The following is a 56,364-nucleotide window of genomic DNA, read 5'->3' as shown; positions in this document are numbered from 1 at the left end:
AACCCGGTCGAAAGCCGCGGCCCCATGCCGGTAGAGATAGAAGCGCCCCCCGCCGGCATCAAATGCGGCGAATGCCTCCTCGAAGCGGCCGATCGACTGCCATGTACTGATGGCATCTGTAAGCATGCCCAGAGTGGCGTAGGCCGCTGCGAGCTCGGCAGCGCGTTCAGGAAGGCTGCGCCGGTAAGCCATTGTCTCGACCATGGCATCACGCAGTGCTGGGCGGACGAGGTTGAACAGCGGCAGAAGCGCAGGCGTAGTCAGCTCGATGAGACGTCCGTTGAGCCAGGTGTCCAGCGCAACGAGATCCAGGGCGCTCATCGGGGCTAGGAACTCGTTGGCGAGGAAATATTCTAACTGCTCTGCATCGAGGGCAGACTCGCCTACCAATATCGGCCAGCCGCTCGATTGCTGGAGCACGCGGTTGACGAGCCTGACTGGCATGGCTGCCAGGAGCTCCTCTCGGTCGAGAAACAGTTCTGGTATGCTAAATCGGCGAACACGCCCGTAGACACTGGCCCGATCCAGCCCGGGCAGAAGCGTATCGGGTCGCTTCGCAATGACAATCCGCCGCGTACCAGACACAAAGACCTCGGGCAGAGGCGCAGGAACGCTCCCGGGTGGGATATCCCACAGCGTAACTGCGGCTGAGCCATCGGGGGGCGCCGTCGCAGAACAATGAACCGAGATACCGAGTTCAGCCGCCAATTGTCCCAGGAGGACCGATTTTCCCATTCCTGCCGGAGCTTCAAGCAGAACGATGGACTGCTGGCTTGCAAGCAGGTCGCGTCGCTTTCGCTCGCGATCGACTCGAAGTGTCTGCTTGCCAATGGTCGAGGGTGCCAAGTGCGCTATCCTGTGCGCCACATGCTCCCGCAGGAAAAGCAAGATTGCAACCGGGAAGCCACGGCGGCGTCAGCGTAGCCTTGGCGCAAGACTGGTGCCAGCTACCGCCACGCCGTTCAGCCAGATTGCGGAGAAAGCCCTGTGCGTGGCGCGTCGGACCCAGCTGCCGCGCCTACCGACCGGTGTAGCTACAGCGCGCCGCCACGTCGCATCAGTGTTCTAGGGTATGTAACTGAAATATTTGACAAAAAGGCTGGCTGGGGAACCTGGATTCGAACCAAGATTGACGGAGTCAGAGTCCGTAGTTCTACCGTTGAACTATTCCCCAAGCGCTTCAGGCCTGGAATGCGCGGGCGACAAGTGGTGCCCCGTGCATTTCGGCGAGCCTTCTAGCGGCATTTGTGCGCGGGATCAACACCCTGACACAAGCAATCTTCGCCATGGTTTCCCATAGCCAAGGGAACTGCTCTTGTCGGCGCTTCCGGGCCGATTGCCGCAGGTTCTGATGGCAGGGAACCTTTTGCCCTTGGCCGCAGTTGTATGGATGATCCCATATTTCTATCGCCCCCAAATCCTGGAGGACTGCCATGTATCCGCTCATCCGGCTTGGCTTAGCTTTGCTCGCGTTTGCCGCACCCCTGCCTGCCATCGCGGCCGGCTCTACGCCGGTGGGCCAGTGGGAAGTGACGACGGGCGAATCGCGCTACCGCGTCAGCTTTTGTGGTGAGGGCGAGAAGCTGTGCGCACGGTTGACATGGTTGCGCGACGATGCGCGCACGTTGGAAAATCTGGCGCTGCTGGGCAATTACGTCGTGCGCGGCGCCGCTCCGGTGGAGGCCAACACCTGGACCGGCACGGTGACCTATGACGGCGAGACTTATGACGGCAAAGTCACGCTGGTCGATACCAACACACTGCGCCTCCAATCATGCTCCGGCGTCTTCTGCCGCACCTTCGAGCTCCATCGGCTGTAGCGGGTAACCCCTGTGCATTTGTGGCGTTGCGCCAGACCCCCTGATCCACTACCTTTGTTCCGACACTGAAACAAACTGCCAAGGGCGCCTCCGGTTTCGACCGCGCTGAGCGACCGGGCAGAACACGGAGCAAAAGGTTGACCGATCCTGATCGGTCCGCCGCCGCAGAGGGCCTCATTGGGTCTGAACGGCACCGTCCGGGGCAGGGCGCAAGTCCCGTCGCGACGACCGCCAAAACCGGGGGGCATCCTGGACCAGGCGCGACGGAACAGCGGACGCACCCGCCGGGGCCATCCCACCCGCGTCGCCCACGCGGCCCGCTCTATGCGGCGCTTGACCTTGGCACCAACAATTGCCGCCTTTTGATCGCCCGTCCGCATGAGCAGAGCTTTCGCGTACTGGATGGTTTCACCCGTATTGTCCGGCTGGGCGAGGGTCTGTCGGCCAGCGGGCGGCTGTCCGATGCCGCGATGGATCGCACCATGGAAGCACTCCGGCTATGCCGCAACAAGCTGCGCGAGCACGAGCCCACCCGCATGCGCCTCATCGCCACCGAGGCCTGCCGAGCAGCCTCGAACGGCGAAGAGTTCATCGCGCGGGTCGAGCGCGAACTCGGCCTTGCGCTCGAAATCGTCGATCGTCAGACCGAGGCCTCGCTCGCAGTCACCGGCTGCGCCGATCTGATCGAAGAAAGCTCGGCTGGCGCGCTGATGTTCGATATCGGCGGCGGGTCGTCCGAACTCGCCTGGCTCGATTTCCGCGGCGGCCGCCCCAAGCGGCAGGGCCGCATGGCCGCCTCCATCCGCTCCTGGCAATCTCTGCCTGTCGGCGTGGTGTCGATCGCCGAAAAGTTCGGCGGCGTCGATGTCACCCACGAGAGCTTTGAGGCGATGGTAGCGTTTGTCGCAAGCCACCTCCGACAGTTTCGCGGCCGCGAAAAGCTGCGCCAGATGATCGCCGAGCATCCAGTCCACCTCATCGGCACCTCAGGCACGGTCACTACGCTCGCCGGGCTGCATCTCGGCCTCGAGCGCTACGAGCGCCAGAAGGTCGATGGTCTCTGGATGTCAAAGGTCGAGATCGACGCCACCATGTCGGCGCTGCTCGGCATGTCGTTCGATCGCCGCGTTGCGCATCCCTGCATCGGCAAGGATCGCGCCGACCTGGTGCTGCCCGGCTGCGCCATCTTCGAGGCCATAAGGCGCGAGTGGCCCACTGACCGTGTGCGCGTCGCCGATCGCGGCCTCCGCGAAGGCATCCTGATTTCTCTCATCGATGCCGATCGCGGCAGTCGCCCAGCTCCGCAAAGGAACCGCTGATGGTCAAGACGGGTGGCCCCGGCCGCCGCACCGAACTCAAGGTGCGGGTCAAGACCTCGAAGGGGCGCAAGATCGGCTCGACGCTCTGGTTACAACGCCAGCTCAACGACCCCTATGTCGCCAAGGCCCGGGCCGAAGGGTTTCGGTCGCGCGCCGCGTACAAGATCCAGGAACTCGACGAGCGCTACAAGCTGTTCCACAAGGGCCAGCGCATTGTCGATCTCGGCGCAGCCCCTGGCGGCTGGTGCCAGGTTGCGGCGCCCATAATCGGCTCCACCGATGAAAAGCCGCTGATCGTCGGCATCGATTATCTCGAAATGGCACCCATTCCCGGCGTGATCCTGCTGCAGAAGGATTTCAACGACGAGGACGCACCCGACGCGCTGATCGCGGCGATGGGCGGGCACAAGGCCAATATCGTAATGTCCGATATGGCGGCGCCAACCACCGGCCACCGCGCCACCGACCACCTGCGCATTATCGCGCTGGTGGAGCTTGCCGCCGATTTCGCCATTCGCGTGTTAGAGCCCGGTGGCACCTTCATCACCAAGGTGTTCCAGGGTGGCACCGAACACGAACTGCTCGGCATGCTCAAGCGCCACTTCGCCACCACCATCCACGCCAAACCGAAGGCGAGCCGGGCAGATTCAGCCGAGACCTATCTTCTGGCTCGCGGCTTCAAGGGTGCAAATCCCGATTCATAAAACGGCAAGGCCGGCATTGACGCCGGCCCTGCATAGCCTCGTGTGATCGTGCCGATCAGAAGTGCTTCTTCAGCCGGTTGTCGAGCGACAGGTAGCCGCCACCAAACGCTGCAAAGAGGAACGTGCCACCGGTCCAGAACAGCGAGGCGAGGATCGCCTTGTCCTGCACCTGGGCGAGGAACTTGCCACCGCCATCCGCAAGCCGAGTCAGGCCATTAGCGGTGAAGAGCTCAGGTTGCGCCTTCAGCGCGTCGATGCCGGCCTGGGTCAGCATCGCGTCGCCATAAGGGTGTGCCCAGTGGAACCACAGGGTGATGGCCAGCATCACGCCATTGGCCAGCGCCACCGGACGGGTAAAGAGCCCCGCAGCGATCAGCATGCCGCCGAAAAACTGCATCGCGGCCAGCGCCGGCGACCAGAACCAGCCGGGGAAAAACCCGAGGCTTTCCACAAAGCCGACCTGCCCGAGTGGAGCGATGATCTTGGGCCAGCCTTCGATTACCAGCATGCCGCCGACTGCGAGTCGGAACAGGGCCCACGCCATCGGCTGGGCGATCTTGTCGTAAAATCCGCTGAGCGCTGGAATGGTCAGGTGCTCGCGCGACGTGTCAAATGCCGCAAAATCAGTCATTTAAAGTAACTCCGGGGTGTGAGTGAAATCGACCCCGCAGTGATGCGCCTTCGATGCCTTGCCACACTTGCGTCAGATCAAGTCGCTGAGACTTTGCCGATGAACAGGTTGTTCGGTATTACCGAAGGCGAAGCACTATTCCGCCGAAATCGCAGCCCTTCCATGCCCTGATATATGCTGCCCCGCCGTCTTGGGCACCCGCAGGAACATGGCGGTCGACACCAGCGTCACTGCGCCCACGACCCAGAAGGCCAGATGGAAATCTGCCAGAGTTGGCGCGCCGCCGCCGCCAAGTAGTCGCGCGCCCTCCAGAACTCCGCCACCGAGCGCCACGCCAAAAGCCAGCGACAGCTGCACGGCAACCTGACTGATCACATTGGCCTGGCCGGCGTCCTTGTCCTCGATATCGGCAAAGACGAAGGCGTTGGTGGCGGTCCAGAACATCGACTGAAAGAACCCGGCAGCCACCAGAACGGCGAGCATCAGCGGGATCGGCGTTTCGGGCGCATAGTTGGCCTGCGCGAAAATGCCGAGCGCCGTCACGAGGGTCGACCACACCAGCGTGGCGCGGAAGCCGGTGGTCTGGAGGATGCGTTCGGCCACGAACTTGGCAATGAAGGCGCCCACCGCGCCGGCAAACGTCACCATGCCGCTTTCGAACGGCGTAAAGCCGAACGCCAACTGCAGCATCAACGGGAACAGGAAGGGCGTCGCGCCCACGCCGAAGCGGAAGAACGCCCCGGCGATAACTGTCTGCCGAAACAGCGGAAAATGGAACAGACGCAAATCCAGCAACGGGTGCTCGGTGCGCTTGTAGTGCCAGAAATAGAGTCCCGCCGTGATCACTCCAAGGATCAGCGCACCATAGCCAAAACTCGCGGGCAGGGCCGGCAGCGTCAGCACCGAGATACCAAACACCCAACCTGCGAAGGTCGTGCCAGCCAGCACAAACCCGATGAAATCGAGCTTTCGCGGCGCATTGCGCTGCCATTCCGGCAGGAACCGGTTCACCAGCACTACGCCGAGCAGCCCGATCGGCACGTTGATCAGAAAGATCCAGTGCCAGCTGAGATAGGTGGTGATGGCTCCACCGATCGGCGGTCCGACGATCGGGCCGATCAGCCCGGGGATCGATAGCCAGGCCATCGCGTCGACAAGCTGGTTGCGCGGCGTCACTCGCACCAGCACCAGCCGGGCTACCGGTGTCATCATCGCCCCGCCCATACCCTGAAGGAACCGCGAAAGAACAAAGGTGAGCAGCGAGTTCGAGATGGCGCAGCAGATGGAGCCGAGGATGAAGACGATCATCGCCCATCGAAATACGTGCCGGGCCCCGAACCGGTCGGCCATCCAGCTCGAGATCGGGATGAAGATGGCGAGCGCCACCAGATAGGCAGTCAGCGCCAGCTTCAGCGCAATCGGCTCGGTGCCTATGTCATGTGCAATCGCCGCCAGCGACGTCGCGATCACGGTAGAATCCATGTTCTCCATGAACAGGGCAACGGCGAGAATGAGTGGGGTAAGGCGAAGGGCCGTCACGGCGTCAACTTTCAGCTAAGAGTCAGGCAGGCGTTCCGGCGGGCTTCATGCCCTTGGCAATCTTGGCGCGATGCCCCGATACATCGCTGCCGGCATCGGGCGGCAGCCGCAGGAAGGGGATGGCACTGGAAACGGCCACCGCCGCCACCACGAACCAGGCAATATGGAAGTCGGCGAGGATCAGTCCGCCGGCGTGGGTACGCGAGGCAAGCTCCAATGCACCGCCGGCTACGGCCACGCCCCCAGCCACGCTGAGCTGCTGGCTCACCGCGTTGATCGCGGTCGCCTGACTGGTTCGAGCCTCATCCACATCGGAAAACACCAGCGCATTGACCCCAGTGAAAAAGAACGAGCGCGTCAGCCCGCCGATCAGCAACGAGGCCATCAGCAGCCAATGCGGAACCGTCGGGGTGAAAAGCCCATTGATGGCAAGGAAGCCGCAGCCGATCACCGCCGTCATCATCAGCGTGCGTGGAAAGCCAAACCGCCGATAGAGCCGTTCCGCCCCAAACTTCGATATGATCGCTCCGATTGCCGCGACAAATGTCGTCAGCCCGGATTCAAATGGCGTCAGCCCAAACGTCAATTGAAGCATCAACGGCATCAGAAAGGGGAACGCCCCGATGCCGATGCGGAATAGCGAGCCGCCGATGATCGCGTTGCGGAACAGCGGCAGGCGAAACATCTTCGGATCGAGGATCGGGTATTCCGCCCGCCGGGCGTGCCTGAGATAGAGCAGCCCAGTCACCACGCCTACGGCGATCGCTGTGTAGCCAGCCACCGTCGGGATCGCCGGCAGGCTGATCACCGAAAATCCGAACATGATACCCGCAAAGGTGACGGCGGAAAGGATCAGCCCTGGCACGTCGATCGGTCTCTCGTTCCGTACCTCAACCTCATTGAGAAAACGCGTCACGAGAATAATGCCGATGATCCCGATGGGCACATTGATCCAGAAAATCCAATGCCAGCTTAGGTAAGTGGTCAGGAATCCGCCCAGCGGAGGCCCGGTGATCGGCCCGATCAGGGCAGGGATGGTCAGCCACGCCATGGCCGAGACCAGCTCGTTTCGCGGCGTCGAGCGCACCAGCACCAACCGCGCCACCGGCGTCATCATCGACCCTCCGATGCCCTGCAGAAATCGCGCCAGTACGAACGTCAGCAGCGAATCCGAAAACGCACAGCAGATCGATCCGACAACGAACACCACGATAGCGACGCGGAAGATCGACTTGGCTCCAAACCGGTCCGCCATCCAGCCTGAGAGCGGGATGAAAATCGCCAGCGCCACAAAATAGGCGGTAAGCGCCAGCTTCAGCGAAATCGGCTCGGCGCCGATATCGGTGGCGATGGCGGGCAGCGACGTCGCGATCACGGTCGAATCCATGTTCTCCATGAACAGGGCAACCGCGAGAACCAGGGGAACTATGCGCAAGGGACCAGCCTCGAATGAGGCACTGTTAGGATTGAAACTATCTGCACTGGTGTAGGACTGACGCCCGCGTCGCGCAACCCTGAACCTTACCAATCGCGAGACGTTGACCAGCGCGGCAGATGATGCCCTACTGCCTGAGCCATTTGTTCTTGCGTCCTTTCGGTGTTCCATGAAGAGTTTTTCAGCTTCAAGCTTTGCCGGCAGCCAGACTGAGTCACTCGATCTGGCCTTTGCTGCCGTTCAGAAAGACCCGCAGGCGCTCTTTACTGATTTCCAGTGGTTCCTCTTCGCGGGCAAGGACACCATCTTTTTCACCGCCTTCTCCAAGGCCGCTTTCCACAAGCAGAAGCTCAAGGATCTGGCGGCTCAGGTCATCGCGCTAGCCCCGCAACTGACCCACGGCTTTGTGGGCGCCCGTCCGGGACATCCGCTCACCGAAAGCCAGCTCGATGCCATCACCTCCGTCGAGATGGTCGACAGTTTCGAGGGCTATCCCGACAAGTGGCTTTCGACCAGCGCCGATATCTTCGATCACCCCGATCTGCCGCTCTTCCGCTTCATGGCCGCCACGCTAAAGGGTGGGCCGGACGGCGAGGGGCGCGCCTCGGTGATCCAGGTGCGGTCGGCTCACTGCGTCCTGGAAGGCTCGGACTCCGCACTGCTTTCGCGGTCGCAATCCGCCGGGCACGGCGTTCAGTCTAACAAGGAAAACAAGGTTTCAGTCGGCGCCCGGATCAAGGGAGCTCTGAGTGGGGTGCTCTCAGCCTCGATCCACCTATTCTTTGCGCACATCTTGTCCCCCAAGGACAAGCCGATGCATTTCAAGACGCTGGCCTTACCGCGCGACCGGTTGCGCAAGTTGGCAAACAATCTGGGCGTGCGTCAGCGTTCGCTCTACTTCGCGCTCGTCACCCATGCGCTGCATTCAGACAGCGATCGGCGCTACAACGAGGCCGTCATCGCCGCCGCCTACACCATGCTCGATACCAAGCGCACAGCCGCCGATGACGACTTCTTCCGCGTCCGCGCACTTCAGGCCAAGTTCCCCTTCCACCATGATTTCGTCGACTACGCGCGCAGCGTCGACAAGGTGATGGGGGATATCGAGCAGAAGGACGTCACCAAGTTCCAGTTGGCGATCCTTGCCCTCTTCACCATGCACCGCAAACTCCACGCGCTGTTTCCGTGGCTCTACGGTCCCCGCTTCTGGCGCTTTTCGGGTCAGACCGACACGGTGCTGACCCTGGTGCCCCCGCACCACTCCATGGGGCCGGTGACCGAGTGGATGATCGAGCCAATCTATTGCGGCGCCTATCACCCCGCCCAGAACATCTGCACCTTCTGCCCCGGTCGCGAGTTCATGACCCTCAACTTCGTCATGGAAGCACGCCACATCGAGATGGTCGGCCGCATTGAAACGCTGATTGACGAGGTCGAAGCGCTGGCCGCGAAGCCCTGAGCCAGCGGCGGCAGCAGCGCGCATGGCTCGCCATGCGCCAACTGCCCTTCCCAAACCCATGACCCGGTGCTAATCACCCTCGCCAACCCGTGAGCCGGGGTCGAGTCGACCCGCCCACGGGCTTCCGTTTTTCTGACGTTCAGATGGGAAGGGCCCACCCCTTGGCAAAGATCATTACATCCATCACCGGCGATAGCGCGCTGACCTTTGACGACGTGCTGTTGCAGCCCGCCCGTTCGGACGTTCTGCCCACCGAGGTCGACATCCGCACCTGGGTCACCAAGGACATCGCGCTCAACATGCCGATCCTGTCCTCGGCGATGGATACGGTCACCGAGAGCAACATGGCTATCGCCATGGCTCAGGCCGGCGGCATGGGGGTGATCCACCGCAATCTTGAGCCCGATCAGCAGGCCGAGCAGGTCCGTCAGGTCAAGAGCTTTGAAAGCGGCATGGTGGTCAATCCCATCACCATCGGCCCTGATGCGACCCTTGCCGATGCGCTGGCGCTGATGCGCTCCAACCGTATCTCCGGCATCCCGGTGGTCTCGAACGGCGGCCTCGGCGGCCGCACCACCGGCAAGCTGGTCGGTATCCTGACTAACCGCGACGTCCGCTTTGCCTCCAACGATCGCCAGAAGATCTCGGAGCTGATGACCTTCGAGAACCTCGTCACCGTCCGTGATGGCGTCGGCAAGGAAGAAGCTAAGACGCTGCTGCACAAGCACCGCATCGAAAAGCTGCTGGTCATCGACGCCGATGGCCGCTGCACCGGGCTCATCACCGTCAAGGACATCGAAAAGGCCCAGCTTCACCCCAGCGCCGTCAAGGACAGCCAGGGCCGCCTGCGGGTTGCCGCCGCCTCGACGGTCGGCGACAAGGGCTATGAGCGTTCCATGGCGCTGATCGATGCCGGCGTTGACCTCCTCGTCATCGATACGGCCCACGGCCATTCGGTCCGCGTCGCCGAGGCCGTCGAGCGCATCAAGCGCGAGAGCAATTCCACCCGCATCGTCGCTGGCAATGTCGCCACCGCCGAAGCCACCCGCGCCCTCATCGATGCCGGTGCGGATTCGATCAAGGTCGGCATCGGCCCGGGCTCGATCTGCACCACCCGTATCGTCGCCGGCGTCGGCGTGCCGCAACTGGCGGCCGTCATGGCCTGCGCCGAGGAAGCCGACAAGCAGGGCGTGCCTGTCATCGCCGATGGCGGCATAAAGTTCTCGGGCGATCTGGCCAAGGCGCTGGCCGGAGGCGCCTCTTGTGCCATGGTCGGCTCGCTCCTCGCAGGCACCGATGAAAGTCCGGGCGAGGTCTATCTCTACCAGGGGCGCTCCTACAAAATGTACCGCGGCATGGGCTCGGTTGGCGCCATGGCCCGCGGCTCGGCGGATCGGTATTTCCAGCAGGAAGTCTCGGATTCGCTGAAGCTCGTGCCCGAAGGCATCGAGGGCCAGGTGCCCTACAAAGGCGCCGCCGGCAATGTTCTGCACCAGCTCGCCGGTGGCCTCCGCGCCGCCATGGGCTATACAGGTGCGCACAACCTTCGCGACTTCCGCGACAACGCAGTGTTTGTGAAGATTTCTGGCGCTGCGCTGTCCGAAAGCCACGTCCATGACGTGTCCATCACCCGCGAAAGCCCCAACTATCGCGGCGGCAACTGACCATGACGGCGAGTGCCCTGGGCATAGTGGGTGCCATGCTGGCACTGGGGGCCCTCGCCATCGGCCTGATGATTTACCTCGGCACCATCCGCGTGCCGCTGGTGCTGAAGGGCGAAGTGAAGATGGGCGATATAGCCGTCGATCGCGGTGCCTGGCCGGAGCGCGAGCACCGCGTCGCCAACGCGGTCGACAACCAGTTCCAGCTTCCGGTGTTGTTCTACGCCGGTTGCCTCTTGGCTCTCTGGTTCGGGACAACGTTTCTGGAACTGCTGCTCGCCTGGGCCTTCGTCGTCACCCGCTACGCCCATGCCTATATCCACGTGACCCACAACCACGTCCTGCGCCGCTTCTGGGCCTTCTTCACAGGCCTCATCATCTTGTCCGGGCTCTGGCTTGACCTCGTGGTCCGCCTCGCCCTCGCTGCCTTCGGAGTGAACTAATGCGTCTGCCCGGCCGGATCGCCGCCGCCATCGATGTGCTTGCCGATCTCGATGCACACAAGCGTCCCGTGGCCGAGGCGCTGAAGGCCTGGGGCCTCGCCAATCGGTTCGCCGGGGCAGGAGACCGGGCCGCCATCGGCAACCTCGTCTACGACGCCCTCCGCCGCAAAAGCTCGCACGCTTGGTCGATGGGCTCGGACAGCCCGCGCGCCCTGATCCTCAGCGTCGCAGTGCGCGAGTGGGGCGAGACCGTCGAAGGCCTCAACGCCCAGTTCGAAGGCGACACCCACGCGCCACCTGCAATCACGGACGAAGAGGCCGCCCGCCTCACCGCCGCCGACCCGCTCGCCGGAGCGCCCGACCATGTCCGTGCTGATGTCCCTGAGTGGACCGCGTCGCATCTTGCCGAAAGCTTCGGTGAGAACTGGGTCGCCGAAGCCCAGGCACTCGCCGGCCGCCCCCCTCTGGACCTGCGCGTCAACACGCTCAAATCCAACCGCGACAAGGTCTTGCGCGACCTCGAAAGGCTCTCCCCCGAGGCCGAGGCGCTCATCCCCAACGGCGTCCGCTTTCCTGCCGGCACCCGCGACAGCCGTACGCCCAATGTCCAGACCGACGAGGGCTACATCAAAGGCGGCTTCGAAGTGCAGGACTTCGGCAGCCAGATTGTCGCCGCCATGGCGGGGGCGCGGCCGAACGAGCAGGTGCTCGACATGTGCGCAGGCGCTGGCGGCAAGGCGCTCGCCATGGCCGCCGTCATGGGCAACAAGGGCCAGATCTTTGCCTATGACAGCGACCGCGCCCGTCTCGCCCCGATCTACGACCGCCTGCAGCGCTCCGGCGTCCGCAACGTCCAGGTCCGCCCGCCCAACAAGGGCGCGCTCGACGACCTCGTTGGCAAACTCGACCGTGTGGTGATCGATGCACCGTGCACCGGCACCGGCACCTGGCGTCGCCAGCCCACGGCCAAATGGAAACTCACACCCGAGCAGCTCGCCGCCCGCGTTGCCGAGCAGCAAGCGATCCTCGCCGATGGCGCACGCTATGTGAAGCCGGGCGGCGCGCTGGTCTACATCACCTGCTCGGTCCTGCCTGAGGAGAACGCCGGCCAGGCTGCGACCTTTCTCGCCGACCATCCCGATTTTGTCGCTCTACCCGGCAACAAACTCTGGATGAGCCAGTTTTCCGGCACCAAGGCACGCGCCCGGTTCTCTCCCGAAGGTGGTGTTTCAATCACCCCGCTGCTCACCAGCACAGATGGTTTCTACGTCATCCAGTTGCAGCGAAAGGCGGAGTGAACCAGAAGCGGGGTTTGCGCGTTTAGGCCGCATGAGCACCATTGCATCCCCCGACTACCGGTCCCCGCGCGCCCTGTTTCTGCTGGCCGCATTCGTCATTGTCGTCTTTGCCGTAGGCGGATTGATCGGGGTCTCGTCCGCACCGGGCGAATGGTACGCCACGCTGAACAAGCCACCTTTCAACCCGCCCAATTGGGTGTTCGGCCCGGTGTGGTCAGTGCTCTACATCATGATCGCGGTTGCTGGATGGCGCACCTATATGGTCGAGCCGCGCGGCCACGCCATGCTCATTTGGGTCGGTCAGATGGTGCTCAACTGGCTCTGGTCGCCTACCTGGTTCACGCTGCACCTGCTCTGGCCCGCCTTTGTGGTGATCGCCGCCATTCTGGCCCTGATCGTGCTGTTCATCGCCAATCGTTGGTACCGGGATCGCGTATCGGCGCTGCTGTTCGTGCCCTACGCCGCGTGGGTGGGCTTTGCGAACCTGCTTAATCTCTCGATCGCTATCCTCAACTGAGGTTGGCCGTTGGCGCCCTTCCGGCAACCGCCGGTATCTCGCGCTTTCGCGCCCACGCTACCGCCGGCCGTTCGACCAGCACAAACGACAGGTGCCCCAGCACCACGCTCACAGCAGTTACCCCAAGTGCCGTGGGGACGAAGCCGCTCGCTCCCATGTTGCCGTAGGTAAATCCCGGCATCCACAACTGCCGCACCAGTTCGATGACGACATAGTGCCAGATATAGATGCCGAACGAGATCTTCGCGACATAACGCGTGACTGGATTGTCGAGCACGCGGCCCAATAGGACTGCATGCGGCGTTGCCGCGAGCACCACCCCCACACTCAGCACCATCCACGGGTAGGCGTAGGGGATCCCCAGAAGCCCGTACCCGCTGTCCTCTTCTACCTTCATCTGCTCGGCCAGCACAAAAAGCGCGAGCACTATCCCGGCGAGCGAGAGCAGGTCGAAGACCCAACTGCTCAGCCCCCGCCATCGCACCTCCAGTCCCGCCGCCAGGGAGCCAACCGCGAACATCGCAAACAGCGAAAACGGATTGTAGTTGGGCATCCAGGATTTGGCCCCGCCCATCAGTCCGAAGTCCCAGCCGCGCCGCAACTCATCCATCGGGAACCAGGCTTTGAATGCGAGGTGCGCTGCGAGGGTGAGCGCCAGCACCGCCACCCAACCGAGTCGCGCGCCCCAACCCCTGCCGGTCACACAAGTCAGAGCGAACAGCAGCATGAAGCCGAGCGGCATAAGGACGTACGACGTGGCTTCGAAGCTGATCGACCACAAAGGGCCGTTGATCTCGACTGGAAACAACGTCACCCAATGCCAGTCCGCAACGAGCAACATGCCTGACGCAAACCGCAGCAGCAGTTGCCCATCAAACGGGACGGCAAACACCGTCACTGACAGCAGGAACGTCACAGTCATCGCCAGCCAGAACCCGGGCACGATTCTGGCAACGCGGCGCAACGCGTAGACCCTTAGCGAGGGCAGGGGTCTGCCCTCATCCAGCGCCTCCCAGAATGGCCGCGCCAGCAGAAACCCGCTCAGCACGAAGAACATCGCAACGCCGAACGTGCCGATATGGGAGAATACCTTGAGCCCCCTCAAGATCGGATCAAGCGGCCCGTCGGCGTTCAACCGTTGCATCAAGTGATGCAGCAACACAGTTGTGCACGCCGCAGCGCGCACGAAATCTGCGCCCGCCAGACGGTTATCGGTCATCTTGTGCCCTCCCAGGTCGCCCCTCCAGGCGCAAGAGTTCTAGTGTCTAGAGGTTGTAGGGCTTTCGATGCAAGTAGCCCGACCTCGTTTCGTCGGATGATCACCGTAAGTCATTGGAATGAAAGGGTATGCGCTGTCAGCAAACCGTCACGGAAAAGTCAGAAAACAGTCATCGCCTTCGGGCATTGGAAACGAGCTGGGCGACTGCGTCGCCAGCCGAAAGTGGGGCAAGATGGACCGACCGTTTATTGATTTTGCGTTGCTGGCGCGTGCGACTACCGAGACCCGGTCATTCAAGGCCGGCGAGACTATTTTCAAGGCTGGTGAGCCGGGCCACGAGTTCTTTGTCGTCAAGTCCGGCACCGTCGCCGTGCAGTTGCGCAATCGTACGCTGCAGGTCATTGGCGAAGGTGGCATATTCGGCGAAATGGCCCTGATTGATTCCGAGCCGCGTAGCGCCACTGTCATTGCCGAGACCGATTGCGTTCTGGTGCCGGTTGGTGAAAAGCAATTCCTGTTCATGAGCAGCGAGGCGCCATACTTCGCCTTGAGCCTGATGCGGGTGCTGGTGCAGCGTCTGCGTGCTGCTAACGAGTCTATGCCTGGCGCCTGACCGTTTTACGGCGATTTCGATCAAGCGCACGTTCTGTTTCTTATCGGGATTGCCAATGACGTCTTGGATCAATGAACTCCTCGCGGGGCTTTCAAACCCCGCGATTTTGTTTGGCCACTTCACCTATCTGCTGCTGATCGTCTCGATGCTGATGCGGCGCATGGTGCTTCTACGCTCGCTGGCGGTCGCCTCCGGTGTGGCAAAGATCATCTACCGGGCCTTCTTCGTTTTCGATCCTGTCAGCGTGCTCTGGGAAGCGATCTTCGTGATCGTCAACGTCGTCCAGCTCTTCCTCATCTGGTACTACGAGTACCAGCACAGCTTTGCCGAGGACGAAAAGCACTTTGCCGAAAGTATGCCAGGCGGCGTCGACCGCAGCGCCGTCAAGCGTTTGCTCGACCACGCTGAACTTGTGCAGTTCGAGCCCGGCGCCACCCTCACCACCGAGGGTGAGCCCGTGCAAAAGCTGATGTATCTCGCCGATGGCATCGTGAAGATTGAACGAGGCGACCGCATCGTCGCGATCTGCGGCCCGGGCGATTATGTCGGTGAGTTGAGCTTTCTCTCCGGTTCTCCGGCCAGCGCCTCCGCCACGGTGGTCAAGCCTACCCGCATCTTGTCCTTCGACCAGAAAAAGCTCACCGCCGCTATCGAAGCTGACGCGCAACTGCGCCGCACGCTGGAATCCGCACTCAATCGCAATCTCGCCGGCAAACTGGTGCGCGCCAACGATGCCGGAGAACTCCCCAGCGTTGCGTAGGAAACGACGCTGCCTTGCCTCAAGATAGGCTTGCGGAATCTGCCGCTGCCCTTTATTTCCCCGCCATGACAGAGCTTGCCGCCGTCCCCCCCGCCGACTCCATCCTCATCATCGACTTCGGGTCGCAGGTGACCCAGTTGATCGCGCGCCGCCTGCGCGAGACCGGAGTCTACTGCGAAATCCACCCCTTCCAAAGCGCCGGCGAGGCTTTCGCCCGGCTGCGGCCCAAGGGGGTCATCTTTTCGGGCGGCCCAGCCTCGGTCACCGATGAGGGCAGCCCTCGAGCACCGCAGCCCGTGTTCGATTCTGGCGTGCCGATCCTCGCCATTTGCTATGGCCAGCAGACACTGGCGCTGCAGCTCGGCGGCCGCGTCGAAGGTGGCCATGCCCGCGAGTTTGGCCGCGCCGATGTGCATATCCATGAGACCAGCCCGCTGTTCGACGGCGTCTGGCAGGTCGGCGGCAACTATCCTGTCTGGATGAGCCACGGCGACCGCGTCACCGAACTGCCCGAGGGCTTCACCGTTGTCGGCACGTCCGAAAACGCGCCTTTTGCCGTCGCGGTCAATGAGCGCAAGCGCTACTACACCACCATGTTCCACCCAGAGGTGGTGCACACGCCCGATGGCGGCAAGCTCCTCGCCAACTTCGTGCACAATATCGTCGGGCTTAAATCCGACTGGACCATGCATGCCTATCGCCAGCGCGCTGTCGAAAAGATCCGCGCCCAGGTCGGCAAAGGCCGGGTGATCTGTGCCCTTTCCGGCGGCGTCGACAGTTCAGTGGCTGCCATTTTGATCCATGAAGCCATCGGCGAGCAGCTCACCTGCGTCTTCGTAGATCACGGCCTGATGCGCATGAACGAGGCCGACGAAGTGGTCTCGATGTTCCGCGACCACTACAATATCCCGCTTGTCCACGTCGATGCTGCCGACAAGTTCATCGGCGCGCTCGAAGGCGAGTCTGACCCGGAAACCAAGCGCAAGACCATCGGCCGGCTGTTCATCGAAGTGTTCGAGGATGAAGCCAAAAAGATCGGCGGCGCGCAGTTCCTCGCCCAGGGAACGCTCTACCCCGACGTTATCGAAAGCGTCAGCTTTTCCGGCGGACCTTCGGTGACCATCAAGTCGCACCACAATGTCGGCGGCTTGCCTGCCCGCATGAACATGCAACTGGTCGAGCCCTTGCGCGAATTGTTCAAGGACGAAGTCCGCGCGCTGGGCCGCGAACTGGGGCTGCCCGATCGCTTTGTCGGACGCCACCCGTTCCCCGGCCCCGGCCTTGCCATCCGCCTGCCGGGCGGCGTGACGCGCGAAAAGCTCGACATCCTCCGCCGCGCCGACGCCATCTATCTCGATGAAATCCGCAAGGCCGGCCTCTACGACAAGATCTGGCAAGCCTTCGCCGTACTGCTGCCGGTGCAAACCGTTGGCGTCATGGGCGATGGCCGCACCTACGAGTTCGTCTGCGCGCTTCGCGCTGTCACCTCGGTCGATGGCATGACCGCCGACTTTTTCCCCTACGACATGAACTTCCTCGGCCGCGCCGCGACCCGCATCATCAACGAAGTCCGCGGCATCAACCGCGTCGTCTACGACGTTACGAGCAAGCCGCCGGGCACGATCGAGTGGGAATGACGCGAGGATTTCCGATCTGGGCTAGGCGGGCAACGCTGCCAAGAACTCCAGCACTGCCTCATTGAAAACCGCCGGCCGCTGCACCGGCGCAAAGTGCGTGACTCCAGGCAACGTCACGCGTCGTGCCTTCGCGATGCTCCGCGCCAGATAATCGGCGTGCTCGGGCTTGATGAATTCATCGCCTTCGCCCAATGCCACAGTGACCGGCACGGTGATTTCGGCAAGGTCCGCCGTCGAGTAGTTCGGCTGCGTCTGCTGCATCAGGCTCACCGCGTCGACGAAGCGCTGGAAGGCACCCGGGGTTGCAGAGAGCGCCGCATAGTCCTTCTGGTGTCGGCTGAAGCAGCGCTCGATGACCGGCGTCAGCACGAACGGCAGGGTGCCGCTGGGGTCCATGTTGCAGGCAAAGAACAGCACTCCCGAAATCCGCTCTGGCACTTGCCGTGCGAGAATCAGCCCAACGCAGGCTCCATCGCTCCAGCCCACAATGGCAGCGCGTTGCACCCGGACCTCGTCCAGTACCGTCAATACATCTGAGCCCATGAGTTCATAACTATAGGGCTGGTCGTCCCGCGTGCTTCTGCCGTGCCCGCGGCTGTCAATGACGATGACCTGATATCCGGCTGCAACTAGAGCCGGCACCTGGAAACCCCAGTTGCCCGCGTTGCCTAGACCGCCATGCAGCAGCACGACCGCCGGTCCTGCGCCGTAACGCGCATACCAGATGTGGGCGCCGTCATTTTCGATATGGCCCGCGACTTCGGTGGGAAGGGCAGGCGGCCCTTCCGCCTCAAATCGCATCAGGTCATCATCGCGGGTATCCATAGGGGCTCCTTTGCGGCCTAGCCGCCGATTTCGTTCACATCCTCCAGTCGAACGAAACGGAACCCTTTCGACTTCAACGCCAGAATTCCTTCGGCAATCCCCGCACCAGCGGGACGTGTCGGCTGGTTGACATGGGCAATAATCACGTCGCCATCGACGGCGGTCTCGAACCGCTTTGCTGCGCCCTTTTCCGAAAGGCTCGCCCCCAGGTCCGCGTTGAGCGAAAACCCGGCGATCCGGTAGCCCATACTGTTGATCAGCGTCATCGCGTCCGCACTATAGAGCGCCGCCGCCCCACGGTACCAAACCGGCTGCCGACCACTTACCGCCAGCACGTCATGCGCCCCGTTTCCCACTTCCGCGGTAACGGCCTGCGGCGTGCCTGCTGGTATCAACCCATAAGGCTGCTCGCTCCCGATCACCGCCGGAATGTGGTTCTCACCATGGTCCTCAAGCTCAAACAGGTCCGGGTGCGCCAGCAGCACCTTCAACGCACCAGGGTTGTGCCGTAACCACCGCCCAGTCACGAAGACCGTCGCCGGCACGTCATTGTCCACCAGCGTCGTCAGGATCCGCTCGTCCACCGCGCCGGTGCAGGCGTCCAGCGTCAATGCCACCCTGGGGCCGTCGACGCCGCCCGGCGCAATATGCAAGGTGGGCTCGATCAGCTTTAAGGCGGATACCGGTGAAGACATGCTCGCGCCAACCAGCACGCAAAGCGCAAAACGCATGAACCGAGCCATCAGGATCTCCATTAGCGCCGTTCTAGCCCGCCTTTGTCAGCGTTTCCATTCACTGCAGTCGCCATCGCGGCTTCCTGATCAAAGTCCGGTCTGATCGAGATCGAAGCAATCTGATAGGCGCAATCGCGTCCCCCTTACTCACCCAGACGTACGGCGCTATGCTGAGAGCATGTTGAAACACTTGGCTGCTGCACTGTTCGTCCTCGTTTCTCTCTCCACCCCGGCCCTCGCTGGGACCAACGAGGGCATTTCCGCATATCAGTCCGGCAATTACGGCGCGGCACTTCACGAACTGCTACTCGCAGCGGACGCTGGCGACCCCATGGCGCAGACCGTTCTGGGATTCATGTACGTTAACGGTGAGGGTGTGCCGCAGGACAATGCGCTGGCGCTGAAGTGGTTTGGGCTCGCGGCGCCTCAGGGCAATGTCGATGCCCAGCATAACCTGGCCTATATGTACGACACTGGCTTGGGCGTGCCGCGAAATGTCCTCGAAGCCGTGAAATGGTACAAGCTTGCGGCCGCCCAGGGCAGGGCTGACTCCCAGTTCAATCTCGCCAACATCTACCAGACAGGCGAGTCAGGCGTGCCCAGGGACGAACTAGAGGCGGCCAAGTGGTACATGCTCGCAGCCCAGCAGGGGGACGTCGAAGCCGAGTTTAGCCTCGGGGCCCTCTATTTCGACGGGCGCGGTGTGGCGCGCAACGAAGCGGAGGCCGTCAAGTGGTTCACTCTCGCCGCGCATGAGCATCACGCCGAGGCTCAGTACAACCTGGGCGTGGCCTATAATACCGGCCGGGGCGTTCCCGCCGACAATGTCGAGGCCGCCAGATGGTTCAGGATGGCCGCCGAACAGGGCTATGCCGCGGCTCAGGCCAATCTTGGTCTGCTCTACGATCACGGACAGGGCGTCCCGCAGGATGATGAGCAGGCGGTCAAGTGGTACGCGCTGGCGGCCGACCAGGGCGAGCCCTACGCTCAGAACAGCCTGGGGTTGATGTACAAGGCTGGCTACGGCGTTCCGCAGGATGATGTCATTGCCTACAAGTGGCTCAACCTTGCCGCCCAACAGGGCCACGCCGGTGCCACCAAGGCCCTGGCGTCCCTTGCCGAGCGCATGACGCCCGAGAAAATCGAACAGGCGCGCAAGCTCACCAGCGAGTGGCGGCGCAAGTAGCTGCTATGGTCAGCCGGTGATCTTGATGGTTACGCTGTCGCGACCTTCCTGCTGCACCAGATCGTAGAGCATGCGCGCATTGTCGGGGTGGAGACGCACGCAGCCATGCGAGGCGATCTTGCCCAGGTGCTTGATGTCATTGGTGCCGTGGATCGCGTACCCGCCATTGAAAAAGATCGCGTAGGGCATCGGAGCGTTGTCGTATTTCTTGGAGTAGTAGCGCTCGTACATGCGCACCACTTCATACCTGCCTTTGGGCGTGCTGTGTCCCTTGCGGCCGGTCGACACATCGAACGTATAGGTGAGCCGGCCGTCGACACGCACTTGCATCTGCTGGGTCTGGATATCGACATCGACCAGAATCTGCCCGGCGAGTGCAGGTGTTGCAAGTAAACCGAAGACCAACAGGGCGGCAACGCGACGCAACATCTTACTCACTCACTCTCAACGAACCCGGAAAGACTTTGCCCTAGCGCAATTGCCACGCCGTTAACGGCCTGCCGGCTCACAGCGTTGTGAGGCAAGGGTCTCCAAACCGCATGGTTGGGTTTGCATTCGGCAGGCCGGGTCACTATGGTGCCGCCGCATTTGACCGGAGACTAGTAGCCTTCCATGTCCAACGAGAACTTCATCAGCGAGATCAACGAAGAGCTGCGCAGCGATCGCCTCCGCAATTTCTGGCGGCGCTACGGCTCCTGGGTCATCATCGCGATGGTCCTCGTGGTGGTTGGCGTGGCCGGCAAGGAAGCCTGGGATTGGTGGCAGGGCTCCAGCTCGTCACGCTCTTCCGACCAGTTCTATTCCGCCCTGCAGCTTGCCGACGGCACCGATGCTGCCGCAGCGCAAAAGGCCCTTGATGACCTGGAAAAGCAGGGCTCCGGCGTTTACCCCACGCTTGCCCGCTTCCGCGCAGCAGCGCTGCTCGCCAAGGAGGGCAAGACCGCTGACGCCGTCGCCGCGTATGATGCTATTGCCACCGCCGAAACCAATAAGCATATCCGCGACCTCGCCTACGTCCTCTCCGGTCAGTTGCTGGTTGATGGCGGCGACGTTGCCCAGGTTGAACAGCGCGTCGGCGCGCTGATTGATGGCATCAACCCGATGCGCAACGCGGCCCGAGAGGCCCTCGGCCTGGTCAAATACAAGGCCGGCGATCTCGATGGCGCCATGAAGGCGTTCAGTGATGCCATAGCCGATCCGCTGGCATCGCAGGAACTCCGCCAGCGCATGCAGGTCTATATCGCCCAGCTCGTGGCGCAGGGCGTGGTTGATCCCGCTGCCGCGGCAGCCGAGGCCCCTGCCACCCCGGCGGCGCCAGCCGCCGACACTAACACCATGGCGCCAGCCGCCGACAGTAACACCATGGCGCCAGCCGCCGATGCCAACACCATGGCGCCGGCCGCAGATACCGCTGCGGCTCCGGCCGTTGGCGATGCACCGGCTATGGATACCACTGCGCCCGCCGCCGAAACCCCGGCAGCGCCTGCGCCGGCCAAATAAGGCCGCCGACGTCTTTGTGCGGCTCCCGCCAGGCGCGGGAGCCGTTTCCTTTTGGAGGATCTCCCTGTGCGATTCTCTCAGCCGCCGGCATGCCCCGGTGATATGAAGTCGTGGTAAAAGCCACGTGCGGAACATTTCATGAGCGTTACCGTTGCCATTGTCGGCCGTCCCAATGTCGGCAAATCCACCCTGTTCAACCGGCTCGTGGGTCGAAAGATCGCACTGGTCGATGACACCCCCGGCGTCACGCGTGACCGCCGCGAGGCCGAGGGCCACATCGGCGACCTGAAATTCCGCGTCCTCGACACCGCTGGTTACGAAGACCGCACCGATGGGTCGCTCGAAGACCGCATGCGTCAGCAGACCGAGATCGCTATCCGCGATGCCGACGTCATCCTGTTCATGATCGACGCCAAGGCCGGCGTCACACCGCTCGACGAGCGCTTCGCCCAGGTGCTGCGCAAGGCTGGCAAGGACGTGCACCTGATCGGCAACAAGGCCGAAAGCCGCGCCGCCGATCCCGGCTTGATGGAAGCCTATAACCTCGGCTTCGGCGAACCTGTCGCTCTCTCCGCCGAGCATGGCCTCGGTCTTGCAGATCTCCACGCCATTGTCTCGAAGGCAGTTGATGCCGCTGCCGCCAAGGTCACCGACCACACCATGCCGGTCGATGTCCTGCCCGAGGTGAATATCGATCTGCCCGAAGACGACGGCAGCACGGAGGAGGGCGTCGCCAAGCGCTGGGATCCCGGCCGCTACCTCAATGTCGCCATCGTCGGCCGCCCCAACGCCGGCAAGTCGACGCTGATCAACCGCATGGTCGGCGAAGACCGGCTGCTCACTGGCCCGGAAGCAGGCATCACCCGCGATTCCATCCTGGTCCCCTGGGAGTGGGAAGGCCGCGTCATCAACCTCGTCGACACCGCAGGCATGCGCCGCAAGGCCCGCGTCACCGAAAAACTCGAAAAGCTCGCCGTCGGCGATTCGCTGCGCTCCATCCAGTACGCCGAGATCGTGGTGCTGCTGATCGATGCACAGATCCCGTTCGAAAAGCAGGACCTGACGCTTGCTGATCTGGTCGAGCGCGAAGGCCGCGGTCTCGTTATCGCGATCAACAAGTGGGACACCATCGAGGACAAGAACGCCAAGCTCGCCGAACTGCGCGAGGAGCTTGATCGCTATCTGCCGCAGCTTAAGGGCGTGCCGCTGGTTACCATTTCCGGCCTCCAGGGCCGCAATATCGACAAGCTGATGGCCGCCATCTTTGCCGTGGAGCAGAAGTGGAACAGTCACGTCTCCACCGCGCGCCTCAACCGCTGGCTCGCCGGCATGACCGAGAGCCATCCGCCTCCGGCCGTCTCCGGCCGCCGCCTCAAGCTGCGCTACATGACGCAGGCGAAGATCCGGCCGCCGAGCTTCATACTGTTCGCTTCACGGCCCGAAGCGCTGCCCAACGCCTACCAACGCTATCTGGTAAATGGCCTGCGCGACGCGTTCGACATGCCTGGCACGCCGATCCGGCTCTGGATTCGCGGCGGCGATAACCCCTTCGCAGACAAGCGCAAGAAGAAGGACTGAGCCATTTCCGATTGGCTATTCGCAATTGCGGATCGCGTCGCTATATCTGGTCGCTCCCAAGCGACCCGATGCTGAGTGCGGGGCCGCAACCCCGATAGACCAGTGTTCCTCGAAATCCTCATCGTCATCGTTCTGACGCTCGTCAATGGCCTGCTCTCGATGTCTGAGCTTGCCGTCGTCTCCTCGCGCCCGGCGCGCCTTAAGGTTCTCGCTGCCGACGGCAGGCGCGGCGCCACTGTCGCCCTGAAGCTTCAGGAAGATCCCGGCAAATTTCTATCTTCGGTGCAGATCGGCATCACGCTTGTCGGCGTGCTGTCTGGCGCCTTCTCAGGCGCAACCCTTGGCGAGCGGCTGGGACTCGGGCTCACAGGCGCCGGCATTGATGCGTCAATTGCCATGCCGCTAGGTGTCGGAATCGTCGTCATCATTATCACTTACCTGTCGCTGATCATCGGCGAACTGGTGCCCAAGCAGATTGCACTGCGCGATCCCGAAGGGGTTGCGTCGAGCGTTGCGCCCTCAATGGCGCTGATCGCCTCCATCGGCGCGCCGCTGGTCTGGCTGCTCGACGTCTCCGGCCGCCTCATCCTCGCGCTGTTGCGCCAGACCGGCGACACCGGCGAGCGTGTCACGGACGAAGAGGTCAAGACCATCATCGCCGAAGCCGAACATGCCGGCGTCCTCGAAAGCGAGGAACGCCACATGATCACTGGCGTTATGCGCTTCGCCGACCGCGCCGCTCGCGGCCTGATGACCCCGCGCCTCGACGTCGAAATCATCGACCTGTCGTCCACCCAGGAAGAACTGGTCACCACTTTGCGTGAGACGCGCCATTCCGTGCTCCCGGTGCAGGACGGCGGCGTCGATTCCGTCGTCGGCGTCATCGTCAGGAAAGACCTACTGGATACGCTGTTCAGCGGCGAGACGCTTGATGTTCGCGCCCTGGTCAAGCAGGCGCCGGTTGTCATGGATCGCTCAGATGCGCTGGACGTCCTCAAGGCCATCCGCGCCTCGCTGGTTCACATGGCGCTGGTCTTCGACGAATACGGCCACTTCGAAGGCATCGTCACGCCCGGTGACATCCTCGAGGCCATCACCGGCGCTTTCCAGGAAGAAGAGGGCGACGAATCTGCCTTCGTTACGCGCGAGGATGGCTCGTTCCTCGTGTCCGGCTGGATGCAGGTCGACGAGTTCCAGGACAAGATCGGCGTGCCCATCCCCAAGGATGCCAAGTACGCCACTGTCGCAGGCTACGTACTGGCCGAAATGAACCATCTTCCCAACGTCGGCGAAACCTTCGACCGCGGCCACTGGCACTTCGAAGTCCTAGACCTCGACGGTCGCCGTATCGACAAGGTGCTGGTGTCGCGAAAGAGCTAGCTCCGGCTTCGTCACCTCTCCCTTTGGGGGAGAGGTAGGCGCGCAGCGCCGGGTGAGGGGGCCTGCACTTCCTCCGCACCTTCTCCCCCCTGGGGAGAAGGTGCCCGAAGGGCGGATGAGGGGTCTTTCTTGCTGAGCTAAAGCGCCCGCAGTTCCGAGCTTTCCCAGTCGAACAGCATCCGGTTCTCAGCATAACCCGGCTCGATCATGTCGATCAGCTTGGGCGCCACCACCGATGGGCTCTGCAGCGTTTCCGCGTCTTCACCGGGAAACGCCCGCGCTCGCATCGCAGTGCGCAGCGCGCCCGGGTAGAAAGCGTTCACCTTGATCTTGGTCGCGCCTTCGACTTCCGCCGCGTAACTCTTGATCAGCGCCTCGAGCGCCGCCTTGCTGGCGGCATAGGGGCCCCAGAACGCCCGTGCCGAGCGCGCTGACGACGACGACACGAACACCGCGCGCCCCGCTTCCGACTGGCGCAGCAGTAGGTCCACCGAACGGATCAGCCGGTAGTTTGCAGTGACGTTAAGCGCCATCACCTTGTCGAATTCCTTGGGATCGACATGCGCCACCGGGCTTAGCGTGCCGAGCATGGCGGCGTTACCAACGACGCCATCTAGCCGCTTCCAGCGCCCGAAGATCGCCGCGCCCAGCCGGTCGATAGCGTCGCCATCCCGCAGATCAACCGGCACCAGCGTCGTTGTGCTCCCGAGCTTCTGGATCGCATCATCCAGCTCTTCGAGCCCGCCCACCGTGCGCGCCACCGCGATCACATGCGCGCCGCGCCGCCCGGCCTCAAGCGCTGCGTGAAAGCCGATGCCGCGCGAGGCGCCAGTGACGAGAACGATCTTGCCCGAAAGGGACTGGGTGGAGGTCATCAGTGAGTTCCGCTGAAATGTGACGCGGTTCTAGAGCGTTTCCAGGAAAAGTGGCAACGGTTTTCCGGTTCGGAAACGCGGCAAATCAGGTTCGGGTAGGGCGCAGGGGGAAAGCCCTAACCCTGCCTTAGCTCGCTTCCCGCATCACCGCGCCGGTCCGCGGGTCGACCTTCTTGTTCCGCCCGTTGAGGTCGGTCAGCGTCGTCGGGTAGTCCCCGGTGAAATAGTGGTCGGTAAACTGCGGCGCCAGGGCGTTGCGCTTCACCCCGCCTACCGCATCGTAAAGCCCGTCGATGGAGAGGAACGCCAGCGAGTCCGCACCGATGAACCGGCACATCGAAGCCAAGTCCTTGTGCTGGTTGGCCAGCAGGTTTTCCGGATCCGGCGTATCGATCCCATAGAAATCCGGATAGTAGATCATCGGGCTCGCCACCCGGATATGTACCTCAAGCGCGCCCGCCTCGCGCATCATCTGCACGATCTTCAGCGAGGTCGTCCCGCGCACGATCGAATCGTCGATGAGCACCACGCGCTTGCCTTCGATCTCCGCCCGGTTCGCCGAGTGCTTCAGCTTGACGCCAAACGCGCGAATGGACTGCGTCGGCTCGATGAAGGTCCGTCCCACGTAGTGGTTGCGGATGATCCCGAGCTCGAACGGAATGCCGCTTTGCTGCGCAAAGCCGATCGCTGCCGGCGTGCCACCATCGGGCACGGGCACCACGACGTCGGCTTCGACCGGCGCTTCCTTGGCAAGGTTGATGCCCATGCGCTTGCGGGCCGTGTAGACCGAACGTCCGCTCACCACTGAATCCGGCCGCGCGAAATACACATATTCAAAGAGGCACGGCCGCTCGGGTTGCTTCCGCTGCTGCTTCCGCGCGTCGATCGAAATCGAGCCATCCGGCTGCAGTTCGCAGATGATCACTTCACCATTTTCGACATCGCGCACATACTTGGCGCCGATGATGTCGAGGGCGCAGGTCTCCGAGCAGAAGATCGGCTTGCCATCCAGGTCGCCCATCACTAGCGGCCGGATGCCAATCGGGTCGCGCGCCGCAATCAGCTTGGTGCGGGTCATCGCGAGCATCGAATAACCGCCTTCCATCTGGCGGATCGCATCGATGAAGCGGTCGGTGGACGAGCTGTGCCGTGAGCGCGCCACGAGGTGCAGCACCACTTCGGTGTCCGACGTCGACTGGCATATGCCGCCCGTCGCGATGATCTGCCGGCGCAGCGTCAGACCATTGGTGAAATTGCCATTGTGCGCAATCGCAATGCCGCCCTCTTCGAGTTCGGCAAACAGCGGCTGCACATTGCGCAGCGCTACTTCGCCGGTCGTCGAATAGCGCGTGTGGCCGATCGAGATCGAACCCGGTAGCCGCGCCAGCGTCGCTGGGTCGGTATAGTGGTCACCCACGAGGCCCATGCGCTTTTCGGTGTGGAAGTGCCGCCCATCGAAGCTGACGATACCTGCCGCTTCCTGCCCGCGATGCTGCAGGGCATGCAGCCCCAGTGCAGTCAGGGTCGCCGCCTCCGGGTGCCCCAGGATCCCGAATACGCCGCACTCTTCGCGCAGCGTATCATAGTCCCATTCGGCAACCGCCTTGGCGGAGGCATTGGAGTGGTCAGTCATCGCGGGGTCCTCAGCAATGGTCTGCCTGCAAAGCAATTGGGACCGCTATGCGGCCCCAATCTCGTATTGGCAATACATTCAGCACAAAGTCATCAAGTGCTCGTGCCCGCTTTCGGCGTCGCTGGGGCGAGCGGCGCAGAGTCCTCGGGCGCATCGGTGCTGTCGTCTGGCGGGGCTGTCTCGTCGGGCGTGGTATCGTCCGGCGCCACGTCTTCGCCCTGGCGCTTATGCATCAGGTCGGTGACCTGCTTTTCCATATCCGGCGGCAGCGCGGCAATCAGATCGTCGCCAAGTTTTTGCAGCATCGGCAGGGATTTGGATTCGGTCGCCCATGTCGGCAGTTTGTCGCCGATCAGCCAGACGAAGAACACCACGCCAACCACGGCAATCAGTATGCCGCGCGCCGTACCGAACACGAAGCCCAGCGTCCGGTCCAGCGGGCCGATCCGGCTGTCGACCACGAAATCGGCAATCCGCATGGTGATCAGGTGCAGGATGATCAGAGCGACAATGAAGCTGCCCGCGACCAGCACGATCTTGCCGATCAGCTCTTCCGAGAAATAGCTCTTCAGCAGGTCGCCATGATAGAAATAGAGGTACGCGGCAATCGCCGCTGCGCCTAGCCATGTGGCTAGCGACAGCACCTCGCGGGTGAAGCCGCGCGCCGTCGCCAACAGCGCAGAAATCAGGACAAGAACGCCGACGCCAACGTCGAATGCAGTCAACATATAGAGAATCCGCGCCTGGGGATCAGCTTGTGGTCCCGTTTAGCCGCTAATCGTGGCGCTGCCAAGCGTGGACGGCACACCGGATGGCTGATGTTCACGGAAAGCGCGGCACGTTGCACGCCTGCTACTCCGCCGCCGCGCGCCGGCCACCCGCCGCGATCCGCCCGATGAGTTCCGCAAGCTCCGAATATTCGCCGATTTCGAGCCCGCTGCCGTGGTCCCCCGCTGCAAGGCGCCCGGTCACCGCCGTGCGGAAGCCCAGCTTACCCGCTTCGCGCAGCCGCAGCGAGGCATGCACCACGGGCCGCACCCCCCCTGCGAGAGAAATCTCGCCGAAATACACCGCGTCGGGTGGCAGTGGCGAATTGGTCAACGACGAGATCAGTGCCGCGGCAACTGCAAGGTCCGCCGCCGGTTCGTTGATCTTCAGCCCACCCGCGACATTGAGATAAATGTCGTTAGCCCCGATGCGCACCCCGCAGCGCGTTTCCAGCACCGCCAGCACCATCGAGAGCCGCGAGGAGTCCCAGCCGACCACCGCACGCCGCGGCGTGCCGAGCGGGGAGGGCGCCACCAGCGCCTGGATCTCACACAGAACCGGCCGCGTGCCCTCCATGCCCGCAAACACCGCCGAGCCTGCCGCGTCCTTGTCGCGCTGGTCGAGAAACAGCGCCGAGGGGTTGGCCACTTCCTTCAGCCCCAGCGTCGACATCTCGAACACGCCGATCTCGTCGGTCGCCCCATAACGGTTCTTCACCCCGCGGAGGATTCGGAACGTGTGGCTGGCGTCGCCCTCGAAATACAGCACCGCATCGACCATGTGCTCGACGACCCGCGGCCCGGCGATCTGCCCGTCCTTGGTCACGTGACCCACCAGCACCACCGCCGCGCCCGACTTCTTGGCAAAGCGTGTCAGCGCCTGCGCCGAAGTGCGCACCTGTGTCACGGTTCCCGGCGCCGAATCCACCCGGTCAGTCCAGAGCGTCTGGATCGAATCGATGATCACCAGGTCGGGGGCAGGGCCGCTCTGCAGCGTCGCGAGGATGATCTCGACATTGGTCTCGCTGGCGAGTTGCACATTGGCGCCGCCCAGCCCCAGCCGCTGTGCGCGCAGCCGGATCTGCGCCACCGCTTCTTCACCCGACACGTAGACAACGCACCGCCCCAGGTCCGCCATCGCTGCGGCAGCTTGCAGCAGCAGCGTCGATTTCCCGATCCCCGGATCGCCGCCCACCAGCACAGCCGAGCCCATCACGAACCCGCCGCCCGTCACCCGGTCGAGTTCACCGAGCCCCGTAACCACCCGGGCAGCCGTTTCGGTTTCGCCGGCCAGCGGCACCAGCTGCGTCGGCCGTCCACCGGCAATCGCCGACTTTGGCCCCGCGCCGACGCCCGAGTCGACCAGTTCCTCAACGATGGTGTTCCACTCGCCGCACGCCTCACAGCGCCCCACCCACCGCGCCGAAACCGCGCCGCAAGCCTGGCAGACAAAGGAGGATTTGGTTTTGGCCATCAGTTCGGTCTTTCCAGTGCACGCTGGTTGAGCGCCACAATCGTGTTCCAGTTTCTTGCGGTCAGAACCGTTTTGGAGCGTCGCTCGATCAGCCCCGGCGACAGCCGCGATTTCGAGACCTCCATCGGGTAGTCCACAATCAGTTGCCGGTCGTCCACCACATGCACCCGTTCTTCCCCCTGCCACTCCTGAACCCAGGAGAACTCACCGGCGCCCTTTGCCAAAAACACAGCGACCTGACTCGGTCGCGTTCTGGACTCATCGACGAACGGGTTACCTGCAATCAGCCCAGCAATATCCACAGGCCGGCGAACCACGGCCGTGACGCCGGCCGGCAGACCAAACCCCCGCAAGATTCCGTCCGTCCTCGCCTCAACCTCGGCCAGTTCCATCGCCGCTTCGACCACCATGTTCCCGGTCGCTACGTAAGTTTTCGGCTGCACTAGGCAGGCTAACTCACTCTCTGCGCGCCATTGCTCCATAGACATCAACCGATGGGTCACTGGCCCGATCGCCCGAAGCAAGATCACAAAGGTTGGCACACCCGCACCTCATAGCGGCCATGATAAGGATAGGTGTCGCACGCGGTCAAGAACAAAAAGAGAACAGCGCTACCGCCGCTCTTCCGGCGTTGCCACCAGCACCGCCGCAGCATGGTTCGCCGCCCGCAGCGCCACCTCAATCGCGTCTCCCGCGGCCAGCCGCGCCGCAAGGCTCCCCACAAACGCGTCGCCCGCGCCGTGGGTGTTGACCACCGCGACCTTCTCGCCCGCCACTCTCAGCGAGAGGCCGTTTCCGACGTACGCTAGTCCAGAACCGCCCGCGGTCACCACCACCCCCGGGAACCGGTTCGCCAGCACGCGCGCCGCGGCCATCGCCTCGTCCAACGTATGCGGCTCCGCGCCGCCCGCCAGCATTGCCGCCTCGACGGCATTCACCACCAGCAGGTCAACCTCCGCCGCCAGCTCCACGCTCAGCTCCCGCGCCGGCGCCGCGTTGAGCAGCACCGTCACCCCTGCCGCGCGCGCGGCCTTTGCCGCAGCCGCATTGGCCGTATCCGGCACCTCATTCTGCAACACCAGCACCGCCACATCGTCCCAGAACGGCGCGCCCGGAATATCGTCCCCGTCCAGCGTCAGGTTGGCGCCCGAAACAATCACCGCCCGATAGTCGCCGTCCGGCTGGAAAAGCGCCACGCTCATCCCCGAGCCGGCCGCAAACGTCGCGCGCAGCCGTTGATGCCCCACGCCCTTAACCTCGAGATCGTTGACCAGTTCCGTCCCGAACTGGTCCACACCCACCGCGCCGATCATCTCGGTTAGGGCTCCGGCCCGCGCTGCGGCCACGGCCTGGTTTCGCCCCTTGCCGCCCAGCTTGGGCGCCCAGGCGCTGCCCACGGCCGTTTCGCCGAGGCTCGGCCAGTTCGCGGTTGCTACCGTGATGTCGTAGTGGAGGCTCCCCAGCACCACCACGCGATCGCGGGTCATGCTGTCGGCCCGCTCAGGGCTTCCTGCACGATCGCCTGCGCCGCCACCGCATCCTGCTCCGCCAGTGCCACCTCGAGGCTATTCGATGCCTCCAGCCGGTCCACCACGGCCATCAGCCGGTGCACCGTCGCGATATTGACCGCGCATTCGCGCACCGGGTCGAGCCCGGTCATATCGGGGAAGGTGTCGAAATAGATCGGCCGGTCATAGCCATCGCGGCGCATCTGGCGCAGCAGTTCTACAGTCTTCAGCGTATTGACCGCCCCCACCATCAAGCCGTCATCGCGCTTGCCATACCCGTCGTTGAGATGCACGCCCATCAGCTTGCTCTGTTTGCCGATCAGCGCCGCCGCAAAGGCCGGCTGCTCGTCGGCATAGAGCGAATGCGCAAAATCCAGCGTCACGCCGAGGTTGGGTAGCCCCACCTCGCGGATCGCCAGCAGTGTCGTCGCGCAATCGGGCAGCAGCGAATAGGAGCGCGGCTCGTTCGGCTTGTACTCGATGCTGATCTCGCACTCCGGCTGATATGCCGCCACCTCGCGGATGCCCTCGATCTCAAGGTCCCACAGCCGGGCATAGTCCGCCTGGAATGCGTAATCGTAGCCATCCTGGCCGAGCCACAGCGTCATTAGCGGCGCGCCCGCTTCCAGCGCCGCATCAATACCGCGCTTGGTCAGCTCGATCGCCGCCCGCCGAATCTTGGGGTCGGGGTTGGTGAACGCCCCGATCTTAAACGCCGGCTCGGTGTAGTACCGCATCGCCAGCCCGTTGATCTCGAGCCCCAGGTCGCGGATGCCACGCCCCGTCTCGGCGACGCCCGCACCCAGATGATCGGGATAGTTGAGGTCCACGTGCGTCAGCCCGCTGACCGACGCCGCCCGCGCCGAAAGCTGCAGCACGCCGGGCTTGCCCTTCAGCCCAGGCCACGCGGCCTCAGGGCGCGATGCGAAAGAATTGAGCCGAGTTGCAAAGGTCAAAGCAGCCAAGTCAACGTCCTCCCTGTGTATCAGGCAGTCGTTTGCGCCGCCGTTTCCACATACTGCCTTGTGTAGCGCCCCTTGAGGCTGGTGAGAACCTCGTATCCGATGGTGCCACCCACATCGGCATGGTCGTCCACGCTGATGGTCTTGCCCAGGATCTCGGCCACTTCGCCGGGCTTCGGCGGCTCGGGCAGGTCGGTGATGTCCACCCCGATCATGTCCATCGACACCCGCCCAATCACCGGCACATGCTGGCCGCGGATCGACACATGTGTGCCCCGGTGATTGTTGGCCGACGAAAGCGAGCGGAAGAACCCGTCCGCATAGCCAATCGCCACTACGGCAATCCGGCTGTCCCGCTGGATCGTCTGCAGCGCACCATAGCCCACCGTCTCACCGGTCTTCACTTCCTTGACCTGGAGGATCGGCGCCTCAAGCGTCACCACTGGCGACATCGGGTTGCGCCGCCCGGCGACGGCACGGCCGCCATAAAGCGCAATCCCCGGCCGCACCATCTGGAAGTGGTTCTCGCGCGCCGTCATCAGCCCTGCCGAGTTGGCGAGCGAGGCGGGCACGCCGGGAAACTGCGCCATGATGGTGGTGAACAGCGCCAGCTGCGTGCGGTTCTTCTCGTGCGCCGGAATATCGGCGCAGGCGAGGTGGCTCATGATCATCTGCGGCGCATAGCCGATGCCGTCGACCATCCGCTTGACGATCGTCGCCTCGTTCAGCCGAAAACCCAGCCGGTTGATACCTGTGTCGAAGTGGAGAGCAGCCGGTAGCGCCTGGTTGGAGGCGAGGCACGCCTGCAGCCACTCCTCAAGCATTGGGAGCGAACAGAGGCAAGGCATCAGCCGCTCGCCCACATAGAGCGGCGCCGCGCCGGGAAAGAGGCCATCGAGAATGAAGATATGCGTGTCCTCGGGCAGCGACGCCCGCACGGCAATCCCCTCATCGGGCGTCGCCACGAAGAAGAATCGCGCCCCCGCGTCGTACAGCGCCCGCGCCGATTGCACGATCCCCGTGCCATAGGCATCCGCCTTCACCACGGCGCCCGTCAGCGCGCCCCGGCTCACCTTGTTGAGCGCCTGCCAGTTGCGCTTGAGCGCGCCCAGGTCGACGGTCAGCTTGCCGCCATATCCCGTCGCGATGGCCGGTGCCGGCATCACTATTCCATCCTCTCCGGCAGGTAGTCGCTCCGCGCCAGATTGCCGAACCGCGTGAACTGCGCCTCAAAACTGAGCTGCACTGTACCGGTCGGGCCGTGACGCTGCTTGCCGATAATCACTTCGGCCTTGCCGTGAACCTTTTCCATTTCGCCCTGCCACGCCAGATGCTCCGGCGAGCCTTCCTTGGGCTCCTTGTTCTTGAGGTAATATTCCTCGCGATACACAAACAGCACCACGTCGGCATCTTGCTCGATAGAGCCGGATTCGCGCAGATCGGAAAGCTGCGGATGCTTGTCGTCGCGGTTTTCCACCTGACGGCTCAACTGGCTGAGCGCGATGATCGGCACTTCCAGCTCTTTGGCGAGCGCCTTGAGCGTCGTCGTGATCTCGGTCAGTTCCTGCACGCGGTTCTCGCTCGACTTCTTTGATGAGCCAGAAAGCAGCTGCAAGTAGTCGACGATCAGGAGGTCCAGCCCCTTCTGCCGCTTCAGCCGCCGCGCGCGGGCCGCGAGCTGCGCTACCGAGATGCCGCCGGTGTCGTCGATGAAAAGCGGGATCTGCGCCATCAGGTTGGAAGTATCCACCAGCCGGCTGAACTGGCTCTCGTGGATGTTGCCGCGTCGGATATCAGACGAGGAGATCTCCGCCTGCTCGGCTAGAATACGCGTCGCCAGCTGCTCGGCGCTCATTTCGAGCGAGAAGAACCCCACCTGGCCGCCGTCTGTCGTCTTGCGGTGGCCGTCAGGTGTGATCTCGCCCTTCCAAGTCCGCGCCACGTGGAAGGCAATGTTGGTGGCAAGCGCCGTCTTCCCCATCGCGGGTCGCGCCGCAAGAATGATCAAATCGCTGCGCTGCAACCCGCCCATCAGCCGGTCAAGGTCGGTCATCCCGGTCGAAGTGCCCGACAGCGTCCCGTCGCGACCATAGGCCTCTCCGGCCATCTTGATGGCTTCGGTCAGCGCCGCCGAAAATGTTTGGAAGCCGCCGTCGTAACGGCCCTTTTCCGCAAGGTCGAACAGCTGCTTTTCGGCTTCTTCGATCTGCTTGTTGGCCGTGGCGTCGACGTCCGAGTCGTATGCCGTCTGCACCATCTCCTCACCGATCTGGATCAGGTTGCGCCGGATCGCGAGGTCATAGATCGATTGGCCATAGTCGCCAGCGTTCAGCACCGTCGTAGCCTCGGCGGCAAGCCGCGCCAGGTACTGCGGCATCGTCACGTCGGCAACCAGCGCCTCGGGCAGATAGGTCTTGGCCGTGATCGGCGTCGCGGTCTTGCCGGCCCGGATGATCTTCTGCAGCACCTCGTAGATCGTGCGGTGCACCGGTTCATAGAAATGCTCGGGGATCAGAAAGTCCGAAACCCGGTAGTAGGCCTCGTTATTGACCAGGATTGCGCCCAACAGCGCCTGCTCCGCCTCCACGTTGTGGGGCGCGAGACGGAAGCTCTTGTCGTCTTCCGGACGCAGGCGATGGACATTGGCGTCGACCATAACGACTCAAATTCTCCCCGTGTGGTGTTAACGCGTTCTTAACTAGCCACGGCCGCCCAGGGGAGGAAATTGCGACGGCCACGTGACCCCACGACCCCATACCCGAGTCGCGCTGTGGTTAGTGTTGATAATGGGGGAAACCATAACCGGCCATTGCGAATCGGCTGTGGCACGAGACTGCCGCGAGCCCTGCGGCGGCAGCCAAACAAAAAGGCCGGGATCGCTCCCGGCCTTCATGCATACGATTGGAGTGAAGCTTACTCGTCGCCGAATTCGGCGGCAGAGCCCACTTCAGCCTGGATGTCGGCAAAGGCCGAGTTGGCCTCGTCGTCATAGTTGACCGCGGTGACGTCTTCGCCCTTCGACTGGCGCTCGGCTTCGTCTTCCGAACGCGCCACGTTCACCGAAACGGTGACCGCGACTTCAGCGTGGAGGTGCAACGCGACCGTGTGCACGCCGACCGTCTTGATCGGGTTGGCAAGGTCGACCTGCGAGCGGGCAACCGTGAAGCCGTCAGCCGACAGCGCGTCGGCAACGTCACGCGAGGACACCGAACCATAGAGCTGTCCGGTTTCGCCGGCCTGGCGGATGATGACCACCGACTTGCCATTGAGGCCCGAGGCGATCCCGGCAGCCGCCTCGCGGCGATCCTGGTTACGCTGCTCGATGTCGGCGCGATCGCGCTCGAACCGCTTGCGGTTGGCTTCGGTGGCACGCAGCGCCTTCTGCTGCGGCAGCAGATAGTTACGGGCAAACCCGTCCTTCACGGTGACTTCGTCACCAATGTGACCGGACCGGCCAACGCGCTCGAGAAGAATGACTTTCATGTCGTTTCCTTTGCTGTCCCGCCTCGGGGGCGGTTAGGAGTCGCGGACCATCCGCAACCCCAGCGTTTCCCCCTTACCTCTCCCTGTGGGGGAGAGGTCGCCGCGTAGCGCCGGGCCAGGGGGCCTTATTCACCTAGGAAGCTGGCCCAACAGAGCCAGCCACCAAATAGGTTTACTGAACCGCGTAGGGCATGATGCCGATGAAGCGGGCGCGCTTGATGGCACGGGCCAGGTCGCGCTGCTTCAGGGCTGAAACAGCCGTGATGCGGGAGGGGACGATCTTGCCGCGTTCCGACACATAGCGCGACAGCAGCCGCACGTCCTTGTAGTCGATCTTGGGCGCGTTCGGGCCCGAGAACGGGCAGGTCTTGCGGCGGCGCTGGAACGGACGGCGAGCCGTGGCAGTGGTGAGTTCTTTGATGGCCATTTGGGCTTATCCTTCCAATCAGAACCGGCGGGGACGACGATCGCCGCGGTCGAAACCGCCACGATCCGGGCGGCCGCCGCCCGGACGATCGCCATCTTCGCGATCGCGCTTCTGCATCATTGCCGACGGGCCTTCTTCAAGCTCGTCAACACGCACGGTCATGAAGCGCAGGATGTCTTCATTGATGCGCATCTGGCGTTCCATCTCGGCCACGGCGGCCGACGGAGCGTCGATGTTGAGCAGGCTGTAGTGAGCCTTGCGGTTCTTCTTGATGCGGTACGAGAGCGACTTCAGCCCCCAGTACTCGTTCTTGGTGACCTTGCCGCCGCCTTCGGTGATCACACCGGTCAGCGCCGTGGTCAGTTCCTCGACCTGTTGGGGCGAGACGTCCTGGCGGGCCAGGAAAATATGCTCGTAGAGGGCCATAGGCACCTTCCTTTGAGTTGGTTCTCAACACGCATTCCGCGCGGCGCGGAGCCCCTTTGAAGCCGGAAAGGCAGCAAAGCAGTCTTCTAAAGAGCGGGAACACGGGAGGCCGGGCACATCACTTCAAATGCCCTATCTGCAAAAAGCAGACCCTCCGTTCAGCCCCCGGCCGAACGAATGCGAGCGGGGCTATAGGCGATAACCCCAGAGAACGCAAGCATGGAGGGCTACTTCGCCTCCAGCCGCCCCGGCACCTCAAAGCCATGCTCCTCGAGTAGCGCGGCGATCGATGGCGTGATCTCGCGGCACCCGCAATGGAGTGCATGCTCATAGTGCCATTCTGCCCGCTGCTGCGGAGTGGGGTTCTTGGGCATCGAATGCGCAAGATGCCACGCCGCGTTTATCTTGCCCATGCTGACGCCTCCCGGTCCTTCGGGAACACAGCCAACAGATCGCACCGCTCTGCCTTGATCTGGCTCAAACGGAGCGCTACCCCAATGACATTGCCGCGCCTCGCCATGCTTTCCGGCCGAGGTGCGCTCCAAATTTGAAAGTCACCCATGTCGACGCCCATCCCCGATCTCGCCGCCGTTCTCGCCGCTGAGGCCGTCATTCGGCCCCACATCCGGCGCACCCCGGTGATGAGCACGTCAGGGGCGGACTTTGACCTCGCGGCGAACTCCCTCACCTTCAAGTTCGAGTTCATGCAGCACTCGGGCACCTTCAAGGCCCGCGGCGCCTTCGCCAGTCTCCTGCTCAATCCCGGCGCCGAACGCGGCGTCGTTGCGGCCTCAGGTGGCAATCATGGGGCTGCCGTCGCCTATGCCGCCATGCGCCTGGGCTATAAGGCCCACATCTACGTTCCGAAAATCTCGTCCCCCGCCAAGATCGCCCGCATCAAGCAATACGGTGCCGAAATCGTCGTCGGCGGGGACACCTATTTCGACGCCTACGCCGCCAGTCGCAGTTTTGCAGCCGAGCACGGCATGCTCGAAGTCCACGCCTACGATGGCTTCCAGACGCTGGCGGGGCAGGGCACCTTGGCGCTCGAATGGGCTGAGCAGTCCCCCGAACTCGATACGTTGCTTGTCGCAGTCGGCGGCGGCGGCCTCATCGGCGGCATAGCGGCTGCCGTCGGCGGCAAGGTCAAGATTGTCGGTGTCGAGCCCATCAACGCTGCCTCGCTCAACAAGGCCATTGAAGCCGGCCATCCCGTCGACGTCCCGGTCAGCGGCGTTGCCGCCGATAGCCTCGGCGCCCGCAAGATCGGCGAACTAAGCTTAGCCCTCCGCCGCCACATCGATCAGTCTGTTCTTGTTTCCGATGACGCAATCGTCGCAGCGCAAAAAGCCGTGTGGGACGTCCTCCGCGTTGTCGCCGAACCCGGCGGCGCCGCCGTCATGGCGGCCCTCCTCACCGGCGCCTACACCCCGGCACCGGGCGAACGGGTGGGGGTCCTGCTCTGCGGCGCAAATACGACGGCCGTGAAGTTCGAGTAGCCATCAACACCGCCGAACTCCGCTAGTGATCGATCAGGGCTGCGACGCCAAGTCGGGACGCTACGTTGAGTAGTCGCTTGTCTCTGGTCCAAAGCTGGCAATTCGGTGTGGCTATTGAGGACGCGAGCAGGTGCGCGTCGACATAGCCAATCCCCGCCCCAATCAGCCTCTGCCCCTCGATCAGGCTCAGCACCTCTTCCGGCTCCGACATGTGCATTGCAGGAAGCTCCTGCATCAACGCCAATATGCTGGCTCGCTGCCGCAGGAAGCCCAAAGCGATCTCTCCCAGCACGAATGCGTGCATGATAATCTGGCCGTCGGCCAGGAGTTCAGCCAGCCGCGTGTCACTGAGCCTTAAGTGGTCAGCCCATACAGACGTGTCGGCGAGGATCATTCGGCGGGAAAGCGCTGCCGTGGAGGCGCCATGAACTCTGGTTCGGTACCGCCCATGGCCGCCAACCGTCGGCCTGCTTCCCGCGAAACCAACTGCTGCAAAGCCTCGCGCACGAGCGCCGACCGTTCCTTGATCCCGGTATAGAGCGCGGCCTTCTCCATGAGTTCGTCGTCCACCGTAATTGTTGTCCGCATTGCAAGATCTCCTGAGCATCAAAATTAGCATCATTTGATGCGTTATTCAATGCCCACCCCTCCCGCCTTGACTTTGCCGCATCCATCCCGCACACGCCGCCGCCAACTGGACGGGCGTCCGGCGTGGGCCTAGGCTGGCCAAAAGTACAAGAACAAAAGCGGGGGCTTTTCGTGACCAAGCGCGCATTCACCTTTCCGGGCCAGGGCAGCCAGGCCGTCGGCATGGGCAAGGATCTTGCCGATACCTTCCAGGAGGCACGCAACGTCTTCGCCGAAGTCGATGAGGCGCTGGGCCAGAAGCTCTCGACCATCATTTTTGAAGGGCCCGACGAAACCCTCCGCCTCACCGAGAACGCCCAGCCCGCGCTGATGGCCGTGTCCGTCGCCGTCACCCGCGTCCTCGAAAGCCGCGGCGTCGAACTCAAGAACCACGCCGCCTATGTCGCGGGTCACTCGCTCGGCGAGTACTCAGCACTCGCTGCGGCCGGTGCCTTCAGCCTCGGGGATGCGGCCCGTCTCCTCAAGATCCGCGGCGAGGCCATGCAGCAGGCCGTGCCGGTCGGGCAGGGCGCCATGGCCGCCATTCTCGGTCTCGATCTCGAAGCCGTCCTCGCCGCCGTCAACGATGCTGAAGATGGCGAAGTCTGCAGCGTCGCCAACGACAATGCCCCCGGCCAGGTGGTGATTTCCGGCCATGTCGGCGCCGTCACCCGCGCCATGGAAGCCCTCAAGGCCGCCGGTGCCAAGCGTGCCTTGCTCCTGCCTGTGAGTGCCCCGTTCCATTGCGCCCTGATGCGCCCCGCCGCCGATGCCATGCTCCACGCCCTCAACCAGGTCGCCGTGCGCGTGCCGCTCGTGCCGCTGGTAGCAAACGTCCTCGCCAAGCCCATCACCGACCCCGTCGAAATCAAGAAGCGCCTCGTCGAACAGGTCACCGGCATGGTCCGCTGGACCGAATGTATGAACTGGCTGGTCAAGGATGGCGCCGTCACCCAGCTTGTCGAACTCGGCTCCGGCAAAGTCCTCTCAGGCCTCGCCAAACGCATCGCCCCCGAAGTACCCGCCGTCTCCATCGGCACAGCCGCGGACGTCGAAGCCTATGTGGCCAGCCTCGCAGGCTAGCCGTGCTGCCTCAGTGACACATCCCTCTCCCCTTGAGGGAGAGGGTGCCCGAAGGGCGGGTGAGGGGACGTTCCTCACGAATTGAATCAGACTCTCCAAAGGAGCCGTCAAATGTTTGATCTTACTGGCAAACGCGCCCTCGTTACCGGCGCCTCGGGCGGCATCGGGCGCGAGATCGCCAAGGCGCTGGCGAGCCACGGCGCTCGAGTCGCTCTCAGCGGCACCCGGGTTTCCGCACTCGAGGAAACCCACCAGCAGATGACCGGCACCGATCACCCGATCCTGCCGTGCAACCTCTCCGATCTCGCGGCGGTCGATCAACTCGTCCCGGCCGCTGAGGCCGCGCTCGGTGGCATCGATATCCTCGTCAACAACGCCGGCATCACCCGCGACAACCTCTTCATGCGCATGAAGGATGCCGAGTGGGACGAGGTGCTGGCGGTCAACCTTACCTCCGCCTTCCACCTCATGCGCGCTGTGCTCAAAGGGATGATGAAGCAGCGCTATGGCCGTATCATCGGCATCACCTCGGTGGTCGGCGTCGTTGGCAACCCCGGGCAGGCCAATTACGCGGCCAGCAAGGCCGGTCTGATCGGCATGTCCAAGTCGCTCGCCTATGAGGTTGCGTCGCGCAATATCACCGTCAACACCGTGGCGCCGGGCTTCATTTCCTCCGCCATGACCGATGAGTTGAACGACAAGCAGCGCGAGGCCATCCTGGGCAAGGTGCCAGCCAATCGGTTCGGCTCGGCCGAAGAAGTCGCGGCAACCGTGGTGTTCCTTGCAAGCGCTGAGTCCGGTTACGTCACCGGCCACACGCTCAACGTCAACGGCGGCATGGTGATGCTGTAACGCCTGCTGAAATTGCCAATTTGTAACCCGATTGGCGACGAAGCCTGGGGAAATGGGGCGCCTGGCAATATGGCCAACACGAAAGAAGTGTGTTACCTCCGCCCCTGATTTCGGGATCGGGCCGCACTTGCGAGGGTGGGGAACCGCGCCTACAGTCAGCCGTTAACGGCAGCGGCCTGCCAAGGTTCAAGGCAATGCCAGCCCGCTACGCGGCCGAATTCAAGACCAACAAAACCGTCTGGTAACAAGGGAAGTCAAAATATGAGCGATATCGCTGATCGCGTCCGCAAGATCGTGGTGGAACACCTGAACGTTGAGGCGGAGAAGGTCGTCGAGAAGGCGAGCTTCATCGACGATCTGGGCGCGGATTCGCTCGATCAGGTCGAACTGGTGATGGCTTTCGAAGAAGAGTTCAGCGTCGAAATCCCCGACGATGCCGCAGAATCGATCCAGACCTTCGGCGATGCTGTCGCCTATCTGACCAAAGCCGTCGGCTGATCGCCCGCTCTCGGTAAAACTCGGCTGGTACTCGATGGAATTGCGCCGCGTCGTCGTCACCGGGATGGGGATCGTTAGTCCTTTGGGCTGCGGTGTCGAACCCACCTGGAACAACATTCTCGCCTCAAAGAGCGGGGCAAAGCGGATCGATGACTTCGAGGTCAGCGATATCGCCTGCCAGGTCGCCCATCGGGTGCCACTCGGGAGCTATGCCGAGGGCAAGTTCAATGCCGACGAATGGATGGATGTGAAGGATCAGCGCAAGGTTGATCCCTTCATCATCTACGCGATGGCCGCTGCACAGCAGGCCATCGACGACGCCGGTGTCGCCCCCAAGACCCAAGCAGAGCAGGAGCGGATCGGTACACTGATCGGCTCCGGCATCGGCGGTCTGGGCGGCATCTACGAGACTTCGGTGATCCTACACGAAAAGGGACCGCGCCGCGTCAGCCCGTTTTTCATTCCCGGCCGTCTCATCAACCTCGCCTCGGGTTACGTCTCCATCAAGCACGGACTCAAGGGCCCGAACCACTCGGTGGTCACGGCCTGCTCGACAGGCGCCCACGCCATCGGCGATTCTTGGCGTTTGATCGCCATGGGCGATGCCGATGTGATGGTCGCCGGCGGCGCCGAGTCCTGCGTCAACCGCATTGCACTCGCCGGCTTCTCGGCCATGCGTGCGCTCTCCAGCAACTTCAACGACGCCCCTGAAAAGGCCTCGCGCCCCTACGACAAGGATCGCGACGGGTTCGTCATGGGCGAAGGCGCGGGTGTCGTCGTGCTCGAAGACTACGAGCGCGCCAAAGCCCGTGGCGCCCACATCTACGGCGAAGTCATCGGCTATGGCCTCTCAGGCGATGCTCATCACATCACCGCTCCCTCCGAGGACGGCGATGGCGGCTATCGGGCCATGATGGCCTCGGTCAAGCGCGCCGGCATCTCACCTGCCGATATCGACTACATCAACGCCCACGGCACCTCGACGCCGCTCGGCGATGAGATCGAACTGGGCTCCGTCACCCGCCTTCTGGGCGATGCTGCGCCGCGCGCGGCCATGTCCTCGACCAAGTCGTCGATCGGGCACCTCTTGGGCGCTGCCGGAGCGGTGGAAGCGATCTTCTCGCTCCTCGCCATCCGCGACAACATCGCCCCGCCGACCATCAATCTCGACAATCCATCCGTCGAGAGCGTGATCAATCTTGTGCCGCATACTCCGCTCAAGAAGGAAATCAACGTCGCGCTGTCCAATTCCTTCGGGTTTGGCGGCACCAATGCGTCTTTGATCTTCCGCAGGATGAACTGACCGCCGCAGCGTCGCGCGGACGATAACAACACTTAACGCGCTAGCTGCCTCGGGGAGGTTCGTCTCATGGCCAAAGACCGGTCCGAAAAACGCCCTCGCCGCCGGCGCAGCGCTCTTGTCAGCGTCATCAACGGCTTTCTGACGCTGCTGGTATTGGGCATGCTGGCGGGTGTCGGCATTTTCTTATACGGCGCAAACCAGTTCTACTCGGCCGGCAGCATCGCGACGGACACCAACTTTACGGTCGAAAAGGGCTCATCCGTCCAGACTATCGCCCAGCGGCTCGAAGAGCAGGGGCTCATCGGCAATCACTGGATCTTCTGGGCCGGCACCCGTGCCCTCAAGAAGGAAGGCGACGTCAAGGCCGGCGTCTACCTGCTCAAGGCCAACTCCTCGATGTCCGATGTCCTCAAGGAGATCACCGAGGGCAAGCCGCTCGATTTCTTCGTCAATGTCATTCCCGGTGATACCTCGTTCCAGGTCGCGGAAAAGCTAAACGCTGTTGGCCCCAACCTCACCGGCGCCCCCGTCGTCGCGCCTGCCGAGGGCACGCTGCTCGCCGTCCGCTACGACTACTTCCCCGGCGATAGCCGTCAGTCCGTGCTCGAAAAGATGCAGGCCGAAATGGCGGCCCGCCTCAAAGCCATATGGGACGGCCGCGACACCGCAATCGACAAGGTGATCAAGTCTCCGGAAGAACTGGTGACGCTAGCCTCGATCGTCGAAAAAGAGACCGGTATCGCCACCGAACGCCCGCAGGTTGCAGCGGTCTTCATCAACCGGCTCAAAAAGAACATGCGGCTGCAGACCGATCCAACAGTTCTCTATGGCGTAACTGGCGGAAAGTCGGTGCTGAGCCGCAGTCCAACGTCCGACGAACTCAAGCAGAAGACGCCCTACAACACCTATCAGGTCGATGGTCTGCCGCCCGGTCCGATCGCCAATCCAGGCGAGGATGCCCTCATGGCCGTCGCCCATCCGGCGCCGACCAACGACCTCTACTTCGTGGCCAAGAGCGCCGACCCCGCTGACGGGCACCTATTCGCCGCGACTTACGCCCAGCACAAGAAGAACGTTGCCGCCTACCGCAAGGCCGCTGCCGAGGCTGACTCGGAAGCCGCGCGCGAGGCGCTTGAGGCCCAGGCGGCAAAGGACGCCGGCGAGGCTGTCGAGCCCGCGCCATAATGGCGTCGCCGCTCGCCAGCATGACTGGCTACGGCCGCGCGTCCGGCGCCGTGCCGGGGATCGCATTCGTCGTCGAACTCAAATCGGTCAACGGCCGCGGGCTCGACCTGCGCATGCGCCTCGCCCCCGGTTTTGATGCGCTGGAAAGCGAAATCCGCCGCCGCATCGGCAAATCCATCACCCGCGGCTCGCTCACCGTCTCCCTCAGCGTCGATCGCGAAGGGGAGGGCGGCCGCGTCGTCATCAACCGCCAGGCCCTCGATGCGGTGCTCGACGGCCTGAAGTGGCTCGACACCCAGATGAAGGCCACCCCGCCCACTCTCGATGGCATCCTGGCCCTGAAGGGTGTCCTCGAACAGCACCAGACCCCGCTCACCGGCGACGCCGAAGAGGCGCTGAACGCCGCCATCCTCGCCGCCGTCGATCAGGCCATCGCTGCCCTTGCCCTTTCCCGACAGGAGGAAGGCGCCCGCATCGCCGAAATCCTCTCCACCCGCATAGACGAGATAGCCAGCCTTTCGCGCGCTGCGGAAACGCACCCAGGCCGCAGCCGGGAGGTGATTCTCGCCCGTCTGCGCCAGCAACTCGCCGAACTGATGGACGCCAGCCCAGCCCTCAGCGAGGAGCGGCTGGCGCAAGAGGCCGTGCTCCTCGCCACCAAGGCCGATATCCGCGAGGAGCTGGATCGGCTTACCGCCCACATCGCCGCCGCGCGCCAGTTGCTCGCCGCCGGTGGCCCTGCCGGTCGCAAGCTCGATTTCCTGTCACAGGAATTTAACCGCGAGGCGAATACCCTGTGCTCCAAGTCCAACGACGTGGCGCTGACCGCGATCGGCCTCGACCTCAAGGCGGCCATCGATCAGCTCCGCGAGCAAGTGCAGAATATCGAGTGATCGCATGGAATTTACCCGACGCGGAGTGATGCTGGTTCTGGCCTCGCCATCAGGCGCAGGCAAATCCTCGATTTCGCGCGCGCTCTTCGAAGACGATCCCAACATCGCGCTTTCGGTGTCAGTCACCACCCGCGCCCGCCGCACCGACGAGATCGACGGCAAGCACTACCACTTCATCGACGTGCCCACCTTCGACAAGATGCGTGCAGATGGCGAGTTGCTCGAATGGGCCCGCGTCCATGACAATTTCTACGGTACGCCTCGCTCGCGCGTCGAAGAGCGGCTTTCTGCCGGCCGAGACATCCTGTTCGATATCGATTTTCAGGGCACGCTCCAACTGTACGAGAAGTGCCGCTCTGACATGGTCACCATCTTCATCCTGCCGCCTTCGATCAAGGAACTGCGCAAGCGCCTTGAACGCCGCGCCCAGGACAGCGCCGGCACCATCGAGAAGCGCCTGAAGAACGCCCGCATCGAGATGCAGCACTACAATGAATACGATTATGTGCTGGTGAACGAGGATCTCGAGGACTCAACCAGCCGCGTCCGCACCATCCTCGCCGCCGCCCGCTTGGCTCGTCCGCGTTTCATCCAATTGGATAACTTCGTCAAGGACTTGCAGGATCAGATCGATTCTCTGTGACAGGTCGCCAACTGGCTAGTTCAGCAGCGCCCGCAACTCCTCTCGCAGAATTTTGCCTGTATCACCCCGGGGGATCGCGGCTACAATCTTGATCATTTGTGGCGCGGCAACCGGGAAACTGGTGGCCACAAAAGACCTAAGCTCCGCCTCGGCAACGGCTCCACGCACCGTCACAGCCGCGCGGACTTCCGTCAGGCCCTGACGGTCAGCAACACCCATCACCCCGGCGTCAATCACCATCGGATGCCGCTTCAGCGCGTGCTCGATCCGTTCGCTGGACAATTTTGTTCCGCCGATATTGAGGATGTCGACCGTTCGGCCGCTGATCGTCAGCCGGCCATCAGGCGAAATCGAGCCGCGATCACCTGGATAGAACCACGGCAGTTCACCGTCCGGCGCAGGTTGGCCACCGAAGCGCGCCTGCGCGAAAGAGCGCACTCTGAGTTCGCCCGTCTCGCCGCGAGGCAGCACCCGCCCATCCTCGGCAATCGCCTCCATCTCTGTCCAGGGCGTCACAAAGCCCGTTGCGCCGTCCTGCCAGGGGTGCATGCCCGCCACTTCGAGAGCGCTATGTCCCACCTCCGATGAGCCGTAGATCAGGATAATGCGCGAGCAGAGCAGGGACTGTGCCGAGCGCACGAGTTCAGCCGGAACCAGGCTGCCTCCGGTACAGACTGCTGCCAGCGATGGCAGCGGAATCATCGTCTCGCTCTGCAGCCGGACCAGTTCTTGCAACTGATAGACCGAGCAGATGAGATACTCGCAGCCATAGGCGGCCAGGGTCATCGGGATATCCGCGGTGCCCGCCGCAAAGTACACCGCAATTCCATTGGCAAGCGCCGCAATGGTTGACCGATACCCCCATGCCGATTTCAGCGGCATCGCGCACAGGATACGCGACACGCGGCCGGCGAGCAGATGATGATTGGCCACCACCTGCGCCTGTGCATCCATACCCCCGAAACTCTGGAAGATTGGCTTCGGCGTCCCCGTGGTCCCCGACGACATGAATACCCGGCAATCGGCGTCGTCGGCGATTGCCACGTCGGGCACGGGTTGCTCCGAGGGTGCGAACCACTCATCGGTAACAACGAGGTTTATCGCCGCGCTGCCGACCACCAAGCCGCCGTCACTGAGACCAAGGGCCAGCGGCGGCAATTGCGACAGTGTCGCCGCCGACGCATAGGGCACCGAGACGAGCCCGCACCGGGCCAGCGCCAGACTGAGCGCCACATGCCGGCTAGGCACCTCAATCGATAGCCCCACGAGACTCCCCGGCTGCAGTCCCAGCGCATGGATACGTCCTGAAAGGGAGCGCACTGCATGTTCCAGCATGCCAAAGGTCACGATCTTGCCACCGGCGACGATCGCAGGTTTGCTCGGCTCAAGCAGTGCTTGGTAGGAGATCAGGTCGGTAAAGCGCATCAACGGCATCCTGTCACAGCCGGTCCACACATCTTCATCGGCGCGCCAGCCACTTACTCATAATTCGCGCCTGGCCTTAAGCTTGATCATTAAGGTTACAACCAGCGCTCTGTGGATAAGCCCCTCAAACCGGTGAATTGTCCCGGCCCATGCCTACCCGGAATGCCGGAATCAGGCGGCTAGATGGTCCTCAGGGGGACGAATTTTATGCCATTTGAAATCAAAGCCTGCACAATCGACGAAGTTCGGCGCCATCCGACGTTGGGCGGACGGACGCAGGCCAAGGTGAAGGTCATGCTGCGCGAAGTCCTCTCCCGCAAGACTTTCGATCACAACCTCACGCTGCGTGTTTGGGCCGAAACCAACGACCGGATGAGCCCTCACGAGGTCAACACTGCCCTGCTGGTCAAGGCTGCGAGCATCCTCAAGCGCACCGTCGCCATTGCCGAACTCGACGCCGAAGGCACTGGCCGCGTCCCGCCCTCATCGCTCTCCGGCTGAGACTCGAATACTTACCTCTCCCTTCGGGGGAGAGGTCGGCGCGTAGCGCCGGGTGAGGGGGCCCTTGCCTACCTTCCCTACTCGATCTCCGACGCATCTTCCGGCCGCCGGCCAAGCAGCATCACGAATTTCGCGATGACCCCGGCTGCAAATCCGAAAAGCATCAGCCCGAATACAAACGGCCCCAGCACCTGCGTGATCCCATCAGGATGCGGCAGGTCGTAGGTCACAAACCCGAAGAACAGCACGGCACCAGCCACCATGATCGCCAGGGTTGTCCAGCGCTGAGCGAACAGCGGCATCGCAATCGCCACTGCAAACGCCACGAACGCCAGGATCAGGGCAAAGATCCCGCCCATCAGCGCCGTGCCTTCGCCAGCTTCAGAAATGTTTCGACCGGCAGTGTTTCTGCCCGTTCATTACCCCTGAGCCCTGCCGCTGCCAGCAGTGCCTCCATTGGCACCCCGAGCGATTTGAGACTCTGCCGCACCATCTTCCGCCTCTGCCCGAACGCCGCGCGCGTTACCGCTTCCAGGTCGCGCACCGCCACACCATCCTCTACGGCCTTGGGTCGCAAGTGGACCACGCTCGAGGTCACCTTGGGCGGTGGGGTGAACGCCTCGCGACCGACATTGAAGGCGATCCGCACCTCCGTGCGCCAGCCACACAGCACGCCCAGCCGCCCATAGGCGTCCTCGCTCGGTTTGGCGATGATGCGCTCGGCCACCTCCCGCTGAAACATCAGCGTCAGGCTCTCGAAGAACGGCGGCCACGTTTCCACCGTCAGCCACCGCGTCAGCAACTCCGTACCGATATTGTACGGCAGGTTCGAAACAATGCGTGTCGGTCCATCCGCCAGCGCCGCGAAATCTGTCTCCAGCGCATCACCCGCAATCACCTCTAGCCGGCCCGGATAGGCCGCTGCAATCTCGGCCAGCGCGGGCAGGGTGCGCTCGTCGCGCTCGATGGCAATCACCCTCTGCGCGCCTTCGGCGAGCAGCGCCCGCGTCAACCCTCCGGGTCCAGGGCCCACCTCGATCACCGTCACGCCCTCAAGCGGCCCGGCCACACGGGCAATGCGCGCCGTCAGGTTGAGGTCGAGCAGGAAGTTCTGTCCCAGTTCCTTCCGCGCGCGGAGGCCATGGGTGGCGATAACCTCGCGGAGCGGGGGAAGACTGTCGATCTGCATGCTGAGCCCATAGCGGATTTGTCGGCTCCCGAAAATGCCTCATCGAAAAGGACTTGACCTTCCCACGGTGGGAAGGCGCATCAAAGTGCTAGCTCACCCTTTGGTGACCACCAAATTCAGGAAACCGCTATGTCAAAGACCGTGCTCGCAACGCTACTGGCCCTAGGTACCCTAACGTCCGGTGCACTTGCCGCCGGCAGCGCCACCCCTCCGGTAGATCTGCCGGCCATCTGCCTCGCCAATGCAGGTCACGCTGGCATGTCGATGGGTGACACCAGCATGGGTGGCAACATGGCCATGGCTCCCATGGCAGCAGATCAGGCGCATGGCGACCTGATGGCGGGCATGGCCCAGATGAATGCCGATATGATGGTCGGCGCCACCGCCGCCGACCCCGACGTCGCCTTCGTCTGCTCGATGATCCCTCACCACCGTGGCGCCATCGCCATGGCCAAGGCCGAACTCGCCAATGGCGACGATGCTTGGGCTAAATCCCTGGCCGAACAGATTATCGCGGCGCAGGAAAAGGAAATCGCCGATATGACCGCTTGGCTGGCGACGCAAAAATAGTAGTAAACTCAGACGAGTAAGTTAAAATCCGCCGGCGGGCTCTCGATGAAGAAATACAAGGTCCGCCGGAGCTAAATATTTAGCAAAAAACATCATGTCAAAAACAAATGGCGTGCATGAGACAGGATTGAAAGTCATCGTTAGGAATGTTGGAGCAAAGCTGGGATGTGAAGTCCTCGGGAGATCGCAGTGTCCATCATTTCACGCTTGCTGAAATCCAGTGCAGATGCCGCCACACTTGCAGCCTTTCAACGATCGCAGGCCATCATCAGCTTTGCGTTGGATGGCACGATCCTGGAGGCCAACCCAAATTTCCTGAAAGCCATGGGCTATGAGGCAAGCGAGGTCGTCGGCAAGCACCACCGCATGTTCATGCCGCCCGGTGAAGCCGAAAAGCTTGAATACAAAGCGTTCTGGGACAGCCTTCGTGCGGGCAAGTTCCAGCAGGCTGAATTCAAGCGGATCGGCAAGGGCGGACGCGAGGTCTGGATCCAGGCGTCCTACAATCCAGTTCTAGACAAGGCCGGCAAGCCGGTCCGAATCGTCAAGATCGCTTCCGACGTCACCGATCAGCGCCAGCACGCCAACGAACTCGAAAGCGAAATCGCAGCCGTTTCCCGCGCTCAGGCGGTGATCGAGTTCAGTCTTGAGGGTGTCATCCAGAAGGCCAACTCGAATTTCTGCGCTGCTGTCGGCTATACGCTTGAGGAGATCGTGGGCAAGCACCACTCCATGTTCGTCGAGCCTGACTATGCCCGATCCACCGAATATCGGGACTTCTGGGCCCGTTTGCGCGCCGGCGAAGTGTTTCAGGCTGAGTACCGCCGCATCGGCAAGGGCGGTAAGGAGGTCTGGATACAGGCGTCCTACAACCCAATTTTCGATCTGAGCGGCAAGCCGTACAAGGTCATCAAGTTTGCGACCGACGCCACCGAGGCCGTCGCCCGCCGGCGCGCTGTCGAGGCGCTCGGCAAGTACCTCGAAGATCTGTCTCAGGGCGACCTGACGCTCAGCATCAATGAGCACTTCATGGGTGCGCTCGATAAATCGCGTATCGCGTTCAACAACACCGTCATGCAGTTCCGCCAGATCGTCGAGAACCTGCAGGCGACATCTGGGACGCTGCGTGTCGCCACCGGCGAGATCTTAAGCGGGGCCAATGACCTTGCTGAGCGCACCACGCGCCAGGCTGCAACCATCGAGGAAACTTCGGCCGCCATGGAGCAACTCGCGCATATGGTCAACACCAACGCCGAGCGCGCCGATGACGCATCGGTCAATGCCGAAGCCGTTGCGAAGGCCGCCGTGGATGGCGGCCGGGTGATGGAGCAGGCCAACAGTGCCATGGAACGCATCACCGCATCCTCAGGCAAGATTTCAAATATCATCGGCATGATCGACGATATCGCCTTCCAGACCAATCTCCTCGCGTTGAACGCTTCGGTCGAAGCGGCGAGGGCAGGGGAGGCCGGCAAGGGCTTTGCCGTGGTTGCGGTAGAGGTGCGTCGTCTGGCTCAGTCTGCTGCTGAGGCCTCCACCGAGGTGAAAACCCTCATCCAGCAGTCGGCATCTGAGGTGCAGGCGGGTTCGCGCCTTGTCTCAGAGGCTACCAGCAATCTGAGCAAGATGGTCGACGCCGTGCAACGCAACAGCGACCTGATGCGATCGATCTCGACCGAAAGCAATCAGCAGGCGTCTTCCATCGGCGAAATCACAGTTGCCATTCGTCAGATGGATGAGATGACCCAGCACAATGCTGCGCTTGTCGAGGAAACCAACGCCGCCATTGAGCAGACCGAAGCCCAGGCCGTCGAACTCGACAAGCTGGCCGCCGGCTTCCACATCGAAGCTCCGCAACGCCGGACCCGCGCCGCGTAACCAACCCGCCTCAAGGCACGGCGGCTGCTATGCGGCGTGCTGCTGGGTGAGCTCGCCGCTGGTCAGTTGATCGGCCAGCTTCAGTGCAGCAAGAAAACTGGCGTCCGATCCTTTGCCTGTGCCAGCCAGGTCAAACGCTGTGCCGTGATCGGGTGAGGTGCGCACGATGGGCAACCCCAGCGTCACGTTCACCGCCTCGTCAAACGCCACGGTCTTGATCGGGATCAGTGCCTGGTCGTGATACATCGCCACCACGGCGTCGTATTTGCGCCAATGCGGCAAGTGGAACAGCGTATCGGCCGGCAACGGCCCGACCACCGAAAAACCCTCGAAATTCAGTTGCGCCACCGCTGGCGCAACGACATCAAGATCCTCCATCCCGATCGCTCCACCCTCACCCGCATGCGGGTTGAGGCCCGCAAAGGCGATGCGTGGCTCAGCAATGCCAAATCGAGTCTTGAGACTGTGCGCCACGATCCGCCCCGTGGTCACCAGCAGTTCGGCCGTTATCATCGCCGGCACCTTGCTGATCGGCACATGTATTGTGGCCGGCACCACGCGCAGACCCTCGTGGGCCAGCATCATCACGGGGAAGGGGGTTCCGGTGCTGTTGGCGCACAGCGCCGCCAGAAATTCCGTATGGCCGGGGTGCTTGAACCCCGTAGCATAGAGCGCGCCCTTATGGATCGGCGCCGTCACAAGCCCGCGGCAGGCTCCCGTCAGGCTATCGCCTACCGCCCGCGCAATCGCTTCGATCACCACCTTGCCTGAAAGCGGTGTGGGATCGCCCGGCTTGTCGGGCACCAGACCCTCCACGTGCACAACTGGCAGTGCAGTGGCGAAAATCTCGTTCGCCCCAATCGGGGCACTCTCGGCGAACACGATCGAAAGCCCCAGCCGCTCGGCGCGGGCCTTGAGGAAACCCAGATGTCCGTAGACCACGAATGGCGGCAGGTTCAGCCACGCCCGGTTGGCAAATAGCCGCAGGATCAGGTCAGGCCCGATCCCGGCCGGCTCTCCCATGCTGACGGCCAGCGGCAAAGGCAAGGTATCGACCACAATGCGCCTCGCAAGAAACGGCATCAAATGTCACCCAATCCTGTCGGGCGACGAAATAATGTATGCCAGCAACAAAATAAGAGACCTGTAAGCTTTATCCAGCAATTGCGTGAACAGCTACCAAGTACCGCTTAGTTATAGACGATCTGAGCTTTCTTCTTGAGCTCTTCGAGGTAAGTTGCCGCCTCGGTTTCCATGGCTTTGCTGCCCTGTTCATTGCGCAGTTTGCTTTTGACGAACGTCAGGTCCTTGGCGGCCTCCTTGGCGCAGATCGCCAGCATGGAGACGCCGGTTTCAACCACGCGGGGCTTGGTGATCCCACCGACATTGAGCTTGGCCAGTTCCCCAGCAATTGCGTCGGGCAACTGCGTCGCGTGCCGCCGGCCCATGTCGCGCACCGCCGCATCAGTAAAGCCCAGCGATACATCCACAGCGCTGTCGCAGCCCTTGTAGGCGCTGCGATAACGGTTGGCGTCAGCAGTGCGGGAAGCGGGTGAAGCCTTGCCTGTGCTCACGAACAGCACTTCTTTGAGAATATAGTCGAAATTGTTGTCCGGCGTCAGCGCCGCCTCGGCTTCCTTGTCGAGCTCAACGTCAGAAATCTGCACGCGCGCCTTGATCGCCAGGGTGCTCACCGCCTGCCAGGCGAGGGCGGCCCGCAGCCGCTCCTTCATCGTGTCGATGTTGACGCCATTCTGTGACAGCACGGCACGCAGCTTGTCGGTCGAGAGCTTGACGTTGCGCGCCACCGTCTGGAAGGCATCGTCGACCTGCGCGTCGGAAATGGTCACGCCCAGCCGCTTGGCTTCCTGCAGCTTGAGCTGATCCTCGATAAGCTGCACCAGGGCCTTCTGGTTCGTGCCGCCGCCTTCGAGCTTCATCAGTTTGACGCGCTGCGAAATCTGAATGTCGGAGATCGGCACGCCGTTGACCGTCGCCTTGGTGGCCGCGAACGTCGGCGCAACGGTCAGCATCAATCCCACAAGGGTTACAGCGATCAGGCGGAGCATGTCGTCACCATTGGTTTTCAAGTTTGCCGGCAAGCCCCCGGCGCACGTTCTCATGTTCGAAGATTACGGCCAAAATCGGTTGGTCAGAACGCGCTTTTGCCAGCGGGACCCTTCAGCTGCAACTTGATCCCGAAGGTGAACCCCTCTCCGGATTCATGCGTTGCGCCTGTTGCACCCGCATAGGCTCCAGCCAAGAAGAAGCCGTCGTCATAGTCGACTTCGCCGGTCGTTTCGAGCCAGGCATTGGTGCCGAGGTCCCACGACAGGCTCGCCTTGGCCGACCAGTAGTCCATCGGCAGCGGCGCAGAGCCGCGCACAGTGACCTCATGCTGGTCCGCCAGCACGCCGGTCGCCGTATCAGCAGGCAGATATATATAGTCGGCCCCAAGGCCGTATTTGTTACCCAGGTCGATGTCACCGCCCAGCCCGGCCCGTGCAATCCGCGGTCCGTTGGGGTCGATCTGCAGCTTGGCGCCCACAACCGTGCCATCCGATGGCGAGCCACGTGCCGCCAGCACGATGTACGAGGCATCGTCGCCAAGTCCCGTGCTGATCCCGGTATTGACCTCGTCCCCGATCGCCAATGCGTTCACACCCGCGAGGTGGAACGACTCTCCTGCCAGCAGCTCGAGCCAGCGGCCGTCGCCCAGTGTCGCCAGATACCGCGCCCCGATATTGGCCCTCAGGCCCGTTTCCTGCCGGTCGCTGCCCGAAAAACGGTTGTACGAAAAGATGTTGCTCTCATCGAGCACGAAGCTGTGCGCGTTGTCGTTGGTGATCCCGGTGAGGGTCGTGTCAGAACCGCGGTACACCAGCTGGGCCACCGGCTCGAGCAACTGTGAATCGACACCATTGGTTGAAATCAGCGGGAACCGCACATCCACCGCCGCGATCGGCGTCGCCGTGAGCAGCGAGGCATCAACACCGCTGCCCGTGCTGTCAAACGTCGCCGCATCGGCGCGCAGGCCTAGATACGGCGTCACAACCAGCCCGCTGGGAATGATGAACTGCTTCTGCCACGAGGCCTCCACCATGGCGTGCAGCTTCTGCCCGGCATATCCGAAGGTGTAGGGAACACCGGCATAGCTGTCAGTCGAATCCGCGTCGCGAGACACGCCCAGCACACTCGATGTCACATGCAGCTGCCCGTAAGCCTCTGAGTTATTGTACAGATCGGCGTGCAGGTTGGGGATCGCCAGCGCCTGCTGGTCCTGGTCGGCCTCGGTGTAGTCCCCCATCACGAGGTACTGCTGGATCCGCAGATCGGCATAAAAGTCATCGGTCAGGTAGGTCGTGTAGAGCTCGTTGATCAGCGAGTCCGAGTCATCGATGCTGTAGTCCTTGAGGTAGTTCGCGTCCGAGAATGCCGTGGCAGACCAGCCCGCCGTCCAGTTCTCCGCCACCTGGAAGTGACCCGAACTCTGGATCGCGCCGCGCCACTGCCGGTCGCCGACCTCGCCGGAAAACGCGCCCGGGTCGAGCTGATAGAGCCCGGAGGCGCTGAGGTTCATCTGGCCGTAGTCGAACCGCTGTTCCCACTCTGCAGCCATCAGGAAGCCCTGCCGGCTCATCAACTGCGGCCGCAGCATGATGTCGGTGCTTTCACCAGCGGCGATGTAGTACGGCACCCCAACGATCAGGCCACGACTGTTGCTGTAGTTGACAGTGGGCAGCTGAAACCCGCTGGAGCGCGGCTTGCTCGGATCGGGCAACGAAACCCATGGCAGCCACGCAATCGGCACGCCCAGCACTTCAAGGCGCGGCTGCTCGATGGTGATCTGGTTGGTCACCGGATCCTGCACCATGCGCGCCGCATGCACTTTCCAGCCAATGCGGTTGCCCTTGACATCGATGCAGTCCCCGCAGGGGCTGTATGTGGCGTCCGTGAGCACGTTGCGCAGTTCGGCATCGTAGTTGACGTCATGCGCGGTGATCCGCGCGCCGTCGATGGTAGTCAGCGTCAGCGACTCGATGAAGGCCTGCTTCATCCCACCTGTCACATCGACCTTGTCAGCGGTGAACTGAGTGCCCACCGGGTCGACAATCCGCACATGGCCTTCGCACAGCACGGCGCCGGTACCCTGGACGTAGCGCAGGACGTCGCATTCCAGCCGATAGCCCGAATAGCGCATGATCACCCGCCCTTGGGCGCTGATCACATCGGTATTGGCGTTATAGGAGAGCAGGTTCGCTTCCACCTCGGCAGGCGCACCGGCCGCAGGAACCGAATCGAAAAAGTTCTCGGGAACGAATTGCGCCGAGGCGCTGCCAACGCCGAGCGCCAGCATCGCGGCAAACGGCAAAAGCCCCGCGCAGATCCTGCGCAGGCTCGTCACCAGCCACCGGTCGCGGCGCAGCATCGTCACGTCCGCCCGTCTTCCCTGTTCAGCAGCACCGTCACTCCCATAACGATAGCTAGCACTGCCGGCCCGATCACCGCTACTGCTGGTTGCATGGCACCCGCAGATCCCGCCCGGTTTGCCATCTCGGCCAGCACATAAAGCACAAAGCCAAGAGCGATGCCATAAAGCACCGCAGCACCATACTTATTCGTCCTTCGATAACCGGCAGTAAACGCGAACGCAATCACCACCGACCCCATCAGCGTCAGCGGCAGCGCCAGCAACTTCAGAAACCGGGTGAGCGTTGGCGCCCGGTCTGTCGGATCGGTCAGCCGTGAAGCGATTGCCTCTCCCAGCTCGTATACCGTCATGTCATTGACCGATGCGAGCTTGGCGCGGACATCTCCACTGGAGAGCGACGAGGGCAAGCGAAAGTCAGTGATAGGCTCAGGCTTGCTGTTTGATCGGAAGCGGGTGGCTTTTGCCATCACCCATTCCCCGCCGGTCAGTTGCGCCGTCTCCGCCTCGATCCGGTCACGCGGCGCCTCGAGCAGGAACACGTTGACGCTTCCCAACTGGCCTCCGCCCGGATGCACATACTCTGCCTCGACAATGTAGTGGACCTCGGCCTTCCGCTCTTCGAACCAAAGCCTGCCCGGATTGGTCTGCTGCCCCCCGGGTGAGAGGTTGCGGTTCAGCACCACGGTCCCGGCATCCAGCGCCAGCGCCACTACGATCCCAAGCAGCACCGCGAAAGCCAGTGGCGCCCGCATGATCCGCCACACTGAAAAGCCGGCCGCCTTGATCACCGTCAGCTGCCGCGAGCTCTGCAACTGCAGCAGCCCGATGATCGCCCCGATCAGCACCAATAGTGGCAGTGCATCCAGCACCCACCGCGCCGAACTCGCAACGATTGCCAATAGCGCCAGCGGTGCCCCGCCACTCGCCGACAGCGCCTCGAACCGCGAGGTGTTGAGCGATTCCACCAGCGCCACGATCCCCGACATCACGGCGATACTCAGTGCGATGCTGGCGCCCAGCCGGCTCACGATCACCCAGTCGATCCGCCTCATGAGTGGGCCTCGCGCGGCAGCGGTGCCAGCGCCCGCATCCTGAGGATGAGGATAACCAGTGAGACCGCAATCAGTGCGACACATCCGGTCGCCGGCGCCAGCAGGCCGGAGGAGGGGGGATAAGTGCTGATGCCACGCTCTACGAACGCCACGAACAGTACGGTCAACTCGATCGGCAGCCGCGGGTCACGCCGCCGGCCACTCGGAAACGCTGCGATTGCCGTCACGAACAGGCAGAGCGCAACAACCCGCAGCCCCTCAATCGTTCGACCGATGAGGTCCTTGAGCATGTCGCGCGTCCATTCGCCAGTCTCCAGATAGTCTTGGAGAATCGAAAGGCTCGAATAGCTTCCGCCGTGCTTTTCCTCGTCCTGCTCTCCGGTCAGCCGTTCCAGCGCGATGTCGTAGCGGTTGAAAGAGATTTCCGAGAACCGCCCTTCCTTCGTGCGGTATTGGATCGTGCCGTTGATCAGCTGCAGCACATAGCCGCGCTCGTCGGCGGTGAGCAGCGCCGAATCGGCAATGTAGGTTCGCCGCACATCGGGCGAACGGTCGTCATCGGCGAAAAACGAGGTAATCTCACCATTGGGCTTGCGTCCCCCGACCGTAATGGTCACGCCCTCGACCACCGTGGCGAACCGGTGCGGAACCAGCGATCGACCCACCAGGTCCGCCGCGATTCCCGCCCGGATCACGTTGGCCGCCCGCGTCGTTGCGGGGGCCAGGATATGTGCAAGGAGCAGCGCTATCATGGCTGCGATCAGCGTATAGATCGCAATCGCGCCCAGCAGCGCCGACAGCCTTTGTCCCATGTGGATGATGTGCAACTCACGCGTCGCTTGCAGGGTCCGCAGCCCACGGGCGAGGCCCATAGCGGCGCAAACAAACAGAAAACTCACTGCAACCGTCGGCATCGACAGC

General features: G+C 62.9%; 57 protein-coding genes and 1 tRNA gene (2 of these 58 cut by a window edge). 26 read left to right on the top strand and 32 right to left on the bottom strand.

Annotated features, from left to right (window positions below):
* Together ACO06J_RS09255 and ACO06J_RS09250 are read right to left on the bottom strand one after the other, a co-directional pair.
* Positions 1–444 carry the beginning of a response regulator transcription factor gene (locus tag ACO06J_RS09255; RefSeq protein WP_421760412.1) on the bottom strand. Its footprint begins 1,503 nt before the window's first position, so only the first 444 of its 1,947 coding nucleotides appear in the window; the start codon lies at positions 442–444; its stop codon lies beyond the left edge, outside the window.
* A 656-nt stretch (positions 445–1,100) separates the two neighbouring features.
* A tRNA-Gln gene (locus ACO06J_RS09250) sits at positions 1,101–1,174 on the bottom strand.
* Between the two features lie 259 nt (positions 1,175–1,433).
* Between ACO06J_RS09250 and ACO06J_RS09245 the strand changes: the two genes are divergently transcribed.
* From ACO06J_RS09245 to ACO06J_RS09235, 3 genes are all read left to right on the top strand, one after another.
* Entirely contained in the window at positions 1,434–1,820 is a 387-nt protein-coding gene (locus tag ACO06J_RS09245) for a DUF2147 domain-containing protein (RefSeq protein WP_421760411.1), read from the top strand.
* A gap of 137 nt (positions 1,821–1,957) precedes the next feature.
* A complete protein-coding gene (locus ACO06J_RS09240) occupies positions 1,958–3,139 on the top strand; it encodes a Ppx/GppA phosphatase family protein (RefSeq protein ID WP_421760410.1) in 1,182 nt (393 codons plus the stop codon).
* Positions 3,139–3,843 carry an RlmE family RNA methyltransferase gene (locus ACO06J_RS09235; protein ID WP_421760409.1) on the top strand — a complete coding sequence of 235 codons (705 nt, stop codon included), beginning with the start codon at positions 3,139–3,141 and terminating at the stop codon, positions 3,841–3,843. Before ACO06J_RS09240 ends, ACO06J_RS09235 begins: the two co-directional genes overlap by 1 nt.
* Before the next feature lie 55 nt (positions 3,844–3,898).
* On the opposite strand, the gene ACO06J_RS09230 is transcribed toward ACO06J_RS09235, so the two are convergent.
* The 3 genes from ACO06J_RS09230 to ACO06J_RS09220 form a co-directional block, all read right to left on the bottom strand.
* Entirely contained in the window at positions 3,899–4,474 is a 576-nt protein-coding gene (locus ACO06J_RS09230) for a DoxX family protein (RefSeq protein WP_421760408.1), read from the bottom strand.
* Positions 4,475–4,609: 135 nt separating this feature from the next.
* On the bottom strand, positions 4,610–6,013 hold the full coding sequence (locus tag ACO06J_RS09225) for an MDR family MFS transporter (protein ID WP_421760407.1): 1,404 nt from the start codon (positions 6,011–6,013) through the stop codon (positions 4,610–4,612).
* A gap of 22 nt (positions 6,014–6,035) precedes the next feature.
* Complete coding sequence (locus tag ACO06J_RS09220; protein ID WP_421762481.1) at positions 6,036–7,433, bottom strand: DHA2 family efflux MFS transporter permease subunit; 1,398 nt, start codon at positions 7,431–7,433, stop codon at positions 6,036–6,038.
* Positions 7,434–7,617: 184 nt separating this feature from the next.
* Between ACO06J_RS09220 and ACO06J_RS09215 the strand changes: the two genes are divergently transcribed.
* The 5 genes from ACO06J_RS09215 to ACO06J_RS09195 all read left to right on the top strand — a co-directional run bounded on the left by ACO06J_RS09215 (position 7,618) and on the right by ACO06J_RS09195 (position 12,826).
* On the top strand, positions 7,618–8,907 hold the full coding sequence (locus tag ACO06J_RS09215) for a hypothetical protein (protein WP_421760406.1): 1,290 nt from the start codon (positions 7,618–7,620) through the stop codon (positions 8,905–8,907).
* A 161-nt stretch (positions 8,908–9,068) separates the two neighbouring features.
* Positions 9,069–10,571: an IMP dehydrogenase gene (gene guaB, locus ACO06J_RS09210; protein ID WP_421760405.1), complete on the top strand. Its 1,503-nt coding sequence runs from the start codon at positions 9,069–9,071 to the stop codon at positions 10,569–10,571.
* A 2-nt stretch (positions 10,572–10,573) separates the two neighbouring features.
* Positions 10,574–11,011, top strand: coding sequence for an MAPEG family protein (locus ACO06J_RS09205; RefSeq protein WP_421760403.1), 438 nt, complete (start codon positions 10,574–10,576; stop codon positions 11,009–11,011).
* Entirely contained in the window at positions 11,011–12,309 is a 1,299-nt protein-coding gene (locus ACO06J_RS09200; RefSeq protein ID WP_421760402.1) for an RsmB/NOP family class I SAM-dependent RNA methyltransferase, read from the top strand. The genes ACO06J_RS09205 and ACO06J_RS09200 overlap by 1 nt, the downstream gene beginning before the upstream one ends.
* A gap of 31 nt (positions 12,310–12,340) precedes the next feature.
* Positions 12,341–12,826, top strand: a complete 486-nt coding sequence (locus ACO06J_RS09195) for a TspO/MBR family protein (protein WP_421760401.1) — start codon at positions 12,341–12,343, stop codon at positions 12,824–12,826.
* Here the strand turns inward: ACO06J_RS09195 and ACO06J_RS09190 are convergent.
* Positions 12,819–14,045 (bottom strand): acyltransferase family protein, encoded by a 1,227-nt coding sequence (locus ACO06J_RS09190; RefSeq protein WP_421760400.1) that lies wholly within the window; start codon positions 14,043–14,045, stop codon positions 12,819–12,821. The two genes, ACO06J_RS09195 and ACO06J_RS09190, sit on opposite strands and share 8 nt — an antisense overlap.
* 118 nt (positions 14,046–14,163) lie before the next feature.
* Here ACO06J_RS09190 and ACO06J_RS09185 point away from each other — a divergent pair, with 118 nt between their 5' ends.
* The 3 genes from ACO06J_RS09185 to guaA all read left to right on the top strand — a co-directional run bounded on the left by ACO06J_RS09185 (position 14,164) and on the right by guaA (position 17,055).
* Entirely contained in the window at positions 14,164–14,658 is a 495-nt protein-coding gene (locus ACO06J_RS09185; protein ID WP_421760399.1) for a Crp/Fnr family transcriptional regulator, read from the top strand.
* Positions 14,659–14,713: 55 nt separating this feature from the next.
* Positions 14,714–15,418 carry a Crp/Fnr family transcriptional regulator gene (locus ACO06J_RS09180; protein WP_421760398.1) on the top strand — a complete coding sequence of 235 codons (705 nt, stop codon included), beginning with the start codon at positions 14,714–14,716 and terminating at the stop codon, positions 15,416–15,418.
* A gap of 65 nt (positions 15,419–15,483) precedes the next feature.
* Entirely contained in the window at positions 15,484–17,055 is a 1,572-nt protein-coding gene (gene guaA / locus ACO06J_RS09175; protein ID WP_421760397.1) for a glutamine-hydrolyzing GMP synthase, read from the top strand.
* Positions 17,056–17,076: 21 nt separating this feature from the next.
* Here guaA and ACO06J_RS09170 read toward each other — a convergent pair whose 3' ends face one another.
* Positions 17,077–17,880 (bottom strand): alpha/beta fold hydrolase, encoded by an 804-nt coding sequence (locus tag ACO06J_RS09170; protein ID WP_421760396.1) that lies wholly within the window; start codon positions 17,878–17,880, stop codon positions 17,077–17,079.
* A 17-nt stretch (positions 17,881–17,897) separates the two neighbouring features.
* The gene (locus tag ACO06J_RS09165) at positions 17,898–18,623 is read right to left on the bottom strand and encodes a polysaccharide deacetylase family protein (protein ID WP_421760395.1); all 726 of its coding nucleotides are present in this window, start codon (positions 18,621–18,623) and stop codon (positions 17,898–17,900) included.
* A 169-nt stretch (positions 18,624–18,792) separates the two neighbouring features.
* On the opposite strand from ACO06J_RS09165, the gene ACO06J_RS09160 reads away from it, so the two are divergent.
* Entirely contained in the window at positions 18,793–19,800 is a 1,008-nt protein-coding gene (locus tag ACO06J_RS09160) for a tetratricopeptide repeat protein (RefSeq protein ID WP_421760394.1), read from the top strand.
* Between the two features lie 9 nt (positions 19,801–19,809).
* Here the strand turns inward: ACO06J_RS09160 and ACO06J_RS09155 are convergent, their stop codons facing one another.
* A complete protein-coding gene (locus tag ACO06J_RS09155; RefSeq protein ID WP_421760393.1) occupies positions 19,810–20,229 on the bottom strand; it encodes a L,D-transpeptidase in 420 nt (139 codons plus the stop codon).
* Between the two features lie 183 nt (positions 20,230–20,412).
* Here ACO06J_RS09155 and ACO06J_RS09150 point away from each other — a divergent pair, with 183 nt between their 5' ends.
* The 3 genes from ACO06J_RS09150 (at position 20,413) to ACO06J_RS09140 (ending at position 24,258) form a co-directional block, all read left to right on the top strand.
* A complete protein-coding gene (locus tag ACO06J_RS09150) occupies positions 20,413–21,300 on the top strand; it encodes a tetratricopeptide repeat protein (RefSeq protein WP_421760392.1) in 888 nt (295 codons plus the stop codon).
* Between the two features lie 138 nt (positions 21,301–21,438).
* On the top strand, positions 21,439–22,878 hold the full coding sequence (gene der / locus ACO06J_RS09145; RefSeq protein WP_421760391.1) for a ribosome biogenesis GTPase Der: 1,440 nt from the start codon (positions 21,439–21,441) through the stop codon (positions 22,876–22,878).
* A 102-nt stretch (positions 22,879–22,980) separates the two neighbouring features.
* Positions 22,981–24,258 carry a hemolysin family protein gene (locus ACO06J_RS09140; RefSeq protein WP_421760390.1) on the top strand — a complete coding sequence of 426 codons (1,278 nt, stop codon included), beginning with the start codon at positions 22,981–22,983 and terminating at the stop codon, positions 24,256–24,258.
* A gap of 137 nt (positions 24,259–24,395) precedes the next feature.
* On the opposite strand, the gene ACO06J_RS09135 is transcribed toward ACO06J_RS09140, so the two are convergent.
* From ACO06J_RS09135 to ACO06J_RS09075, 13 genes are all read right to left on the bottom strand, one after another.
* On the bottom strand, positions 24,396–25,133 hold the full coding sequence (locus tag ACO06J_RS09135) for an SDR family NAD(P)-dependent oxidoreductase (protein WP_421760389.1): 738 nt from the start codon (positions 25,131–25,133) through the stop codon (positions 24,396–24,398).
* Positions 25,134–25,260: 127 nt separating this feature from the next.
* On the bottom strand, positions 25,261–26,766 hold the full coding sequence (gene purF / locus ACO06J_RS09130) for an amidophosphoribosyltransferase (protein ID WP_421760388.1): 1,506 nt from the start codon (positions 26,764–26,766) through the stop codon (positions 25,261–25,263).
* A 92-nt stretch (positions 26,767–26,858) separates the two neighbouring features.
* Positions 26,859–27,494 (bottom strand): CvpA family protein, encoded by a 636-nt coding sequence (locus ACO06J_RS09125; protein WP_421760387.1) that lies wholly within the window; start codon positions 27,492–27,494, stop codon positions 26,859–26,861.
* A 124-nt stretch (positions 27,495–27,618) separates the two neighbouring features.
* A complete protein-coding gene (gene radA / locus ACO06J_RS09120) occupies positions 27,619–29,007 on the bottom strand; it encodes a DNA repair protein RadA (protein ID WP_421760386.1) in 1,389 nt (462 codons plus the stop codon).
* A complete protein-coding gene (locus ACO06J_RS09115) occupies positions 29,007–29,537 on the bottom strand; it encodes a DUF1697 domain-containing protein (protein ID WP_421762480.1) in 531 nt (176 codons plus the stop codon). The genes radA and ACO06J_RS09115 overlap by 1 nt, the downstream gene beginning before the upstream one ends.
* Before the next feature lie 81 nt (positions 29,538–29,618).
* Positions 29,619–30,494: a PfkB family carbohydrate kinase gene (locus ACO06J_RS09110; protein WP_421760385.1), complete on the bottom strand. Its 876-nt coding sequence runs from the start codon at positions 30,492–30,494 to the stop codon at positions 29,619–29,621.
* The gene (locus tag ACO06J_RS09105) at positions 30,491–31,471 is read right to left on the bottom strand and encodes a TIM barrel protein (RefSeq protein WP_421762479.1); all 981 of its coding nucleotides are present in this window, start codon (positions 31,469–31,471) and stop codon (positions 30,491–30,493) included. Before ACO06J_RS09105 ends, ACO06J_RS09110 begins: the two co-directional genes overlap by 4 nt.
* Before the next feature lie 29 nt (positions 31,472–31,500).
* Complete coding sequence (alr, locus tag ACO06J_RS09100) at positions 31,501–32,640, bottom strand: alanine racemase (protein WP_421762478.1); 1,140 nt, start codon at positions 32,638–32,640, stop codon at positions 31,501–31,503.
* A gap of 2 nt (positions 32,641–32,642) precedes the next feature.
* Entirely contained in the window at positions 32,643–34,133 is a 1,491-nt protein-coding gene (locus ACO06J_RS09095; RefSeq protein ID WP_421760384.1) for a replicative DNA helicase, read from the bottom strand.
* 257 nt (positions 34,134–34,390) lie between these two features.
* Entirely contained in the window at positions 34,391–34,960 is a 570-nt protein-coding gene (gene rplI / locus ACO06J_RS09090) for a 50S ribosomal protein L9 (protein ID WP_421760383.1), read from the bottom strand.
* A 172-nt stretch (positions 34,961–35,132) separates the two neighbouring features.
* Positions 35,133–35,387, bottom strand: a complete 255-nt coding sequence (rpsR, locus tag ACO06J_RS09085) for a 30S ribosomal protein S18 (protein WP_421760382.1) — start codon at positions 35,385–35,387, stop codon at positions 35,133–35,135.
* Between the two features lie 18 nt (positions 35,388–35,405).
* Positions 35,406–35,813, bottom strand: a complete 408-nt coding sequence (gene rpsF / locus ACO06J_RS09080; RefSeq protein WP_421760381.1) for a 30S ribosomal protein S6 — start codon at positions 35,811–35,813, stop codon at positions 35,406–35,408.
* A 227-nt stretch (positions 35,814–36,040) separates the two neighbouring features.
* Entirely contained in the window at positions 36,041–36,226 is a 186-nt protein-coding gene (locus tag ACO06J_RS09075) for a hypothetical protein (protein ID WP_421760380.1), read from the bottom strand.
* 147 nt (positions 36,227–36,373) lie between these two features.
* On the opposite strand from ACO06J_RS09075, the gene ACO06J_RS09070 reads away from it, so the two are divergent.
* A complete protein-coding gene (locus ACO06J_RS09070) occupies positions 36,374–37,312 on the top strand; it encodes a threonine/serine dehydratase (RefSeq protein WP_421760379.1) in 939 nt (312 codons plus the stop codon).
* 22 nt (positions 37,313–37,334) lie between these two features.
* Here ACO06J_RS09070 and ACO06J_RS09065 read toward each other — a convergent pair whose 3' ends face one another.
* A complete protein-coding gene (locus ACO06J_RS09065; protein WP_421760378.1) occupies positions 37,335–37,706 on the bottom strand; it encodes a type II toxin-antitoxin system VapC family toxin in 372 nt (123 codons plus the stop codon).
* The gene (locus tag ACO06J_RS09060) at positions 37,703–37,900 is read right to left on the bottom strand and encodes a type II toxin-antitoxin system VapB family antitoxin (RefSeq protein WP_421760376.1); all 198 of its coding nucleotides are present in this window, start codon (positions 37,898–37,900) and stop codon (positions 37,703–37,705) included. The genes ACO06J_RS09065 and ACO06J_RS09060 overlap by 4 nt, the downstream gene beginning before the upstream one ends.
* A gap of 171 nt (positions 37,901–38,071) precedes the next feature.
* On the opposite strand from ACO06J_RS09060, the gene fabD reads away from it, so the two are divergent.
* From fabD to gmk, 7 genes are all read left to right on the top strand, one after another.
* Entirely contained in the window at positions 38,072–39,022 is a 951-nt protein-coding gene (gene fabD / locus ACO06J_RS09055) for an ACP S-malonyltransferase (RefSeq protein ID WP_421760375.1), read from the top strand.
* Positions 39,023–39,133: 111 nt separating this feature from the next.
* Complete coding sequence (gene fabG, locus ACO06J_RS09050; RefSeq protein WP_421760374.1) at positions 39,134–39,874, top strand: 3-oxoacyl-[acyl-carrier-protein] reductase; 741 nt, start codon at positions 39,134–39,136, stop codon at positions 39,872–39,874.
* A 261-nt stretch (positions 39,875–40,135) separates the two neighbouring features.
* Positions 40,136–40,372, top strand: coding sequence for an acyl carrier protein (locus ACO06J_RS09045; protein WP_421760373.1), 237 nt, complete (start codon positions 40,136–40,138; stop codon positions 40,370–40,372).
* 40 nt (positions 40,373–40,412) lie between these two features.
* Complete coding sequence (gene fabF / locus ACO06J_RS09040) at positions 40,413–41,675, top strand: beta-ketoacyl-ACP synthase II (protein WP_421762477.1); 1,263 nt, start codon at positions 40,413–40,415, stop codon at positions 41,673–41,675.
* Between the two features lie 66 nt (positions 41,676–41,741).
* Positions 41,742–42,860, top strand: a complete 1,119-nt coding sequence (gene mltG / locus ACO06J_RS09035; RefSeq protein WP_421760372.1) for an endolytic transglycosylase MltG — start codon at positions 41,742–41,744, stop codon at positions 42,858–42,860.
* On the top strand, positions 42,860–43,753 hold the full coding sequence (locus ACO06J_RS09030) for a YicC/YloC family endoribonuclease (protein ID WP_421760371.1): 894 nt from the start codon (positions 42,860–42,862) through the stop codon (positions 43,751–43,753). Before mltG ends, ACO06J_RS09030 begins: the two co-directional genes overlap by 1 nt.
* Before the next feature lie 4 nt (positions 43,754–43,757).
* Positions 43,758–44,396, top strand: a complete 639-nt coding sequence (gene gmk / locus ACO06J_RS09025) for a guanylate kinase (RefSeq protein WP_421760370.1) — start codon at positions 43,758–43,760, stop codon at positions 44,394–44,396.
* Positions 44,397–44,411: 15 nt separating this feature from the next.
* Here the strand turns inward: gmk and ACO06J_RS09020 are convergent, their stop codons facing one another.
* Positions 44,412–45,821: a class I adenylate-forming enzyme family protein gene (locus tag ACO06J_RS09020; protein ID WP_421760369.1), complete on the bottom strand. Its 1,410-nt coding sequence runs from the start codon at positions 45,819–45,821 to the stop codon at positions 44,412–44,414.
* A 207-nt stretch (positions 45,822–46,028) separates the two neighbouring features.
* On the opposite strand from ACO06J_RS09020, the gene ACO06J_RS09015 reads away from it, so the two are divergent.
* Positions 46,029–46,322 (top strand): hypothetical protein, encoded by a 294-nt coding sequence (locus tag ACO06J_RS09015; protein WP_421760368.1) that lies wholly within the window; start codon positions 46,029–46,031, stop codon positions 46,320–46,322.
* A 77-nt stretch (positions 46,323–46,399) separates the two neighbouring features.
* Here ACO06J_RS09015 and ACO06J_RS09010 read toward each other — a convergent pair whose 3' ends face one another.
* Positions 46,400–46,681 (bottom strand): hypothetical protein, encoded by a 282-nt coding sequence (locus tag ACO06J_RS09010; RefSeq protein ID WP_421760367.1) that lies wholly within the window; start codon positions 46,679–46,681, stop codon positions 46,400–46,402.
* Entirely contained in the window at positions 46,681–47,511 is an 831-nt protein-coding gene (rsmA, locus tag ACO06J_RS09005; protein WP_421760366.1) for a 16S rRNA (adenine(1518)-N(6)/adenine(1519)-N(6))-dimethyltransferase RsmA, read from the bottom strand. Before rsmA ends, ACO06J_RS09010 begins: the two co-directional genes overlap by 1 nt.
* 129 nt (positions 47,512–47,640) lie before the next feature.
* Here rsmA and copM point away from each other — a divergent pair, with 129 nt between their 5' ends.
* Positions 47,641–48,081 carry a CopM family metallochaperone gene (gene copM, locus ACO06J_RS09000; RefSeq protein ID WP_421760365.1) on the top strand — a complete coding sequence of 147 codons (441 nt, stop codon included), beginning with the start codon at positions 47,641–47,643 and terminating at the stop codon, positions 48,079–48,081.
* A 189-nt stretch (positions 48,082–48,270) separates the two neighbouring features.
* On the top strand, positions 48,271–49,959 hold the full coding sequence (locus ACO06J_RS08995; RefSeq protein ID WP_421760364.1) for a methyl-accepting chemotaxis protein: 1,689 nt from the start codon (positions 48,271–48,273) through the stop codon (positions 49,957–49,959).
* Positions 49,960–49,986: 27 nt separating this feature from the next.
* Here ACO06J_RS08995 and pdxA read toward each other — a convergent pair whose 3' ends face one another.
* From pdxA to ACO06J_RS08970, 5 genes are all read right to left on the bottom strand, one after another.
* Positions 49,987–51,042, bottom strand: a complete 1,056-nt coding sequence (gene pdxA / locus ACO06J_RS08990) for a 4-hydroxythreonine-4-phosphate dehydrogenase PdxA (RefSeq protein ID WP_421760362.1) — start codon at positions 51,040–51,042, stop codon at positions 49,987–49,989.
* 107 nt (positions 51,043–51,149) lie between these two features.
* Positions 51,150–52,028 (bottom strand): peptidylprolyl isomerase, encoded by an 879-nt coding sequence (locus ACO06J_RS08985; protein WP_421760361.1) that lies wholly within the window; start codon positions 52,026–52,028, stop codon positions 51,150–51,152.
* A gap of 83 nt (positions 52,029–52,111) precedes the next feature.
* Complete coding sequence (locus ACO06J_RS08980) at positions 52,112–54,388, bottom strand: LPS-assembly protein LptD (RefSeq protein ID WP_421760360.1); 2,277 nt, start codon at positions 54,386–54,388, stop codon at positions 52,112–52,114.
* Between the two features lie 2 nt (positions 54,389–54,390).
* Positions 54,391–55,443, bottom strand: coding sequence for an LptF/LptG family permease (locus ACO06J_RS08975; RefSeq protein WP_421760359.1), 1,053 nt, complete (start codon positions 55,441–55,443; stop codon positions 54,391–54,393).
* A protein-coding gene (locus ACO06J_RS08970; protein WP_421760358.1) for an LptF/LptG family permease crosses the window boundary here: on the bottom strand, positions 55,440–56,364 show its 3' portion. The gene runs 161 nt beyond the window's last position; only the last 925 of its 1,086 coding nucleotides appear in the window; its start codon lies beyond the right edge, outside the window; it ends in the stop codon at positions 55,440–55,442. The genes ACO06J_RS08975 and ACO06J_RS08970 overlap by 4 nt, the downstream gene beginning before the upstream one ends.

This window comes from Devosia sp. (assembly GCF_965229025.1).
In the GTDB taxonomy this organism is placed as follows: Bacteria; Pseudomonadota; Alphaproteobacteria; order Rhizobiales; family Devosiaceae; genus Devosia_A.
Note: the sequence above shows the minus strand (reverse complement) of the source record. Positions and strands in the feature narration are given on the sequence as shown.

Coding starts and splice junctions, on each gene's coding strand:
- rplI (WP_421760383.1), bottom strand. CDS start 34,960: ATGAAAGTCATTCTTCTCGAGCGCGTTGGCCGGTCCGGTCACATTGGT.
- ACO06J_RS09060 (WP_421760376.1), bottom strand. CDS start 37,900: ATGCGGACAACAATTACGGTGGACGACGAACTCATGGAGAAGGCCGCG.
- alr (WP_421762478.1), bottom strand. CDS start 32,640: ATGCCGGCACCGGCCATCGCGACGGGATATGGCGGCAAGCTGACCGTC.
- guaA (WP_421760397.1), top strand. CDS start 15,484: ATGACAGAGCTTGCCGCCGTCCCCCCCGCCGACTCCATCCTCATCATC.
- ACO06J_RS09110 (WP_421760385.1), bottom strand. CDS start 30,494: ATGACCCGCGATCGCGTGGTGGTGCTGGGGAGCCTCCACTACGACATC.
- ACO06J_RS09125 (WP_421760387.1), bottom strand. CDS start 27,494: ATGTTGACTGCATTCGACGTTGGCGTCGGCGTTCTTGTCCTGATTTCT.
- rpsF (WP_421760381.1), bottom strand. CDS start 35,813: ATGGCCCTCTACGAGCATATTTTCCTGGCCCGCCAGGACGTCTCGCCC.
- gmk (WP_421760370.1), top strand. CDS start 43,758: ATGGAATTTACCCGACGCGGAGTGATGCTGGTTCTGGCCTCGCCATCA.
- ACO06J_RS08985 (WP_421760361.1), bottom strand. CDS start 52,028: ATGCTCCGCCTGATCGCTGTAACCCTTGTGGGATTGATGCTGACCGTT.
- ACO06J_RS09245 (WP_421760411.1), top strand. CDS start 1,434: ATGTATCCGCTCATCCGGCTTGGCTTAGCTTTGCTCGCGTTTGCCGCA.
- ACO06J_RS08980 (WP_421760360.1), bottom strand. CDS start 54,388: ATGCTGCGCCGCGACCGGTGGCTGGTGACGAGCCTGCGCAGGATCTGC.
- ACO06J_RS09030 (WP_421760371.1), top strand. CDS start 42,860: ATGGCGTCGCCGCTCGCCAGCATGACTGGCTACGGCCGCGCGTCCGGC.
- ACO06J_RS09095 (WP_421760384.1), bottom strand. CDS start 34,133: ATGGTCGACGCCAATGTCCATCGCCTGCGTCCGGAAGACGACAAGAGC.
- ACO06J_RS09190 (WP_421760400.1), bottom strand. CDS start 14,045: ATGACCGATAACCGTCTGGCGGGCGCAGATTTCGTGCGCGCTGCGGCG.
- mltG (WP_421760372.1), top strand. CDS start 41,742: ATGGCCAAAGACCGGTCCGAAAAACGCCCTCGCCGCCGGCGCAGCGCT.
- ACO06J_RS09020 (WP_421760369.1), bottom strand. CDS start 45,821: ATGCGCTTTACCGACCTGATCTCCTACCAAGCACTGCTTGAGCCGAGC.
- copM (WP_421760365.1), top strand. CDS start 47,641: ATGTCAAAGACCGTGCTCGCAACGCTACTGGCCCTAGGTACCCTAACG.
- radA (WP_421760386.1), bottom strand. CDS start 29,007: ATGGCCAAAACCAAATCCTCCTTTGTCTGCCAGGCTTGCGGCGCGGTT.
- ACO06J_RS09045 (WP_421760373.1), top strand. CDS start 40,136: ATGAGCGATATCGCTGATCGCGTCCGCAAGATCGTGGTGGAACACCTG.
- rsmA (WP_421760366.1), bottom strand. CDS start 47,511: ATGCAGATCGACAGTCTTCCCCCGCTCCGCGAGGTTATCGCCACCCAT.
- ACO06J_RS09215 (WP_421760406.1), top strand. CDS start 7,618: ATGAAGAGTTTTTCAGCTTCAAGCTTTGCCGGCAGCCAGACTGAGTCA.
- der (WP_421760391.1), top strand. CDS start 21,439: ATGAGCGTTACCGTTGCCATTGTCGGCCGTCCCAATGTCGGCAAATCC.
- ACO06J_RS09180 (WP_421760398.1), top strand. CDS start 14,714: ATGACGTCTTGGATCAATGAACTCCTCGCGGGGCTTTCAAACCCCGCG.
- ACO06J_RS09205 (WP_421760403.1), top strand. CDS start 10,574: ATGACGGCGAGTGCCCTGGGCATAGTGGGTGCCATGCTGGCACTGGGG.
- ACO06J_RS09150 (WP_421760392.1), top strand. CDS start 20,413: ATGTCCAACGAGAACTTCATCAGCGAGATCAACGAAGAGCTGCGCAGC.
- ACO06J_RS09065 (WP_421760378.1), bottom strand. CDS start 37,706: ATGATCCTCGCCGACACGTCTGTATGGGCTGACCACTTAAGGCTCAGT.
- ACO06J_RS09135 (WP_421760389.1), bottom strand. CDS start 25,133: ATGACCTCCACCCAGTCCCTTTCGGGCAAGATCGTTCTCGTCACTGGC.
- ACO06J_RS09165 (WP_421760395.1), bottom strand. CDS start 18,623: ATGGCTCGGTTCATGCGTTTTGCGCTTTGCGTGCTGGTTGGCGCGAGC.
- ACO06J_RS09075 (WP_421760380.1), bottom strand. CDS start 36,226: ATGGGCAAGATAAACGCGGCGTGGCATCTTGCGCATTCGATGCCCAAG.
- ACO06J_RS09195 (WP_421760401.1), top strand. CDS start 12,341: ATGAGCACCATTGCATCCCCCGACTACCGGTCCCCGCGCGCCCTGTTT.
- pdxA (WP_421760362.1), bottom strand. CDS start 51,042: ATGCCGTTTCTTGCGAGGCGCATTGTGGTCGATACCTTGCCTTTGCCG.
- ACO06J_RS08975 (WP_421760359.1), bottom strand. CDS start 55,443: ATGAGGCGGATCGACTGGGTGATCGTGAGCCGGCTGGGCGCCAGCATC.
- ACO06J_RS09185 (WP_421760399.1), top strand. CDS start 14,164: ATGAAAGGGTATGCGCTGTCAGCAAACCGTCACGGAAAAGTCAGAAAA.
- ACO06J_RS09235 (WP_421760409.1), top strand. CDS start 3,139: ATGGTCAAGACGGGTGGCCCCGGCCGCCGCACCGAACTCAAGGTGCGG.
- purF (WP_421760388.1), bottom strand. CDS start 26,766: ATGACTGACCACTCCAATGCCTCCGCCAAGGCGGTTGCCGAATGGGAC.
- fabG (WP_421760374.1), top strand. CDS start 39,134: ATGTTTGATCTTACTGGCAAACGCGCCCTCGTTACCGGCGCCTCGGGC.
- ACO06J_RS09200 (WP_421760402.1), top strand. CDS start 11,011: ATGCGTCTGCCCGGCCGGATCGCCGCCGCCATCGATGTGCTTGCCGAT.
- ACO06J_RS09070 (WP_421760379.1), top strand. CDS start 36,374: ATGTCGACGCCCATCCCCGATCTCGCCGCCGTTCTCGCCGCTGAGGCC.
- ACO06J_RS09010 (WP_421760367.1), bottom strand. CDS start 46,681: ATGGGCGGGATCTTTGCCCTGATCCTGGCGTTCGTGGCGTTTGCAGTG.
- ACO06J_RS09170 (WP_421760396.1), bottom strand. CDS start 17,880: ATGGATACCCGCGATGATGACCTGATGCGATTTGAGGCGGAAGGGCCG.
- ACO06J_RS09015 (WP_421760368.1), top strand. CDS start 46,029: ATGCCATTTGAAATCAAAGCCTGCACAATCGACGAAGTTCGGCGCCAT.
- ACO06J_RS09230 (WP_421760408.1), bottom strand. CDS start 4,474: ATGACTGATTTTGCGGCATTTGACACGTCGCGCGAGCACCTGACCATT.
- ACO06J_RS09155 (WP_421760393.1), bottom strand. CDS start 20,229: ATGTTGCGTCGCGTTGCCGCCCTGTTGGTCTTCGGTTTACTTGCAACA.
- ACO06J_RS09160 (WP_421760394.1), top strand. CDS start 18,793: ATGTTGAAACACTTGGCTGCTGCACTGTTCGTCCTCGTTTCTCTCTCC.
- rpsR (WP_421760382.1), bottom strand. CDS start 35,387: ATGGCCATCAAAGAACTCACCACTGCCACGGCTCGCCGTCCGTTCCAG.